Genomic DNA, 57,671 nt, shown 5'->3' with positions numbered 1-57,671 from the left:
TGGTGCTTCCATAGGTACCTGGTTTTCGTTAGGAATTGTCCTTGCCGTTATTACTGCTACGAATCTATTATTATTTTGGCTATACATGGTCAGAGTTTAGGAGGGGTATGAGATGAAATTTCATTTAGATGAAAAAATATGGCTTATTGCAAGCTTCGGAGTCATTATTGGAATGATGCTCTTTACTGGGTATCAAACATTTGTATTAGGTATGGGGCCCCCAAGCGGCATGGAGACAATTGATCCTCAAAAAGTGGATGTTACTGCACCATTTGATGAGCCTGGTGTTTATGAAATTGGCGAAAACGAATATGAAGTGGTCATGACGTTACAATTATTTAGTTTCACACCAAATAATATTGAAATACCTGCAGGGTCAACCGTACATTTTACCATGACGTCAAAAGATGTTACACACGGCATTCAAGTTGCTGGAACGAATATAAATGCCATGGTGATGCCAGGTCATATTCAAAGGATTACCCAGAAATTTGATGAAACTGGTGAGTATCTTGTTTTATGTAATGAATACTGCGGTACGGGGCATCAATTTATGGCAACTACCATTACGGTGAAATAAGGGGGGGGAGCAATAATGGAAACAACATTGAAACAATCATGGAGAGACAATGCATATCGTGCTCTCGGTATTAGCCCAGAAGATGCAAAACTATCAAAAACCTATTTACTAGTATCCTTTACAACCTTACTCATTGGCGGACTTTTAGGTTTGCTACAAGGTTTAAATCGGGCAGGCCTTCTAGAGCTTCCAACCTGGCTCAATTATTACCAAGTGTTAACGGCTCATGGAATTCTTTTAATTCTAGTTTTTACATCCTTCTTTACGATTGGTTATTTCTATGCTGTACATTCCCATACATTAGGAGGTCTCCTTCCTAAAGTACGGAAGCTCGCGTGGATTGGTTTTAATTTAAAAATCGTCGGACTAGTGTTAGCTGTTATTCCAATTCTCATGAACGAAGCATCGGTGATGTTTACCTTTTATCCACCGCTTGCAGCACACCCTGTCTTCTATTTTGGTTTAGTATTTTTTGTCATCGGTATTTGGATGTGTGCCTTTGGTTCCTTTATTCAAGTGGCTAATTGGAGAAAGGAAAACAAAGGTCAGCATGTACCTATCTTGTCTTACTTTGCTACTGGTGTATTTGTATTATTATTCTTCAGCAGTATTTTTGTAGCCATTGAAGTATTTATGATCATTCCGTGGGCACTCGGCTGGGTCGAGACCATTAATGTTATGCTTGCTCGAACCCTATTTTGGGCTTTTGGTCACACGTTAGTAAATATTTGGTATTTATCAGCTGTTTCTGCTTGGTACGTTGTAGTGCCAAAAGTCATCGGCGGACGCCGTTTCAGTGATACGTTAACACGTGTCGTCATCATTCTCCTTGTTGTTTTGAATATTCCTGGAGGGTTTCACCATCAAATCATTGACCCGGGAATTCATGAATCCGTTAAATTTTTACATGTGTTTATGAGTTTAGCAATCGGATTTCCCTCTTTAATGACGGCCTATGCCATGTTTGCCGTCTTTGAAAAAACAGCAAGGAAAAAAGGAGGAAGGGGAATCTTCCGTTGGTTTAGTAAATTACCATGGGGAGATGTTCGATTCCTAGCACCAATGGTCGCCATGATTGCCTTTATTCCAGGTGGTGCTGGAGGAATTGCCCAAAGCACCAATCAATTAAACCAAGTCGCCCATAATACGTTGTGGGTTGTGGGTCATTTCCACTTAACTCTCGGAACTTCAGTGGCCTTAACCTTTTTTGGTATTAGTTATTGGTTAGTACCTTATTTGTCCAAGCGGGTTTTAACACCTGCAATCAATAAACTAGGAATCTATCAGACAATTTTCTGGTCTGCAGGTATGGTATTTATGGCAGGAGCAATGCATTGGGTTGGTTTATTAGGCTCACCGCGAAGAACCTCGTATACAACCTATTTTGATAATGCAACGGCACTAAGCTGGGACCCGTATCTAATGTTCTTAGCTGTGGGAGGAACCCTTCTCACTATCGGTATTCTTATTCAAGTTTACGCGGTTATCCATCTCATGTTTTTTGCACCAAAAGGGGAAACGGAATTTCCGATTGCTGATGTTGAGGATATTGCTACGCCAACACCATATTGGACAGAACGCTGGGGAATGATTATTGTCATTATGCTACTCGTTATTGGAATGGGTTACGTTATACCAGTAGTAGATATGATTATTAACGCACCACCAGGATCACCTCCATTCCGACCATGGTAAGATAAATATCCAAAAGGTGTACTTTCCTTTTGGGGATTTATCGATACGATGAGCTAAGCCGTCGCATTCTTTTAAAGCCTATTATGAGCGCTCTTCTCATAATAGGCGCGCGACGAGCGTGCCATCGTCGATTGATCGAATGGTGCCAAAATGCGGAAAAGAGTTGCATGTTTGTGGTCGATATCTCTTTTACTACTATTCTCTCTCATTTTTGATTTAGCTTTTTTGCCAGCATAGATTGTTGTTTTCGATAATTAGATGGAGTGAAAGGCGGTGAAGTGATTGCATGATAAAAAACAGTCAGACAACATTATCCTGTATTCTTGTTATCCTATTTGGATTTGTTTTGTTCTATGTGGGAACCGATGGATTCCGTGCCTATACTGCTGAAACCGCAAGACTTTATAAGCTCATGGAACAAAATCCAACTCTCCCCCATGTAACATTAGAAGATAGCAATTCTCGTACCTATCCCATTTCGGACCTGGAAGATAAATATCTATTTATTACCTTTATGTATACAAACTGCGGAACCGTTTGTCCTATTCTGGAAATGAATATGGGCCAAGTCTTCAACCTTCTTCCTGAAGAATACATTGGGGAGGATATTGTATTTTTAAGCATCAGCTTTGATCCAGAACGGGATGACCCAGCTACACTGGCTGAATACAAGAGTCATTTTTATAATGCCGATGGAGAAACATGGAGAATGGCTAGAATCGAAGATGAAGAAGAACTAGATCAGTTATTGGAAACATTCGGTGTCATCGTGATTCCTGAGGGGAATGGGGACTTTGGTCATAACTCTGCCTTTTATTTAGTTGATCGAAATGGGGTTCTTATTGATGTCATGGATTATACAAAAATGGATGAGGCAGCAGAAAGAGTTATAAGTATTTTAGAATCGGAGAAGGGGGCATAAGAACATGAATCAATTTATTTATGGACTGATTTTATTCATCGTATTAGCTCTCCCCCCTGTTTCCAATCTATTAGAGTCCATCATGATTGTCCATATGCATATGCAGATGCCCTTGTTAGTTGTAGCCGGATTTTTCATGGGACATTACTTCCAATTGCGATTTCCTGAATTTTTTCAAAGATGGAATGAAAATGGGATACCAGGTATCCTCTTATTTACGATTATCATGATCTATTGGATGATTCCTCGAACAATGGACGAAGCCTTAACGATGCAGAGTGTTCAATTATTTAAGTTTATTAGTCTACCCTTCTTTGCTGGAGTCCCACTACGAGACAGCTGGCCTAAACTTAGTTTACGAGGGAAAAACATCCTTATAACCGGCTTTACCCTAATGTTTATTGGAATGGGATTACTCTATGTTTTATCCCCAGAACAATTATGTAACAATTACTTATTAGTAGAACAAATCACCCTTGGCTGGGGGTTTATCACAATGGCAATATGCATGGTTATTTATCTTGCTTATAAAACTTTTATTAATGAAGCCGACTACGAATAACATATGTGCGTAGCCGAGCATTCAAATCCTGAGTGTTTTGTAGCATTTTTGGATATAAATTTGTATTCCTTATAAGTATTGAAAAAACACAATCTAGAGCATAGAAAAAATTGGTTGAAGAAGTTAAAATAAATCTTGTAAAAATGAAGCCTAGAACAAAGTTTTTAATTATGCTTTGGAATCAACTTATATCCATAAAAGCAGCAGGAGGAAACTATTGTGATTAAAAAAGCAGATGTATTAAGCAGATTACGTACTTTAATCGGTAAAGAACTTACGGAAGAAAATTTACATGAAGCATTATATTGTGAACCAAAACATGAAGGTATTTTAAGAAGATTTCGCAAAGGAACCCAAACGTACGTTACATATAAGTTGATAGTCAGTGACGATATGAACGTTCCTTCGTATGCAACCATAACAGTACCTGGAAACCCGCACTCCTTTCATCTTGATCTAAAAAAAGAAAACGGGAAATTCATTATCCAAACAGACCCTAAAATTAATTATACCTATTAAGCTTTGGTATTTTACTTCCACCAATAAACCCCTGATACATAAGACTTCACAGTATCAGGGGTTTTACTTAACTTCTGTAGTTCCACCCAGTACCCTTACAACTCTACTAAGATACAGTCATTAAAAATCTTACCTTTTTTAAGAATAGTTAGTTTACCCATTGAACAAAGTTTGGTAAAATTTAAGCAGAAAATGTGAAAGCGTTTTCCGATAAGGCTGTACGAAATGTTAATGAAAATGGAGGTAACAAAATGGGACATACAAATGGATTATCACACCGTATGGCAAGTAAGACAATTAAACTAGTGGATGAAGGGGGAAACCCAGTTGTAGGAAAGGAAGTAGTACTTACACAGACAAACCATAAGTTCTTGTTTGGCTGCGGCATTTTTGATGCAATTGATGTAGCAAATAAAAATGTGCCAGCGGACAGACTTGCATTTCAGGAACAAAAACTGGATTTGTTTTTAGATGTATTTAACCAAGCAACACTCCCTTTCTATTGGGCTATGTTCGAGCCTAAGAAAGGAAAACCCCGGACAAAAGAATTAAAGGCTACTGCACAGTGGTTAAAAGATAGAAATATAGATGTGAAAGGACACCCACTTTGTTGGCACACATTAACTGCACCATGGCTTCTGGATATGAGTAATGAAGAAATTCTGAAAGCACAATTTGCTAGAATCGAACGAGATGTATTAGATTTCAAAGGATTAATAGATACGTGGGATGTTATCAATGAAGTTGTTATCATGCCTATCTTCGATAAGTATGACAACGGTATCACACGAATTTCTAAGGTTCTTGGCCGCGTTGGTATCATTAAAGAAATGTTTGCAAAAACACGTGAATGCAATCCTAATGCAACACTTTTATTAAATGACTTTAATACATCTATTAACTATGAAATCTTAATTGATGGATGTTTAAATGCAGGTATTCCTATTGATGCTATCGGCATTCAGTCGCATCAGCATCAGGGATATTGGGGACGTGAAAAATTAGAAGAAATATTAGACCGTTTCTCACACTTCGGTCTACCAATTCACTTTACGGAAAACACGTTGACATCTGGACATCTTATGCCTCCTGAAATTGTAGACCTGAATGATTACCAGGTTGCAGATTGGCCATCTACACCAGAATTCGAAGAACGTCAGGCAAAAGAAGTAGAAGAAATGTATTCGATTCTATTTAAACACCCCCTTGTAGAAGCTATTACAACCTGGTCCTTCAGTGATGATGGTGCATGGCTTGGTGCTCCTGCTGGATTTATTAGAAAAGATAATAGTCCAAAGCCATCTTACAAAGTATTAAAGAAACTCATAAAAGAAGACTGGAATACAAATGTGACATGTAAGACAGATGACAACGGAACACTCTCATTCGAAGGACTCCTCGGTGACTATGAGCTTGTTTGTGAAGATAAAAAAGTAAGCTTCAAATTAGATAAAGATGCTGAAACAGAACAGATGCTAATCCTCTAATCATGCATTTGAACTGAGCTATATATATTTCTTATTGTCCAATGTTCACCTAAAAAACAACCGCTATTTAGGCGGTTGTTTTTTTAGCTTTTATATAGTTACTTTGTTGGAGGCATTGTGTATTCTTACATATACTCGTGTAAATATTCTGCTAAGGATAGTACAGCTAAGGACTGTCCATATGGCATTGGAGTAATTTTAATTTTCTTGTAAAAATCTAAGCTAACTCCCATCCCTGTTCCTACCGATACCTTTTGTACTGCCCCTTCCTCATTAATCTCATTTACAAGTCCTGCAATCGCTTTATTAGCAATCTCTTTATAATTTTGGCTAATATAGCGTTTATGAACCGATTTTAAAATACCGTATGCAAATCCTGCAGTTGCTGACGCTTCAAGATAAGAGGTTTTATCATCTAGGAGTGTATGCCAGAGGCCGCTTTCATCCTGGTACTTTGCTAACGCTTCTACTTGTCTGTTTAATGTATCCAATAAAAATTCTCGGAAAAAATCTCCTTCTTTTAATTCCAATATCTCAATTATTTCTGGTATCGCAATTGTAATCCAACAGTTCCCTCTCGCCCACAATGCTTCTGCATAGTTATGGTTTTCTTCAAATGTCCAGCCGTGGAACCAAAGACCCGTTTTTCGATCACTTAAATATTTAATATGTATTAAAAATTGCTTTTTCGCCTCTTCAATATACTCTTGCTTGTTAAAGAGCATACCGATTTTGGCTAAAGGTAACACAGTCATCATCAAGGTATCATCCCAAAGCTGATTTTTATTTTCAGGCCCATATGTCATATGTTGCAACCCATTTTCTTTTGTTCGAGGCATATCATACATAACCCATTCCGCCCATGTTTCTAAGTAAGGAATAAGTGTCTTATCCCTCGTATCTTCGTACATATACGACAGAGTTAACAAAGGAGCCATCGTATTAACATTCTTAGGTGGTACACCCTCTTCAAATCTAGCAGCAAACCAATCATTTACAATCTTTAAAGCTTTTTCATCATCTGTTAGTCTCCAATATTTATAGATCCCATATAAACCAACACCTTGTGGCCAATTCCAAACATGCCAACTTTTATCATCTACTACTAAACCATCAAATTTTAATAGAAATTCACCAGTATTATCTTTGATCTGTGTAAGATTCTCCATTAGTAAATGAATGTTTTCAATAACTTCTTTTTTGCTAATCACATGACTCATACTATCCTTCCCTCTCAATTATAGAATTTGTAACGTTAACGCTTTTAAACAACTTCTTTAATTGTAAAAGAGAAAAACAAACAAATCAATATAAATAAAGATAAAATACATTTTTTATACCATAAATGCATTTGTATTTTGACAATATTTTTTTGAATCTGTTTGTTTTATTGAGAAAAGCATTCTAAAAGATTTCCTAAGTATCTCATGACTAATTTGTTTATTGCTATTAATTACTGTGGTCTTTTTTACTCAAAAAAGCTCAATCATAATCGATTGAGCTTACCATTATTAATGTTCTATGAGTCTACTCGCCTATAATAATTATTTGAATCATTTTATCGTCCATGTTATCGATTTACGTTTTCCAACAAGCGGCATAATTTTCGACCGCTACCGTTGAGCCAATGTTGATAGCTAGCTGCTTTTACTATTTGTTCCTCAAGAACCGAGGCATCGTCTTTTCCGTCTAGATATCTTCCCAAAAAGTGTAGAAAAACATCTAACCTTCTAAGTTGAACTAATATTGGTAAGGCTTCTATTTCAGATTCCTGTAGATTCATGGTTGTCCCAAAACCGGAGAAAAAATGATAGACCTTATTTAAATAAACATCTTCATTTGCTTCTTCCGAAATAATTTCTGAAATACATACGGCTACTTCCATAACTCGAAGATCACGAGTAGTAAATTCAAAGTCAAGAATGGCATTTATCTTTTGATCTGTATTTACTAGCACATTTGATTCATTTAAATCTCCATGAATGATTTGATGAGGAAGATTCTTGATACGTGGGATAAACTCTTTAAAATTAATAAGCTGTGAAGCTATCCACGAAAGCTCATTTCTATATTCTTTGTAGGGATCTTGTGGGTTACTACACCACTCAACAACTTTATTTATTGGACAATTGGGATGCGCATGTTCAATTTCATAATAGGGACGATAAATTAAGGGCTGCTGTATCTGAATCGTCTTCAGAGCATTCAATAGATAACCGACACTCTGTCCATAGGAAAAAAGAACTTCTTCATTATTAAAAACCGGATTGTCACCTTCAATATAGTGATAAATACAACCAATTTTATTTGACTGCAAACGCAGTAAGGATTTCCCGTCTTTTATAACTGGTACAGGGATTTTAAAAGGGAGATTCGATAGTTGATTCAATTTCAATAATATTTCATGTTCTAACTTTACCTTTGATTCCTCATTATGAGTTTCATATATACGTAAAATATATCTTTTATCTTCTCTTTCAAGGTAACGAGTTGTATTATTATAACCGCTCTTCCCCCGATAAACTATCACTGGTAATTTTTCTTCAAAAAAATATTTAATAAGAAATTTAAACTCTCTGTCAACACTCATTCCAAATCCCCCTTAAAAAGGTCCCTGCCCCCTACTACTGTATAGTATCACCGTGTTGGGGGTCAGGAACCTGTTATCCCGCTTTTCGTTTGAACGCACCAAATAACTTTTTTAAAAAGTAATAAAGAACAATGTAAATAGTGGCAAAAATCAAGCCGTCCAGCCACATAAAATGACCTTGAGTCATATATAAAATAGCTACAAAAATGACATACATGAGAATAAACCTGACCGCTATTCTCTTTATTTCTGGTTGCATAGACATTTCCTCCTTCCTTTTTAATAGATTACCACTATTTTTTCCTCTAAGGAAGTCATGGCATTCAATATTACGAAGGCCTGTCCCCGTGGCCATACAAGTTCTCTACAAAATAAATAGCTCTCTATTAAAAATATGGCTGTGTTTTCTCAATCTATATATTTGTTGGTTTTTAAGAACATGATGGTACATGCCCTTCCATCAACTTTGCTAAAGCATAACATGTTCATAAAGAGAAGAAAGGAGGGTGAATTTATATGGACGATACTATTAGAGATACAATCAGACAAGCTTTATTGGCGAATGTCTTTAATCTTACTCCCCCCGGGCATTTAGTTACCATTGTTGACGAAGATGGTAGAGCGAGAACTATTAGAGCAGATGAAGCTGTTTTAAGACCTGGCGAAATTGGAGTTGTATTTTGTCTACCTATTTTTGGAGCTCCATCTAGAAGGTTACCAGATGTTAATCTAAGAAGAGACCAATTCGTTAGAGTACGATGTGGACTAACGACGATTGATGTATTCTGTGACAGAAGAGTAACCGGCCCCCCAACACAAACAGTAACATTGAGAACAGGAGAGTTTTTCGTCGTCACTTGCGAGCGATAAATGAAACATCATTAAACTTCTTTCTCGAAAATAGTAAGAGAAGCTGTCCCATCAGCTTCAACTAGTGAGGGAATCTCAAAAGGTTAAAAACATACCTTTTGAGATTCCCTCTTTCATTTAACATTAACTGTTTTGATCCATACATAGAGCTGCAATCACCAAGACATTACCTATTACCTTTGCTATTACCTTTTCCCTTACCTTTCCCATTCCCTTTTCCTTTTCCTTCATTTTTTTTACCCTTTTCTTCGGCTTTATTTTTTCCCTTTTCTTTCCCTTCCTTATTGCCCTTTCCTTTGCCTTTATCTTTACCTTCCTTATCTTTTTCTTTTCCTTTTCCTTCATTTTTATTTTCTTTCCACCCGTTAGGTAGCCGGAAATCAGAGACTGGTACCCCTTCTAATGACTCACTCATAATCGCCTGAAAAATCCGTGCCGGGTGATTCCCCCCTGAGGATTGCATCACATATTCTGGGGTCACCTTGTCATAACCAACCCAAACGGCAGTAACCAATTCCGGCGTATATCCTACAAACCAAGCATCCGACACTCCCGTAACCCCTTCAAAGGCTGACGTCGATGGAAGCTGTGTCGTACCAGTTTTTCCAGCAGTAGGTCGATCGTAATTTAACAAGGCATTTCTACCAGTTCCTTCCTGCACTACGCCCTGCAGAATCTGAGTCATCCTATAAGCATTATCTGGGTCCATTACTTGGGTTCCCTGTACTTCCCCTTTAGCTAAAACTTCCCCATGCCCGTTCGTAATTTTAGTAATGGCATGGGCTTCATTCATCGTCCCTAGGTTAGGAAACACACTGTATGCTTGGGCTAATTGAAGAGGTGAAGTGCCTTCCGTTAATCCCCCTAGTGCAATGCTTAAATTCCTGTCACTTTCCTGCAACGGAATTCCCAACTTCTCAAGGAAATCAACCCCCGCCGTCACACCAATCTCATTTAATAACCAAACGGCAGGAACATTAATGGAGTAAATCAGTGCATCATAAAGGGAAACCCTCCCCCGGTACTGGTTATCATAATTCCTTGGAGAATACCCGCCAAAGTCCATTCTCTCGTCCACTAACGTAGAACTTGCACTGTATCCCCTTTCTAATGCTGGGGCAAATACGGATAAAGGTTTAATGGCGGACCCTGGTTGACGTTTTAGCTGTACAGCACGGTTAAATCCACGATACACATGTTCACTACGATTACCCATAATTCCTCGTACCCCACCAGTATAAGGGTCTAAAACAACAGTCCCACCTTGAACAATCTCTTCACCTGCTCCCACAGGAAACAATTCTCCATTAGAAAAAGCAGACTGAATAGCATTCTGCACCGTCAAATCCATTTCCGTATAAATATGCAGGTCCCCAGCCCATATTCGTTCCTCCGTCAGACCATGAATCTTAATCGCCTCGTCAATAACAAAATCAACATAACTTGGGTACCTTCCACGTAAACTATCCTCCTCAATTTCCCAATCCCGTAGGACAATCTCCGAACTTATCGCTTCGGTATAAACATTCTCCTCGATATACCCCTGTTCCAAAAGCAAATACAATACAAGATCCCGACGCTGTTTCCCCCTCTCTTCATTTTGAAAAGGTGAATAGTGCGTGGGAGCTTTTGGTAACGCCGCCAAAAGAGCCCCTTCCTCCAATGTAATATCCTGTACATCCTTCCCAAAATACATTTGAGATGCATTCTGAATCCCCCAAATTCCCTCACCAAAATAAATATGATTCAAATACAATTCCAAAATCTTCTCCTTACTATACTCCCTTTCAATCCGAAAAGCAGTAATTACTTCTCGAAACTTTCTCCCATACGTTCTATCCGAAGTAAGAAATAAATTTTTCGCTAACTGCTGCGTAATCGTACTACCACCCTGTACAACTCTGCCTGCCTGCAAATTCCTCCAAGTCGACCGAGCAATACCACGAAAATCAATACCCTTATGGGAAAAAAAACGTTGATCCTCCACTGCAATAATACTGTGGATGATTTCTTCGGGAATTTTTGATAACGAAACATGCCTAAATCGGACCGAAGACAATTCCGAAACCGGGTCACCGTAACGGTCATAAATTACCGTAGGTGTCCCCACAGGATCCTCCAATTTACTTAGATCAATCCTATAAGCATCAACAACAAAATATATAAACACCATAGAAAGAATTAGGATTAATACAAAAATATAAACCCTTATTCTCTGTAACAATTTTAAGAAACTCCCCAAATATAACGTTACCTTCATAGTTACAAAACCTCTCCTTATAACTTAAACATTAAAATATTCGCCGCCTACTTCATTTTTTTGTATCTGTAATTTGAAAAAATAAGAACAAGGACTGGAGCGGAAATCTACAAATAACCTTAGAATAGTTTTATTTATAAATACTGAAATATCCATAATATTTATTTTATTTCGATTGGCGAAATGTTAATATAGATTTATAGATTGATAAATATGGAGGAATGGAACATGACAAAACGTCCTATTACAGCAGAAGATTTAGTTAAATTTAAATTTGTGGGAGATCCTGTCGTATCCCCGACTAAAGACAAGGTTGCCTATGTCCTAACACATGTAGATAAAGAAAAAGATGGCTACTATTCTTATATCTATATAACGGATTTAAAAGGAAATGGCAGACAGTTTACCTCTCATTATTCCAAGGACTCGCTAGTAAAGGATACTGCTCCAAAGTGGTCACCAGATGGAAAAAACCTAGCCTTCCGTTCCAACCGTACTGGAAAAAATCAAGTATGGCTCTTACCTACAGATGGTGGGGAAGCAGTTCAACTAACTGATGTAAAGCAAGGAATTGGTGATTTCGTTTGGTCTCCAGACGGAAAACAGCTTGCGGTAACCATTAGAGGGGAATTAAAGCTTAGCACGGATAAAGAAGACGAGAAAAAAGAAGAAAGTGATGTTAAGGTCATTACAAGACTTCGTTATAAAGGTGACGGCGTTGGTATTTATAACGATGACCGTACCCATGTATACTTATTTGATTTAGATACAAAGGAATATACAAAGGTGACGGAAGGAGATCATAACTTCGGTCAGCCTCGTTTCACCCCAGATGGGAAAAACCTATTCTATATCGGAACAAAGGCAGAAGATAAAGAATGGGGATACCTCCCTGCTATCTGGAAATACGAGATTGCTTCCAAAGAAGAGACCTTGTTTTATCAAGGAAATGGCTATCTGATGGCACCTTCTTTCTCATCGGACGGAAAATGGCTAGCTGTTGCTGGTCATGATCGTGGAGAAAGAAGCCAAGGGAATGCCAATGTACTGTTATTTTCTGTTGAAACAGGCGAATTAAAGAATTTAACGAATAAATTCGATTATACCGCTAACAATCTTGTAGGTGTGGATGCTAAGTATGACTCGGCAGAGCTTCGCTTAATCTGGGACGCTGCGAACACACACATTTACTTTATAGCAACCGTTAGTGGTGATTGCCAGTTATTTAAGGTTAATCTAGAAGGACAAGTTTCTGATGCCCTTTCACCATCTGTTGCAAACGTTACTTCTTATGACATCGTTAATGACGATCAAGCAGTCCTTGTTCTAGGTACTCCTCACTCCACAGGAGACTTAGTAACACAAGACTTAACAAATGTGAAACATGTAGAGAAATTAACAGACTGGAATGCCGAGTTATACAAAGAAGTACATTTAAGCACTCCAGAAAACTTCCACTACAAGAGCACCGATGGGTGGGACATTGAAGGATGGATCATGAAGCCTTACGGTTATGAGGAAGGTAAAAAATATCCAATGATCCTGCAAATTCACGGTGGACCTGCGACAGCTTATGGAAATGGTTTACACCATGAAATGCAATTAATGGCTTCTAAAGGCTATGTTGTTCTTTACACAAACCCACGTGGAAGCCACGGATATGGTCATGACTTTGTAAATGCTGTTATCGGTGATTATGGCGGAATGGATTATGAGGATATCATGGCTGGTGTTGATTATGCCTTAGCAAACTTTAACTACATCGACAACGAACAATTATTTGTTACTGGCGGTAGTTACGGTGGATTTATGACCAACGTTATCGTTACACGTACGGACCGTTTCAAAGCAGCTGTTACGCAACGTAGTATTTGTAACTGGCACAGCTTCTATGGAACAAGTGACATTGGCTTCTTCTTCACAGAATGGCAGCATGGACATGCGGACTTATGGGATGATGTGGAGAAATTATTAAAAGTATCTCCACTGACTTATGCTCGTGATGTAAAAACTCCGACACTAATCCTGCATAGTGAACAGGACTTACGTTGTCCAATGGAGCAAGCAGAGCAATGGTATGTTGCCCTTAAGCGATTAGGTGTGGAAACGAAGCTCGTTCGCTTCCCAGATGAAAACCATGACCTATCACGTTCAGGTAAGCCGAAGCACCGCTTAGAGCGATTACAGCATTTAATTGGTTGGTTTGATGATAGATTATAAAAGGGCCTGACCTCCGGTACAGTAAAGCTTTACTGTACTAAGGTCCTGTTACCAAACTAATAAGGCCAGTCCCATATGTCATACTACAATTTGGGCTGGCCTTTTTTAGGTTAATAGTTTTAAGAGAGCATAGAGAAAAAAACTTTTTTCATTGAACCACATATCTATTTAGGAAAACGGAACTATGCTAAGATAAGAGTAACTATAACAATGCATAAAATGGAGAGGCTATTATGGTAGAAGCAGATACAATTGTTCATTTTTATTATGATTTAGAAGATGAAAATGACTATGAAACTAGAATTAGAAATTATTTACACGGACTTCGTGATCCAATAATAACAGAAGAAATAATCAGCATTGGAACTCCATTTATGAGTAGAACAGGCTTAACGGTAAGGGTTGTAGCGAGATTAAAAGTATCCATGGATGAAAGGCCAAGCTGCAGACACCTGGACGATTATGTCAGTATTATTTTTCCAACAATCAAAAAAATCATCGCTGGTGAACTTATTAGTACGCAAAACATTCACATAACGTTCGCCAGAAAGGGAATTCCCCATCATGAAAGAAAGATAAGCTGGGAAGAACTATACCATCACTGGAATAAATAACTCCTCCTCTCTCCGTGAAACCAAGCAGTAATTACGCAATACTGCCTTCCATTACTGGAAATTGTAAGGTTACGGTTGTTCCTTTTCCTTTGGTGCTTTCAAAGTTTATGAACCCATTATATTTTTCAACAATATTAAAGCAAATCATTAACCCTAAGCCTGTTCCCTTACTTTTTAATGAATAAAAGGGTGTTCCTAGAGACTTTATTTCTGCTTCTGACATTCCTATTCCGTAGTCCTTTACTTTAATCTCAATATTGTTCTCTTTTTTCCGTGCCTGAACAATAACAGAATCCCCATCCTTGGAAACCTCAATGGCATTTTTTATAATATTAATCAGCAGTTGTTTAAACTCAAGTTTATTAGCGGCAATAAAACAATCCTCTTCCATATGTAGGTCTATATGGTTATTGCGTAAAATACCATAAGATTGAAGCAAATGTGTAACACTTTGCAGAACAGACTTAATATTAACCGTTTCTAACTCATCTGTTTCATTTGGTTTCGCAAGGGACAAGTATTGGGAAATAACTTTTTCGGCTGAATTTAATTCATCGATCATTAAATGAAAATGTTGTTTCGTTTTTTCACTGTAGGAATTGTCCTGTTCATAATACTGTAAAAAGCCTTTTACTACTGTTAATGGATTTCTAATTTCGTGGGCAACAGCAGCAGCTAATTGACCTGTTGCCCTTAACTGCTCTGACTGCCTTATTTCTTCATAATAGACCTGGATTTTTTTCATCCGCTCGTATGTTAAATAAAAAATAAGATAAATAGCGACTTGGGTAGCCATAAAGTTGATTAAACTCCCTATTAGATCAAATTGACTAAAGGGGTAAATTACTTGGTCAGCTGCTGTTATATCTATATAGAAAAAAATAACCGTTACCAGTATTCCATTGACAATTAAAGAAAAATAAAACAGTTTTGAATCAAAGAATAAAATGGATATTGCGGGAATTAAACATATCAATAAAAAAATAGACCAAGTTCCATATAACAAAAAGAGTGAGTAGAAATACACGAACACTGCTGCAATAATCATGATTCTCATCTTTTGTGTTTCAAACCTTGGATAAAGGAGCAGTAGAGGTATAAACATAGCGACAAGAACAACATGCCAAATATAACCGATACCAAGATCACTCATACGTGGGTTCTCAACAAACAACCCTAATAACATGATTATAATGACAATATAAATCGTTCTATAATACATTTTTTTGTTAATTTTAGTATTCAGTTCCTTCATATATTACCTCGACTAATTGTATTTATTCGTACCGAAACTATTATAGACATAGTTGGAGACTTAAGACAATCTAAAAGTGCTTAATTTTTATTTTATTGATTTAAAAATAACGTACATAAATGCATATATTATTTGCCAATATAGTATAGAAACTAAATATCAAGGAGTGATCGTAAATGACTAACAATAAAAAAAGGGTAAATACAAATAACGGCAGTCAAAGAGGAAATTTACATAACGACGGAGTGAATACGGACAATGTGATGGCAAAGGAAGAAATGGAAAAAGCCATTTCCCCTACAGGCGTTAAAAAAGGGAGAAGGGCTTAATAAGGCTACTGAAAAAGGTTGTTATTCCCTTTTTCAGTAGCCTCTATTCATATTGGGTTTATATTGATGACTGCAGTTATTACTCATCATCCGCAACGCGGTTTTTAAACGCTTCATGAGTGCCTAAGTATTCCTCAATTTCTGACCTTTCTTCTTTTTTCGATTCTACCCTTTCACTTCCTTTTGGAAAGTCTCCAGGATGACTTTTTCTCTTATGGTTAAAGCTTTTTCCTCTTGCCAAAACGGTCCCCCCTTTCACTTTATTCAACAACAGTTTTTTCTTAAATAGAAGGGTTTATTCACGACTAAGAAAATCATCCTAAATAAAAAAGCCTCCTGCCAATATAGCTGGAAGACTTTCTGTTTAAGTGAGTCTTTTACTAATTATTATGAAAAAATATATTAATGCATCCCTTTCCATTGTCCTTGATTTTTGGATGCTTTTTCTTTTTTTGCTTTTTCCTTGTGTGCACGATTAGCAGCTGCGCTGCCCATTTCTTTGGAGAATTCTGAATCGGTTTTACTCGAGTCGAATCCTTGTTTATTCTTTTGATCGGCATCTGTTTTACCGCTACGTTTGGCCATATGTATCACTCCTCTATATGTATTATTAGAATTTAAACCTATTTTATACGTTATAAATTTTCTGAGGTTGAATATTTCAACCTCCTGTCGGAAAAATAGAAAATAGGCATTTTAAAACTCTATATAAAGGTGGGATACTATGACTCAGTCTAAATCACAGGAAGAACGTCAATTTCGGGCTCGTAAAGAGGCTCAAAACCCTCATGGAAAAGTAAAATCATTTAAACGTCTAGTAGAAGAGGCGAAAAAAGAATAGAGCCACCGAAAATGGCCTAAAGACGTCTAAACATTTATTAACATTTAAAAAAATGGTTACATCAGAGGTCCTTTTGATGTAACCATTTTACTATTAATGAAGTATTCTCTGCTTTTAAAGATAAAGATGATGCCCCCAAAGTTATTAAAATTTCAACTACACATTTGAGTTATATCGAAAAAATTTATTCATTCACATTAGCCTAGATGGGGCCATCCGTTCTCATCCCAATATAATGGTCTTATTTGAAGAGTTGGTTTACCTTCATTTTCGGCGTCATAGGCATGATTGACGAGAATACTTGACTCTGCGTCACCAGAAAAGAACACGGCACAGTGACCAGGACCAATCCAGCGGTCATCCCCTTTGTCAATTAAGGTTCCCCCACCCTCCATCATAGAAACACCATTTTTATCAAAATATGGTCCGGTAATATCCTTAGATCTGCCGACTACAATGTTGTATGTACTATCTACTCCACGACAGCAAAAATCAAAGGATACAAATTGGTAATAATATCCATCTCGGTGTACGATGAATGGAGCTTCGATCGTATTTGGTTCTAAGCATCTGCTTGAAATCGTTTTAAGTTCAGCACCGTCTGCAGGCTTCATAGTTACTGGATCCAACTCAATAAGCTGAAGTCCTCCCCAAAAGGAGCCGAAATTTAACCACGGACGACCTTCCTGGTCAACTATTAAATTGGCATCTATAGCATTGTAGTTATCCTCCGCTGTGGAGTGTATTACATAACCCTTATCCTCCCATTTATAGTCAGGATGATTTGGATCAAGGGTTGTATTTGTCACTAATCCAATTGCAGATGTATTCTTCCCGAAGGTAGAAACGGAATAATATAAATAATAAACGCCATTATGTAAAGCTATATCCGGTGCCCAGATGCTTTCCTCATCTTTTTCCGGTACATATTCCTTGGCCCATTCCGGTAAAGAGGAAAAAATGGACTTTTCTTGCTTCCAATTTACCCCGTCCTCTGAAGACTTTACCCCAATACCTTTACCTGTATGAAACACATACCAACGGTCTCCTTCTTTACTAATCACTGGGTCATGGGCCCATAATTGTCCTTTAAGGTCCCAGTTCATTTCATAAAAATTAACACCTTTAAAACTTTCTGAGTTAAACATAAACATCTTCTCCTTTCCATTAATTAATAGCTAAGTCATTTGTAAACTTATTTATATTTAACAATACCATTAAGTAATTACGAAATCTATATATATGTAATTATCTCGATTATTCGATCTATTATACAAAAAAGAGATAGAATGAAATTGCTAAATATAATAATTAATAATTAATATATTTATAAATTAATTACATTATCCATTTTGTAAGGGTGTGTACCTTACATTCCTCTAAAAAAAGTAAAACGTTAACAACAAACCTTCTCAAAATAACCAGTAGGATAACAAAAAAGCTAGGATTGAATAATAATATAGGGATATGGAAACGATATGGACAAGAAAATTTATAAGGGGGAATATAAATGAGTAAATCGGAAGGTACACGATTAGCAGATAAGATGATTCAGGACATGAAAGATAGAAATGATAAGGCTAGAGAACAAGCGAATAAAGCATTGGAAAAATAGGAGATTCCTTTGGAGTTGTCCTATTTTCTCCTTCTCTGTCTTCTTATATTATTTCCATTTTTTTCGACAAATTTATTTAATAGCTCACAGCAAATCCAGAGCACCTCTTGTGTGATGGTCAAATTTAATTTACCCATTTCCGTATGATTACTCAACTTTTCACGGTTAGAAGCATCTAAGTGTAAAGAGAGGATCCATTCTGATCCATCCTGAAGCGTTCTTTTCCACGAAATAAAGTCATCTATCATGAAAGGATTGGTTTGGGTTCTATTTATGGATTGTATATACTTATTCTTTCCCGCGTTAAATGGTATAAATTCATCGAACTCTGCCTTATTCACTCCGTAACCGCCAATAAAAAACAGGCCTTTATCTATTTTTCTGTATAGTGTATAGTTTGCCCCGACATTAATATTTTCCAAATGAAATTGATCATTTAGAAGTTGATTCAATTTGGACTTTAACTGGAACAGAACATCAATCAGGTATTCGGACTTTTCCTTAAAAAAGATAGCATATTCCTCTGACTGGTCCAATTCTTCCAGCAATGTGTGTATGGCAACATTCTTCTTTTCAATGGCATTATTTTTTTCTTCTAATATTTGATTTTTCTGTTCTAACATTGATTTATATTTCGCCAGTTCCTTACCCAGTTTTTCTCTATCTCCACTTAATTCCTTCTCCACTTGCTCTTTTAATATGAGGATATAATCTTTTTGTTTTGCCATAGAAATTAGGGAGAAAAACTCTTTCTTCTTCCTTTTTTCATACACGCCAAGATGAAACAAATCACTATCAACGTTACTCATTTCATTCAATACCAAGATTCGAATAAGAGAACTTGCTAATATCATGTAGATGCTGCACAAAACAAATAAGGAACCCATAGGTAGTTGAATCAGGTGGTGAAAAACTTCAGCGATATAAGCCATTATCCCGGCAACAGAAACTCCAAAAACTGTAATAATCCCCTTGACGGAACGGAGTTTTCTCCAAAGTAAAATACAGGTGTTACGTAATATTAACCTTGGAGTTACTCTTTCATTTGTTTTCGATGATTCATAAAGAGCATTAAGTAACTCATTTAACTCTTTGGAAAGCACATTCAGCCGATGTCTTGTTTCGGAATCCATTACATTCCTCCTGTGTTTCCTCTCGTGATCTAATAGATTCATCAATAAACACTCATTGTGAGGCTCCATTATTTCAATCGCCAAAAAGCGTCAACAAAGACCGCTCCTGTACTTTCGTTGTTTACAGGGCGGGCTTTTCTCCAGTATTGAAAATTGACCTTTTTCACAGGTATGGGTAATCAATTTTATTCAACAAAATCAGCAATTATTCATTAAAAAACGTTTTATATCAAGATATAAAGGCTCTGTAATTACCTCTAAGGAGACCATTAACAATGGCGTCTCAAAAGGTGATAAATACCTTTTAAGACGCCATATTTATTTTGCTTTTTGTTTTATTTTAATCTTCTTTCCATTCAAGCATTTCACTTCAAGTTCTAACTTCTTAACATCTTTGGGACTTACTTCCACAAGTTCTAATACATGAGCTACGATTTCATCATCGTTCATTTCATCCGTAATTTCTAACTTGGAAAGGATCCTTTCCATTTCCTTTATAGCTTCAGGACCCTCAATTTCCTCATCTCCCCGCTCTATTTCAGCAGTTACTTTCTTCTTTTTTCGAGCGTATTCCCATTCTAACTCCCTTTTACTAGTTAGTAAAATCTCCAGTTCAAATTTAGCCACATTTATTGATTGTTTCATTTTTTCTTTGTTACCTTCCACTGGTTCCTCTGCTAAATCTCCTGGGTTTTCCGTGTCAAGATTTTGAGCGAACCCTTGAATACCGCCAATGAAAAACATACTCACTATTAATAAACATACAACTAATCCAAATTTCTTTTTGAACATTTCTCATCCTCCTATGTATGTCTGTTTATAAGACAGACTGTAATTTAACAATATTAAGGTAACCATATAAGCTTTTTTTATACTAATAAATCACATAATAAAGTACTAAGACTATTGTTTGCTTATTATAATACCCCCCTCCTACTCCCTACTGTTTTCCTATACGTTTTATTTGAAAGCTTGCAAACAAGATGGATGCTTGTATGCCATAACTTATTAACTATCATTTTTCTCTGTCTAAAATTAATATTATATCCATTTACCTATATTCATAAACTTGAATTGGTCCTAGTCCCATTATAACTCACTACCAAAAATGGATAATAGTACCAACAAACGGAAAGTTCGGGAATATTCGAGGGCTTGCAGACAATATCGGACATGCCCCAAATTTAATAGACTGTTTTCGTCATAAATCCCAGAACATTTTCTAGGTATTTTAAAATCGCGCGATAATATTACATTGTTATTTCTGAAAATTTAAAATACTATTACAATTGAAAGTTTGCAGGTAATCATAGTACAGAAAGGGGGTTCTACTCTACTACTTTAACTCCACCTGTAAATAATGAAATAAGGAGGAAACTATTATCTTTAATCGTCGAATGACAAAAAGGTTAGCCGTTGCCCTAGTCTTTTTACTGCTTTTCACACCATTTACGAGTGTTGCAGCTCAAACGTCAAGTCAGCAAGATAATTCCACCTTTACGACTATGCAGGATAGTACTAAAACATCTGCTGCTGACAAGGTGGACTCCAAGGTTATTTCACAGTTTGAAACAGAAGAATACGTTAATGTTATTATTGAATTAGCGGAACAGGTGGACACCACCAACGTTGCAGCACAAGCAAGGGAACAATTAGGTGTGAATGCTAAGTCATATAATCAAAAAATGGCTGCTCGAAATGCTGTTTTTGATAGTCTCAAATCAACTGCAGAAGCTACTCAAGCTTCTCTCCTCCAAACTTTAGAAAAAGCTCAAGAGACAGGAGATGTAAAAGAATTTAGAAGCTTTTACATTATGAATGTCATATCCGTCACTGCAACTAAAGATGTAATCGAAACCTTATCCTATCTTCCAGAAGTAGCTAGAATATTAGAAAATGAAATAGTAGAGCTTATACTACCTGAACAATCAGAAGCCCCCCCTATGGTGACCGATGATGGAGTTGAGTGGAACATTGACCGTGTTCAAGCACCTGCTGCTTGGAACGAATTTGGAGTTACTGGTGAAGGCATTGTGGTTGGTGTCATTGACACTGGTGTCCAATGGAATCACCCAGCACTCATGGAGAACTTTAGAGGCTACAATCCAAGTGATCCTGATAATCCAGAGGCATTCGGAAATTGGTACGATGCCATTGGAAGTAACTCCCTTCCAGCGGATGGTCATGGTCACGGGACACACGTTACAGGAACAGTCATGGGTCAAGACCCTTCGGGGGATAACAAAATTGGAGTAGCTCCGGACGCTCAATGGATTGCCGCTGCCGCTTGTTCCGCAGCAGGATGTCCTCGGGATGCTCTCCTTGCTGCTGGTGAATACATGCTGGCTCCAGAGGATGATCCTAGTCTTGCTCCTGATATCGTTCAAAACTCTTGGGGAGGAAGCCCTGGAATTGATGAGTGGTACCGTCCAATGGTTCAAGCATGGAGAGATGCTGGTCAATTACCAGTTTTTTCAGCTGGAAACTCTGGACCAGGTGCATCGACAGTAACACCTCCTGCAAATTATCCAGAAGCTTACGCCGTAGCTGCCACAGACAGTAACGATAATGTTGCTAGTTTCTCCAGCCGTGGACCAGCTAACTACAGTGGAGACCAAAAGCCAAACATCTCCGCTCCAGGGGTGAATATTCGTTCCTCTGTCCCAGGCAGCGGCTATGAAGGTGGATGGAATGGAACATCTATGGCATCCCCTCATATATCAGGGGTTGCTGCACTTCTACTTTCTGTAGATGCATCCTTAACACCAGATGAATTAGAGGATATTCTAAACGACACGGCAATTCCATTAACGGATAGTCAATATACCTCCGTTCCTAATGATGGCTATGGGGTTGGACTAGTTAACGCCTATGAAGCAGTTGCCATGATAGCCGATGGAACAGGCTTTATTAGCGGGCAAGTGTTAACAGATGGTTCCGATGACGAACCCCCTGTTATTGACCATACGCCTTTTGACTTTAGTTTCTCTGGAATAGACTTACCTTTAACTGCTGAAATCTCAGATAATATTGCTGTTGTAGAGGCAGAAATTATTGTGCACCACGAAGCGTTTGATGAAGCTATTTCTATTCCAATGTCCCGTACATCAGGCGACCATTTAGCAGGTAATTATGCTGGGATAATCCCACATGAGTATGCGGTGGAGCCAGGTTTTGAATATCATATTCTTGCCCATGACTTTGGAGGAAACACTACTGCTACTGACACATTCTGGGTAGATATTCAATTCGGTATTTTACCTGATGAATATACGGAAGACTTCTCAGAGCTCCCTCTCGGCTGGAAATTCAATGGAAGTTGGGAGTGGGGTGAACCATCCGGTAATAGTCCTAATCCTTTAGTTGGAGATAAACTGGTTGGTACAAATCTATCTGGAAACTACCCGGCTAACGCTGAAGATGTTTTACTCCTACCTCCATTAGATCTAAGGAATACGGATGAAGCTTCCTTGCGAATGAATCACTGGTATGACCTTGAAAGGAACTATGACTATGGTTATATCGGTATTTCCGATGATTATGGTGAAAATTGGGAAATCGTTTCTACTTTCAACGGTCGAGATCAAGAGTGGAGAAGTTTAATCATTGACTTAAATGATTATGCAGGCTCTGATACTCCAATTTTTGTTGCCTTTGAACTTACATCTGATAGCATCATCCACTATTTAGGCTGGTATTTGGATAATGTGGAACTAGTAGGTGTGGATACGACTCCTCCGGATGCTCCTACAAATTTAGAAGCTAGTGCAACTTCCACGAGTATCAATTTATCTTGGAGTGGATCCATTGCCCCAGATACTAGTGGTTACAATATATATCGAGCGGAAGCAGAAAGCGATTTTGAGAAAATTGGTAACACAGCCAACACTAATTTCTCTGATGCGAATGCTGTGCCTGAAGTAGAGTATACGTATTATGTTACTGCATATGATTTTTCAGGGAACGAAAGCGAACCATCCAATGAAGTAACAGGATCCGTTCCGTATGTAGACTATATTTTTTATAGCAATTTTGAAGATGATGATGGTGGATTTACTCCTGGTGGAGACGATAACCATACATGGGAATGGGGTATTCCCACTGTAGGTCCAGATAGTGCCTATATTGGAGAAAAACTGTGGGCTACAAACTTATCTGGAAACATTCGAGCTCAGGAAGACAGCTGGATTACAAGCCCTGAAATTGAATTAACCTCTGTAGACACTGCCGAGCTTAATTTTGCCTTATGGCATAATGTGAACAACAACTGGACATTCGGATACGTAGAAGTATCAAAGGATGATGGCGATTCATGGGACGAATTAATGGAATTTACAGGTGAAGCTGATTGGCATGAAGTGAATCTCTCCTTAAATGACTATGTAGGAGAAACGATTGAATTAAGAATTCGCTTAGACGGATCTGCTGTAGCCCGTCCTGGAATTTATGTGGATCACTTTGGGGTACTTGTCTCCGGCGATGACGTGGATGAAGTGATAGAAACAGTTAAAGAAGAAGACATGGTAGAGTCAGAAGGTACTTTTGAAGATAGGGAAGCTGCACCTGCACCTACCTTTGTAAAAATTCAGTCCGACATGGCAACACATGACTTCAAAATCGTTTCTGAACCATCCTCTGTTCTATCTTCGAATGGTTTACCTGTTATTGGAACAGTAACCATTATCGAAACGGATCGTACTACCCATACGAATCCTATGACTGGAGAATATACATTAAGAAGTCCAGCAACAGAATCTGGTGAAACCGTAACGGTTCGAGCAGAAGCATACGGTTTTTACCCTAAAGAGGCAACTGTAGAAGTTACAGAAGACGCAACAACTTTCCAGAATTTTATGTTGGATCCATTACCAACTGGTGATATTAAAGGTACAATTACAAACGTATATACTGACCTTCCAGTTGAAGATGCACGAATTCAATTAGTGGAAGATCCTAAAGTTCCAGATGCCTATACGGATGAAAATGGAACATTTACGATGCCAGATGTTTTCGAAGGGGACTATACGATTCGTGTATCGGCTCAAGGCTATCATCCGAGTGAGTTTGTAGTATCTGTTCAAGGTGGAGAAATATTTGTCCTTAACGTAACATTAGAGCAATTTATCGGTTACGAGGATGAAATTGCTTATGATAATGGTAATGCAGAGAATGCGCTAGTATTGAACGCTGCTGGAAACGGCCTTGCTGTTAAATTCACTCCTGATGGAATGGCGGAGCTTCGTGGTGTCAACATGTACGTTTGGGATACGGATTGGCCTACACCAGGAGGAAACGAAATAAACATTGTCGTTTACGATACGGATGCCAATGGAAATCCAAAGGAACGGGTGATTGGACCGGTACCGGTGGTAGTAGACCGTGGGGAGTGGAATTACATCGATCTATCTGACCATGGTTTTGTTACAGAAGGAGATTTCTTTATCAGTACCCTGCAGGATCACATTGGAAATAATTCTCCAGGAATTGGAACAGATGAAGAACATCCAAATGCACAAAGGTCCTATCTCTACGTAAATGGTGACTTCCAAGAGCATTTTGATAATGGTAACTTTATGATTCGTGCCAGTGTTGCCTATGCTCTGGACCCACCAGCTATTGATTCTCCTGTAGACGGAACCTTTACTACAGAAGATACAATTGAAGTAACTGGTGTTTTCGCAGGTGATGGTGAAGTTACTGTTTATAACAACGGTGAGGAAGTGGCTGTTGCACATAAAGAGAATGGCCAATTCAGTGTAACAATCCAGCTTGAAGAGGGTGTTAATGAAATCTTTGCAGAAGGTGATGCGGAAGGTATTCCTCTTTCTTCTGACGTTGTCACCGTTGTTAAAGATACGATTGATCCTGAAATTACAATCGATTCCCCTGTAGAGGGTACAATAACAAATGATCAAGCCGTTACGATGAGCGGTACAGTAGTGGATGCTAACTTAGATACAGTTACTGTCAATGGTAAGGAAGTAGCTGTTGATGAAGACGGCGCCTTCTCCGAACGACTAGTTGTGGAAGAAGGTGAAAATACCTTTATGGTAACAGCAGTTGACCTTGCTGGAAACAGCTCGACGGAAGAAGTAATGATCTTCGTTGATTGGACTCCTCCAACTATCGAGGATGTGACACCTGCTGAAGATGTTCACCTCTACCCAGGAGAAACAGTAGCTATTTCCTTCACAAGTGATTCAGAAAGTGGAGAAGCTAGCTTCCTAGTTTCACTCCCATCTGCCATGGGTATCAATAACGCTGGGGTTACAATGGAGGAAGTTGAACCAGGATACTATGTAGGTACATGGACTGCACCAGAGGCACAGTTTGAGAAGGCAGAAATTATCATCACAATGACAGATGCCGCTGGAAATACTTCCAAAGCAACTGCTGAAGGAAAGCTTTCCGTTGAAATTGTTACGCTAGATACTCTGTATAAATTAGTAGACGACTTTGAAAATGAGGGTGAACTTTCAAGGCAGGCAGCTAACCAATTAAGAGGTACACTAGAAAGTGCAGAAAGTCAATACGATAGAAATCGAATGCAACAAGCAATAAGTCAGCTTGAGCGATTTATCTCCCAAGTTGAGTCTAGTAATCACATGCGAGATGTCTCTGAAGAAGTGAAAGCTGCTCTTACAAAAGCCGCAGAAAGATTATTACAAGATTGGAAGGAATAACATGATAGTGTCGACAGGTGCCTCGCACCTGTCGACTTTCTATGTTGGTTTGCCGTAGAAACAGTTGTTTTCTTAACTCTTTTATTCGTTGTTTTCTGTTGTAAATGGGGATGCTGGTAAGCCTTCTCGGTTATATAGGTTTGCCCCCTCAGGGTTATCGATCCAAGCATACCTAACATGATAAGGTTCTTCTATATAATTATTTTTTACCATGACGGTATTTCCCTCAATTGTTGCGGTAGCAGGAACAAACTCACCGTTAGCGCCACATATACTAAATTGCTTAAGCTTACCATTACAAGCAACCAATCCACTACCTACGTGGTCAAAAGAAAGTTGAATTGATTTTCCAATACGTTCCATTTTCCTGTATAACGGTCCACTATAAACGATGTCTTTATCGTAAACTAATTTCTTAGCACATAAAGCAAGGCGTTGTCCTAATGTCTTTTTATCCTGTGGATGTAAATCGTTATATTCTCCAATATCAATGGTCACCGCCATGGCTGTATTAGAGGTGCGAAGGGATAAACGTTGCTCTTCTCGAAGTTCCGCCCATTTGACCGCTGACTCCTCCCCTTCGTCAACAGCAAAATTAGCCAACTGCGTATATATAAAAGGAATTTCACCGAGCTTCCAATTTGATCGCCAATCGTTTACTAATCTTTCAAAAAGCTTATGGTAGCCTTTAGGTTGATGTGTATTCGATTCCCCTTGGTACCAAAGTACTCCTATTAGACAGTAATTCTTTAGAGGTGCAATCATTGCATTAAAAACACCTGCAGGCTTATATTGAAAAAAGGTTGGGGACTCTAGAGTCTCTGTGATGGCACCAATCTTATAGTCCCATGTCCCCTGCAAATCTATTTCTTGCCCACTACCAACTAGCTTATAGGGCATACCCTTCATGAAGCCACCAGTTGTATGTGTACTGATGACCCTTACGGTTATGGAATTTTTCCCAGGTCTTAACAATCCTTTTGGTATTGTGTAACGTCTTGGGGGATATTTATATCCTGTCGTTCCTATACACTGCCCATTGATGTAGGTATCGTCGGCATCTACGACCGTCCCTAGGACCAATTTGGCTTCCCCTTCTACCATTGTAGGAGGAATTTCTACTTCTTTTCTAAACCAGACAGAACCTCGAATATGTTCCAGCTCACTATCTCTCCACGAATTTGGGACTTGAAACTCCTTCCATCCAGAACTCTCATAAGACTCCTCATACCAGCACGGACTCTTTAATCCAAGATCATCATCATTTAATTCCTTATACCATTGGTGATGACGCTTTTCATCCTTACTTTTTGTCTCAGCCACATAGTCATCATCCTTGCACTTGTCTAAGGTGCCTTCGTACCCACCAATCTCCCGTAAAGTTTCCTCACTCATCCACGCCTCAATTGGCGTTCCACCTACAGCTGTCTGAATTAATCCGATAGGCACACCATTTGTCTCGTATAATTCCTTTGCAAAAAAATAGCCAACTGCACTAAATTCCATGACATTACCGTCCGTAGCGCTTATCCAATTTCCCCCTTCTAACTTTTTCTTTGGTCCATGGAAATTGTAGTTTTGTGGAACGGAAAATTGGCGGATAAACGGATGATGAACCGCTTCCATTTCTTTTGCAAATAAATCAAGGGTCCGTCTTATGGGCAATTCCATATTGGATTGCCCACCAAGGAGCCATACATCACCAATTAATATATCTTGGATAATTATAGTCTCTTCTTCTCCCGAGATTTCCATTACATACGGTCCACCGGCTTCCAATGGCTCTATAGAAATGGACCATTCTCCTTTATTGTTTGAAGTCGTTCTAAATAATTTCTCAAGGAAAAACACCTTTACCTCTTCAAACGGTTTTGTTTCGCCCCATATTGTTAATAGTTGATTCCGTTGCAAAACCATACCGTCACTAATTATGCTAGATAGTTTCATCATTGCTATATCTCCTTTTTTGGGGCCTGTCCCCCATTACGTTAATTATGTACAGCGTTGGGGAACAGGCCCCATTTTCTATTATATCTAAATCTATTTTTCTAAGCTATTTATCTTTTACCCCTGGTAGAAGGCAATCATGTATAGGGTGATATTTTTACTGGTTATAATAAATTTTATCTACTCATAAGGAGCGTATATTCTTGATTACATCATTTCAAATTGTAGACAGAGGGGACAAGGAGAGCCAGGAAATGGCGGAAAAATTTAGGGCCACTTTAACAGATCACGGATTTTCCTTAAGTAATAACCCTGATCTTGTGATCTCTATCGGTGGAGACGGGACGATGCTCAGGTGTTTCAGAGATTATTACAGTCCTTCTACGGCTTTCGTTGGTTTGCATACAGGTACGTTGGGCTTCTATGCCGATTGGAGCAAAGAAGAAGCTGGATTGTTACTACATGAAATTCAATATGGGAAACCTCATTTTGAAAAATGCCCGCTCATTCAAGGAACGTTCGAATTACTAACGGGAGAGAAAAAAACTTTCTTATCTTTAAATGAAATTATTATTAAAAGTAATTCCATATCCACTTTAGTTCTAGATGTAAAAATAAATGGGGAGAAATTTGAATCCTTTCGGGGGGATGGCATTTTAGTTTCCACACCTTCAGGATCAACGGCTTATAATCATTCCCTCATGGGCAGCATCATGCACCCAACTTTAGATGCCATGCAAGTGACAGAAATGGCTTCCATTAATAATAGTGTTTACCGAACCTTGAACCGTTCGTTCATTTTGCCTAAGGAACAGCATTTAATTCTCGAATTTCCAACGATAGATGAACGGGCAATCGTTGGCATTGACGGAGAAGAATACCACTTAAAGCAAATAAAGTCCATACACGTATGTGTAGCGGATAACAAAATAAACTTTGCCAGATATAAACCCTTTCCATTTTGGGAAAGGGTTAAAGGGAAATTTTTAAAAGAGATGTAAAAAAGATCCCCAGTTCAGTGATATTATATAGAACTGGGGCCTCTTCATAGGTTCCACAAAAATTACTTGAACCTTTTGTATTAATGCTTTTTATGATATGTTTCTTGATATTCTTTTAACAATCTTCGGTATTCAAATATTCCATAAGTAACTATTACAGCTGTTACTAACATAGTTAATCCAATAAGTGCTTCATATGAAAGACTTTTCACAACAAAATCAATAGGAGAAACTAAAATACCAATAAACTCTCCAAACGTATTAATCACCCCCCTTTGTAATATATACTTCAATCATATGCTAGTTATTTCATTAAATTTCTCAACACTCACAAACACGTAAAAACGAATCAGTGTTTTTTTTCAACAACAAAAAAAGTGTGGATCGGTAAATAACCCATCCACACCACTTTAACTTTTGATGGTTCCTGCCCTCCCTTACTGCGGGGGAGCAGGAACCTAAATATAAATATGTTAAAAAAAGGTTTTTACGATCTCTTCTTTTTTATTGCAGCTCATACATACCTGTTCAATTTCTAACATGTCTTCTCTCACAATATGGGAGGTTTCCCTTTTACAATTTTTACAATATCTCCGTTTTGTCACCTCTAACATATCATCACCAGCCTATTTTATTTATAACTCCCAGGTTTATTATGAATAAATAACAGCTGTAAAATTCACATCAGCATCTGTCAGAAAAATAGTAATTTAATGATTTTAAGGTTTAATGTATAAAAAGTATGAGGTGAACAATACTACAGGATGTAGTAAGGGGGAATTATACTACTATAAATAAATATTTTATTATTGTTCCACAGTAGCTCAGTTGGTAGAGCAATCGGCTGTTAACCGATCGGTCGCAGGTTCGAGTCCTGCCTGTGGAGCCATTTTTATTTTCTCGATAAAAAAACAAATGCTAGTTAACATAAATTTGATTGTTTTAGTTCTAAAAGCACCTACTTTTTTTAAAGTAGGTGCTTTTTTAACTTATCGATTCGTTTAGTAGTTATTGCATTTGCCCAGTATTCATTGTCGTACTCATTTGTGTTTGCTGGGTAGTCAAAGGTTGAAACATACCAGTCATTTGTGTCACTTGCTGGGAGCTAAAAGTTGTCGGTTGATAATATCCGTTTTGATTCATCCACGACCATACTTCATATGCCATTTCTTGACAAAGATTTGCTCCGTTCACGTGGTACATACGGATTTGAGGATCCACACATTCGTTAGCCCATTGCATACCCATAACAGAGCCAGATTTATGAGTATTTAAAGCTAATGTTGCTATTGTTTGATCTGATAACGTTTGTGTATTTATTGACGGTGCAGACATGGTTGTTTGATTTTGCATACCTGTCGAAACATTTTGACCGTGGAAGTCTGGGGCACGGTGAGTAACTTGTGCTCCCCTACCGTTCATTAGATTTATCCCTTGTTGATAGGCATTAATCATTAGCTGTTGATGCTTTTGTAAAATGCCTTTTAGGTGTTGGTCATTACATTGGTTCACAAAGGCCCCATGCTGTTCAATTTCCGCTGCTTTTGTTCTTAATGCCTCTTGCGTTTCTAAAAGCTCGTGTGCTGCATAATTCATTTTTTGTTTTCCTCCGATATAAGATAAATTTAGGATTACTCCCAAATATATTTTGAACAAAAAAGACGTTTACATTCAGAGTTTTTTCTATTCTCAATACAATTTGTCGTTAGGTCTTCCGTAATAAAGCAGCGCAATAATCAGACACTAATTTCTCCTCCAAATGAAATTTTATATCAATACTCAAACATCCCTATATTCTTGCTGTAAAAAATAATTCAGTGTAAAGGAGACATTTTTTAAATCTTTCTATCGTTTTACAATTGAAACCTTCTCCCTTAAACAAATCAAAATACCCTTGTTCATATTGTATATAATCTCCGTTGTCATTTTTCGCCATATACCAATTACTTATTTTACTTTTATGAAAGAAACACGGCTCAATAGCTATAATCATTCCACTAGGCTTAAGAGCTTGTCGAAATTGTTTTACATATTTTTTCATTTTTTCAGGTGAGATATGATGTAACACGGAAATCATTAAAATAACGTCTAACGATTGATTTGTAACATTTAAAGTGTCATTCTGAAAAATTTTAAAATCATAATTAGGATAGAGCTTTTTTGCATAGTTAATTCTTTTCTCGTCTGGATCTATTCCTAAATATTGATCCGGCTTACAGAGTACACAATTGGCTCCAGTACCCGCTCCGAAATCAAGTACATTCTTATCTTTAAGATTGATATATCCTTCAATTCTTTTATGTATATAAATCCTGTTAATCCACTTTGGTCGAATAATCTTATGATATAAAACAGGAGATAGTTCCATCTTCTTTACCTCTTTTTTTAAAATTAGTTCGCTTTTTATCCACAACCATTTTAAAAATTTAGTAAATTCTATTCGAACGAACGAATATGCCAAAACTGTCAAACAGTATTTTTTAACATGAGGGTAAGGAGAATGTTATGAGAATAGAGAGAGTTCCGACTTTTTATGGCTATGACCTTCTGATTAATAACGTTTTACATAAAGGTTGTTTTACTTGTAATTGTAGTTTAAGTTTGACGGTGAAATGGGTGAGGGTGACTTAAGAGCTGTTTGTTCCCTTATTAGTCACCCTCCAAATAAAAATAAAGCAGTCGCCATCTTTCCAACGCCCACTCGAGTGATTTTCTCGTAGTGGGTAATTCCTTTATTGATAATTAATCGGATTTTGGTGTGTTTGTGTTGTTGATTGATAGGAATAAGCTTGGTTAATGCGTCGATTTTCTTGTATTAGCTGTGAAAACATTCTTGCTAATTGTTGCGCTTGTTGACTGGCCATTTGTTCATGTTGTGATATTTGTTGTAATTGGTTTGAAATTTGTCTTAATTGTTGTGCATGTTGTTGTTCCATTTGTTCCATTTGTTGAAGTATACCTTGAATTTGATTAAAATTTATTTGTTGTCCTAAATTACTTCCTCCTAATTGTTGGAATGCTTGTGAATGCAGACCACTCTGTTGACCCCAATTTGGTTGTGCTGATTGTGCATTTTGCTGCCTAACTTGTTGAACATCTGTACTTGAAAATCCGGGTTGAAATGCCGAATGTGATGAACTAAATTGATTATGATTTAAATACGTCATTTTTGACACCTCCTAAATAGATTATTTACATCAAACAAGAAAATATTTAGGCTTTTTTATTTAAACAAGAAATGGAAAAAGCCATAAAAAACAAATTAAAAATGAGGCTGGGACAAAAGTATTTTACTAATAAGAAATTCCGAACAAACTGAATGTAGGTGCAATCTACCCGCTTCGGAAATATACTTCGCTAAAGTAGTGCATTGTTCGTATTTCCGATTAAACACTTAGTTATGTCCTAGCCTCTTTTTTATATCTAACAATTTAGATTTTATCAACTTGCCTTTTTTAGACCTGGGATTTGACCTATATAAGTCAATTTCTTATGCGAATTCGAAATAATTTAAATTCCTTAGTACCAAATGAGGACGGTGGGCATCATTTTTCATAGCGTTATAGGCTTATACATTTTTTCATACAAGCTATCACTTTAAAATTTTCAAATAATACAATATAAAGACAAGTCTTTTCTTTACAAGAATACATTTTCCTTAACTATATATGCAGTTGTTGTAATTGACTTAAAAAAGAAGGAAACATTGGAGGTATTACAATTGACTATGAAAATAAAAGTAGGAGAAATTAACATTAATTCTCAAAGTGATCATGCTGGGGTTTTTATTGGAGCTAATGATGTACCGGGTTGTGAGTCTCACACTAAAAACACGATGGGAAATGGGAGTTTTTCCGGTACCAACGTTTCTTTTAATAATATTAATATTGTAAAAGATTAGCCGACAGGTATAGGCGCCTGTCGACTTCTGTCGTCTATATTTCGATTTCTTTTATAATTCTTGCAGGGTTTCCCCCTACTACTACATTATCTGGTACATCTTTCGTTACCACTGTACCGGAGGCAATAACTACATTATCCCCTACTCTTATTCCTGGATTTATTACTGCACTGCCACCAATCCATACATTGTTCCCAAAAATAATAGGTTTCGCATATTCTTTTCCTGAATTTCGTTCCACCGGATCAAGTGGATGTGTGGCTGTATAGATATGTACACTAGGTGCTAGCATACAATTGTCTCCAAACCTCACTTCACACACATCAAGAATGACACAATCAAAATTTGCAAAAAAGTTCTCCCCAACATGTGTGTTATAACCATAGTCAAATCGGATATTAGGTTCCATAAATACATTTTCCCCTGTTGAACCAAGTAACTCCTTTAATAATTTAGTCCTTTTGCCACCGTCTGATTCTAGGGTTTCATTATAGAGTCGAACTAGGCGTCTCGCATTTTCACGGTCTTTAACTAATTCTGAATCTGCAGGATCATACATTTCCCCTGCTAACATTTTTTCCTTTTCTGTTCTCATTGAAATTTCAACTCCCATACAAAGTTCGCAGCACTTGTCCAATCGGAAGTAATTTAGGTCTTCTTTATTCTAGTTTATCATTATTATCAACAAAAACCAGTGCGCATTCATTTCGCACACTGGTTTTACTTGAACAATTATTATGTTTTAAAACATAAGATCTACAGATTAACGTCTAGATGATACAGATGATTTTGCGTTTTCACTTACTGAATGACCTGGTGCTGTTTCCGGTGGTCCTGGTGGTGTAACTGGACGACGTGGTGGTGCAGGCTTTCCATCAGATTCAAATAATGCTCCCACATGTCCCCCATCTTCACCAGCTGTATTAAGTAGACTCTTTTTCTTAAGCTTCAAGAAATCTCCCAATATAATATTACCATTCCCATCTCTTTCAAAGCTTTCTGGTACGGTTACACTAACAAAATGAGAAAAATCAACAACAATCCCTTCGCTATTAACCGTTTTTTCACCATCATAGAAGAAGTTAGTTTCGTTCACATTTCCAGTAACGTAGTCTCGAATACCACCTTCAGGATCGGTTCGGAATGAGAGGTTATTTCTGAAAATTCCCATTTCCTCAGGTTCAAAATAAGGGTTAATCCGGAAAATAAAATTTGATCGTTTGTTATCAAATGACGTATTATTCTCCATGATAATTTTTCCTGGATTAAAGTTATCTGTAAATCCATCCATGTTATTGTCAAAGGCAATATTATTTCTTACAATATGAGCGACTGGCAATCCTTCGCCGCCAATTTTAAACCCACTTCCAGAGGTACCGTCTTCATTATAGCCATTACTTAATTTACCGTTGGAATAAGCGATATTACCCTCCAGTGTAATTGGCATGTTTGGCCCCTCGTTCGTTCGATTGTAAAAATCCCAGCCATCATCAATGTTATGGTGCGCAATGTTACCTCTAAATACATTTCCTACACCAACCCCTAGTTTAGCTGCAAAGCCATCGGCATTGATATCAGAAAGGTCACGGTTATCATGGGCTATACTATTGATAATAAGGTTATGCTTTGGCCAGTTATCAGGGTTCGTTCCACTACCTGAGATTTGAAAACCTGAATTTCGATTATGGCTAAATATCATTAATTCAATAATATTATGGCTACCATTTACTCTCATCCCGTTACCGGTGGATCTTGTAAGCTCAAAACCCACAACATGCCAGTAATCTGCATTAAGAACGAGTAGATTACCAATTTCATAGTTTCCATCAAATATGACTTCTTCCCCATTATAAGGAGCTAGTGTTTTTAGCTGTCCTTCTTTTCCACTATATGGACTATCTATACGGATGTTAGTTGTGTATGTACCTCTGCGCATAAAGATCGTTTCTCCTGGTAGGACATACCTTACAGCTGTTTGAATATCAATAGGATCCTCTTTTGTTCCGGCAGCATCACTGTTGCCTTATGGTGATACGAATAAACCTTCTCCACTATTAAAAATTCGTTTATTTACTGTAATTTCTCTAGTTATTTTATTACTAGATGGTGCCCCTATTGGAGTATATTCTACTTTAAACGTTGTAGTATCATTTGCTAAAGCTGCATTATAGGTGAACGCTTCGTTCGCTCCGACCGCCTTATCTGTTACTACCTGTACTTCATCTTTCCAAACAGAATAAGCTCCGTCGTAATTCGCCAATGCTCTTAATTCATAATCATGCGCGCCAGAATCAGCAGATGATACAATATTCATAAACGCAGCAGGTGGACTCGGCGGTGTGACAGGTGTTGGAACAGTATCCGCTTCACTCAACGTAATCCTAGCATTTTCAACAGTCATAGCAGCATTTCTTGATGCATAGAAACCAACCTGCATCTGGTTCGGATCAATCACTTGTACCATATCTGCTCCAGCAAAGCTTCTTTCATACGTTGGGCTATCCTCTAAGTGAGTAAATGTAGCAGACATGATAAACTCCGAATCTGTTCTTTCTAGCTTTAGTCTAACAGGTGTTCCCATTGGTAAAGAAGGTACTCCAGGAATCGCATCCCTATTCCACGTACTACCTAGGTTGCCCCAAGGTTCAACAACTCCCGTTCTTGCTAGAGCACTAATACCGTGACGCATTAAGCCAACCGCAAAAAGATTGGATGCTGCAGGCACTTCTTCAAATCCCATAATCATAGGATCCTGACGTGCTCCACCATTTAAATCCCTAACCATAATCCCAGCACCTTCTTGTCCATTTGGATTAGCCCCAGTTTCAGGACCCAACTGTTCAAAGGTAATATCTGCTTCAAGAACAAAATTATGCTTATTGGGATCAAGAGTTGTATAGTAAAAAGTCAAACCATCATGACCTGGTGCAAGCTTCCCACCACGACTTTCCATAAAAATCTTTCCATCAATCGTGCCTGGAAATTCCGGGTCAGCAAAGTTAACCCCTACTTTCTCTGGTAAAACATTAGCTGAAAAATTTAAATCTGTTGACTGACCAAAGGTAATGGATTTCCATTCCAAGTCCGATGGATCTGGAAGATTGACATCTCTATTTTCTGCAAAGCTATTTAACGAAAAATTACTAAAGACTAATACTACAGCGAGAAATGCTATAAACATTTTAGAGAATATTTCCATTTATCCAACTCCCTATATTCAATTTTTTTAAACGTCATCGGCCTTTATGACATTCAACATAATAACAACGTTGTTAATAAGATTGTAATCGCTTACAAATACGTAAGTCAATTCGTATTAAACTTTCAGGAATTTATGCTCGTTTCTTCGTGATAATCTATTAATATACGACATAATTTTTTCTAAATATATGATTGTTACAGGATAAAAGTTTTAGTCCATAGGTCTTACACTTAGTTAATACCTGTATAAAAATGATTTCTGTCCCTAGTAAATGAATAACAAGAAAAAAGTGCCTGTGCCACATAAACTTTACAGAGGACAGACACTTTCAATTTATATACCTTAATAAACTTAATGGTAATTAAATGTAATATTTAATTATCAGAACCAACAATTTCAATTTCCGCTGTTTCTACTTCTCCTCCGCTAGCTTCATTTTCACGTGGGGTTTGAATAATACCTGCCCCAAAACCGCTACCACCTCTGCTATAAAATTCGGGGACTTGCCCTGCTATAAAAACATTAGCTGCCGGTATAGAAGTTTTGATAACTTCTTCGTCCGTAGCAAATGGTATGACCACTCTTACATCTACTTCAATTTCAATGGTTAAATTAATTACTGTATTATTTATACCTGTACTAATTACATCCTGTCCAAAATCAGCCTTCACATCACCAATAGCAGATAGCCTTACAGGAATTTTTGGACCTAAATGGGCTAATAATGCGTTATTCGTTGCTTGCCCTAACGGAATCATATGGATGATTCCATCCTCTGAAAAGGTAGCCCCTTGCTGTTCCACATTTACTTCCGTTGGTAGTGTAACGTCTCTCACATTTCCATGTTCAATAGCATTTAGATAGCTTTGGACTCTCTTGACCGTTTCCACCATCACTCTGTTATAAGTTACATGGTTAAATTGAATAAAAGATACATTCCCATTATTATCTCTTTCAATTTGAACAAGGTCTTCAAATCCTAAGTCCTCTAAAATTTTTTTAGACATGGCATCATTGATTGCTAATGTACCTATTCTCTGTGTTTCCGTTTGGGCAATGGTCATTAACGCTGGCCTAATACCCTTATCTACAATAATAAGCCCTTGTATCGTTAAGAAGCTAAATATAAGAAAAGAAATTAAAAATACATATTTAAAGGGTAATGGTCCCTTTCTCCTTCGGGGACGGAACGTGCGGAATTTCTTCATCTAATTGTACTTCCCCCTTCCTACCTAATACATATGCAGAAAGGGACAGCTTATTATCTTGAGGATAGCTTTAATTTTAAGATAAATACTAATTACAAGCAAAGAATCAAATTTTCCCTCTACTTCAGCACTTCTTTACATAATCCCCCTTTATTTTCCCATACTAATTTCAAAAACCCCCTGTTCAGTGGGACTTAGTATTTCTCCAATTCCACCTTAAAAAGCATTACTCAATAGAACTTATAAAGGATGATTACAATGGCTTCTAAGAGTCAGCCTAAACAACATGTTATCATGGTCATGCTTGACACCTTGATGGATAAAGCTTTTCAACGTGCGTTAAAGGAAGAAATGTTACCTGCACTAAGCTATTTTATGGATCATGCTCAATATTTTCCTGACGTAGTTACCCCCTTCCCCACTATGTCTGTTAATGTGGAAAGCACGTTACTTACAGGGCATTATGCCGATCAACACCGAGTACCTGCACTAGCTTGGTTTAACAAAAGGGAGAATAGAATTATTAATTACGGTACCCATGTGAGAGAATTGTATAAACTTGGTTTATCAAGAAGTCTTTATGACGGGTTATATCGATTAAATAATGAGCACTTAAATCCCAATCTTACAACCATACACGAAGAGATACATCAAGCTGGAAAAACCTCTGCTTCCATTAATACCTTGATGTACAGAGGATCTGTACAAACGGAATTGCAAATTCCAAAACTACTTCGTTTTTTCGTAAATATTGAAAAATCTATTAAAACCTCCGCCCCTTATCAATTTACTTACGGCAGGTTGAAAAAAATAGGCCCCGCTTCTAAGTACAGTCGTTTATGGAACAAGTATGGCTTTAATAATAAATTTTCCACACAGGAATTTTCCTATTTAGTCACGTACGGAAAGATACCAGACTTTTCTGTCGTCTATTTACCTGATCACGATAAAAATGTTCATAAACGTGGGCCAATGGATACAAAAGGTATTAAGGAAATGGATCAACAGTTACAAGAAATATTGGGTGCATTTCCTTCATGGAATGAAGCTTTAGAAAACAACATCTGGATTTTGATGGGCGATAATGGACAAGCAAAAGTTGGAGACAATAAAGAGAAAGCTCTTGTTGACTTGCACCAACTATTAAGGCCATATAAAATCACAAAACTTCGAAAAGGTGTCAAACCAGAGGATCAAATTGTCCTTGGTATAAATCTGCGATCCAGTTTTGTTTACTCCTTAAACCTTGAAAAACTTCCTTTAAAGTTGGTTGCCGAAAAATTAAAGATGGATTCACGAATAGATGTCATTGCTTGGAGGGAAGAGGAATGGATTCACGTTGCTTCCAGCGAGGGAAGTTTTCAGTTTACGGAAAAGGGAGAGTATACGGATCCATACAATCATTCGTGGACAATCAAAGGAGACCCTTCTATTCTTGATATTAAAATCCAAAATAATAAAATTCTTTATGACAATTATCCTGATGCCTTAAAGCGGTTACATAGTGCTCTTCACTCACACGAAGGAGAGTTTATCGTTACGTCCGTTAAACCGGGACATGAATTTATTGGAGAAAGTACACCGCGTCACCCAGGTGGTGCCAGTCATGGAGGCTTTCATAAAGATGATTCTCTGATCCCCCTTATGGTGACAGGTACAGATACTAAACCAGAGTATTTGCGAGTAGTTGATTTGAAAGAGTGGATTATCCGTTTAATCCATAAAAGGTAGGAATAAACAGATGCCGTATATACAAGAAGAAAATAGTAATCCATCTATTTACTACGAAACAATTGGTAACGGAACCCCATTAATATTAATACCTCCACCTGGGATAGGTCATTTAGTATTTCGTTATCAACTCAGCTTAATGGATGTATGCAAATTAATTACCTTTGACATAAGGGGAGATGGTCAAAGTGGTCGAAGCCCTGAACCAATGACAATGGAACAACTAGCATATGATGTGAAAAGAGTATTAGATACTAATGGCATAAATAAAGGAGTTATTTGTGGTTACTCCAATGGAGCTAGCATTGCTCAGGAATTTGCACTTTCCTATCCTGAAAGAACTGACGGGCTCATACTTATTGGGAGCTATTATGAAGTTAGAAGCTTTTTATTAGAAATGGAATATCAAATAGGTATCTGGGCTGCTCAAAAAGAGTTTATGACCATCTTAGCATCCGTTCTTGCAAAAAATCATTTTTCAGATACTAAAGCATCGAAAGAACTTTATAAAGAAATTATCCAATCAGACCCACATATGCTTGCACAACAATATCAAGTTGGATTGTCTTATAGCAGTGCAGACCGACTTCATAAAATTAACGTACCCATCCTCTTAATGTATGGTTCTAGGGATTATTACCTACAAAACTATCAACATTTTTTTCGTAAGGTAGTTCGTGACATCGAAGTCGTTTATATAAGCGGAGTTAAACACCAAGTTCCAACAAAAGCCCCTCACGCGTGTAATGCTTTAATAAGAGGCTGGCTAAAACGAAAAGATTTAATTTTCTCTCCTAATAAGTAACACTAGAGAAAGCCTGTAATTGCTATGCCAACTACAAACCTTCATCCGTTAAAATATCCCTCTATTCCCAAATGTGATATATTTTAAGAGTATTACTTTTTTCACTATATTTACAAGGTACAGAATATGGTATGGAATAAGGATGGTGAAATAGATGAAGCAAATAACCGTAGAAAATTTGGCACAAATATTTTCGTTAAAAATTTTAGCTGGAGAAAAGCATTTACATAAACCAATTTCACAGTCACGAGTTCATCGACCAGGTCTTGAATTTGTTGGTCATTTTGAGTTTTTTCCAACGGAAAGAATACAAGTTCTCGGAAGAAAGGAAGTTACTTATTTACATAAGCTTAGTCATGAAGAACGTAAAATGCGAATTGGGAATATTGTTCACTATCACCCCCCTTGCTTTATTGTTACAGCAGAAGAAGAGGGACTTACTTATTTAAAACATCATTGCACGGAGGAAGAAATACCTTTATTAATTACTAAAAAACCGGAAGCTACTTCTGAATTTATTGCTAATTTAGAAGCCTATTTAGCAAATGTACTAGCACCGGAGCTTTCTATTCATGGTGTTTGTGTAAATGTCTCGGGAATTGGCATTTTACTTCGGGGAAAATCTGGTGTAGGAAAAAGTGAAACTGCCCATACGTTAATCGGCAGAGGGCATCGACTAGTTGCTGATGACGTGGTTGTTTTAAAGAAAATTAGTCCACAAACGATTCTTGGTACTCATGATGAAAAAACAAAAGAATTTCTCGCTCTCCGAAGCATCGGTTTGTTAAATGTGGTTCGTTTATACGGGCAAAAAGCATTTCAAGAAGAAACGCGGATTTCCCTGGATATCACTTTAACGAAATGGGAAAAGGATGATTTAAATAATGAGCTCGACCATGATACTCAATACTCAGAATACATGGGAGTGAAAATACCTTCTATTGAAATCCAGCTACAGCCCGGGCGTGACGTGGCAGGCCTAATAGAAGCAGCGGTACATAACTGGATTTTAAAGAAGCAAGGATACAGCGCAGCAGAAGAATTCATTCAAAGGCTGGAAGAGGAGTATAAAAAATAGCAACATAAGCCTGATTCACGACCACTTACTGTTGGGGAATTAAAAAAATTAATGGGAGCAATGGCTCTATCAAAAAATCAATCTCCTGATGTTAACGGAAGTTTATTTAATGAAATAATCAAAAAACATGATACTCCCCATGAACATAAATATAAATAGAAGTTTCTCTCCCTATGTAAGACAAAAATATTACTAGCAAAAAAAGCCCCCAATGGATTCAAGCTATGCTGCATCGGGGGCAATCACAACATTATCTAATTATAGCTGCTCCAATGATAACAAGCAAGATGAACAGCACTAAAACTAAGGCAAAGCCTGTTCTAAATCCGTATCCATACACTGGTCCATAGCCACAACCATAGCCATATCCATAATATGACATTCCATTTCCCTCCTTTCAAAATCCTTTCCCTAAAAATGGTTTATTGACTTAAATTGCGTCCTAGTAAATTAGTTTAACAAAGGAACTTAGCACCTTTGTTTTACCTATTATTAATAGTAAGGTCTCACGACAACGGCTCCTATGATAACAAGAAGCACGAAGATCACCACAACAAATGCGAAAGCATCAGGAAATTTTGTTATATGAGTCATAATATCCCCCCTTACAATTAATTTGAGGATTTTTAATAACCTCTATAATAATTTATGTTAAAAGCGAGTATTGGTATAGGATTTGTCCCACTTTTTTGTGAATATAGTTATATGTCTTACTAGATTTAGAAATATGTTCAAATGTACTAGTAAATAGCATACATAGTTAATAGCCAAAAATTATAAAATCTAGTTATAGAAACAAGCACTTAATTTTACATTTAATAAAATAAAGTAACTATACAATATGTATAGTTGGAGCACCTAGCTGCACCTAGTGTGACTCATGCTGCATACCTCCTTTAAAAAGGGTTGCCTAGCAACCCTTTTTTCATTAATACAATAGAGTATTAGACTTAAAACAACTTAAAGAGTTTTCTCTCCACCAAAATTCATTTTAAGGAAAATCTATACAACTTTCATAATTGTCAGGCCGACAGCGCACCAAACGATTAATTATTTTTAAAATTCCCTTTCTAACACCATATTTTTTTAATGATAATACGGCGTACTGAGAACACGTAGGATAGAATCGACACTTTATCCTTTTAGGTTTTATGGGTGATATTCTCTTTTGATAAAATCGTATAATCTCTAATAGTAAAAATAAAACTACCTTGCTAAACTTCATGGACCACTTTCTCCTTTGCAACTGCTTTAGAGTGACATTTTGGACAACTGTTCAAATCTTTTACAGCTGTCTGCTGTTTTTCTGGAATAAATAGGGCCGGTAAGCAACCGGTGCAGCACATCATGTTTTTCCCTATGTTACTCATCTCACTTCCTATATTTTGTAACCTATCTCCTAAATTACTTAATTCTTCATCTTTTCCGTAATACCATACATTACCACAAGCTTTGCATGAACATTTTGTTTCTGTTATCTTTTTTCCCAAAACATCACATCCTCTATTGATTCATTTCTACATATGATTTTAAACATAGAATTTACAAATTTGGTTTGAAATATTTTTCGCCATATATAGGCAACAACATAAAAATAAATAGAAAGATGTGAAACCTTTTAATAAGTTTAACGTATTTACATATGTTGAAATCACATGAAGGTGAGGAGATTACGATGACCGTTTTAGAAGTAAAGCACTTAAAGAAATCATTTGGTTCCATCCATGCTGTTCAGGATATTAGTTTCGAAGTGAATGCAGGGGAAGTATTTACGATCATTGGACCAAACGGTGCAGGTAAAACCACAACATTGGAAATGATTGAAGGCTTAGTTTCACCAGACAGTGGAGAAATCCGCTTTGGGGAACTAGACTGGAATAACCACGGAAATACTATTAAAAAGAAGATCGGTGTACAACCTCAATCTAGTGCCATGTTTGATCTATTAACACCGGAAGAGAACCTAAATCTCTTTGCTACATTCTATGACAAGGCCCGACCTACAGAGGAAATCCTCCAATTAATAAACCTTACGGATCATCGCAACAACCACGTAAAAAAGTTATCCGGTGGTCAACGGCAAAGACTTGCCATTGGACTAGCAATGATAAGCGATCCAGACATTATTTTCCTAGATGAACCTACAACGGGACTTGATCCTCAGGCTCGACGTAATATTTGGGATATTATTTTGCAGCTAAAGGAATTGGGGAAAACGACAATTCTAACGACACATTATATGGAAGAAGCGGAGAAGTTAAGTGATCGTGTTTGCATTGTTGATCAAGGAAAAATTGTCACATTAGATACACCCGCTGCCCTTATTGAAAAGCTCACAGAAGAAAGGGAAGTGCGATTATCCTTCCTTGATGGTACAGATGCTGCAAAAGAAGTATGCCTTTTTGCTAAAGACCTAGATTCCGTCACTCGAACAGAACGAAAAGACAGGTCTTTAAAGCTTTGGTCAACAGACCCAGAGAATACATTGTATAGCTTATTTGGATTTACAAAAGAAAAGAACTATCATGTTGAACAAGTATCCATACGCGAAATGAGCTTAGAAGATGTCTTTATTACGTTTACTGGGAAAGAATGGAGGGATTAATTTGAAGCAATTTAAGGAAATGTTCGTAGCTCAACTTAAATTAACTTTTCGTGAGAAACAAGCATGGTTCTGGGGTATATTCTTCCCTGTTATCTTGATGACCATCTTTATGGTTATTTTTAGTGGCAGTTCCGATAATGAATTTTCCGCAAAAGTGGCTATTGTTGATGAAAATCCGAATCCAGGCTCACAAATGATGCTTCAACAAATTAGTCAAATTCCTGTATTGGAAGTGAAAAACGGTAAACCTGTAACTCGGGAGATAGCAGAAGAACTTGTAAAGGACCAAGAAGTCCATGCTGCCATTGTGTTACCTGAAGGAGAAGATGCAACCTCGATCCTCCTTGTTGTTAATAGAGAAAACGAGCAAGGGGTAACCACGCAAGCCCTATCGGGGATGTTAAATAATTTGGTACAACAAGCAAACCTAACTGCTGTTGGTGCGACCCCTACATATGAATTACAATTCGAATCCATTACTTCTGGAAGTAACGAGATCAATTACACTGACTTTCTCCTTACTGGGATGATTGCCCTAGCCATCGCTCAAGGTGGAATGTTTGGAATGGTAGATCTAGTGGAAATGCGTCGTAAAGGGTTGATTAAAAGGCTACGCATGACACCTGCCAATATGAACATCTTTGGTTTAAGTGATATGGTCATGAGATTATTATTTAGTATCATTCAAATTATTTTATTGTCACTCATTGGTGTACTTATTTTCGGTGCTAACCTATACATTAACTTCCCAAGTCTTCTTATTGTTTTTTTACTTGGCGCCCTATCATTTAATGCTTTAGGATACTTTTTTTCTTCCTTCAGTAAAACTTCAGAAGCCTATATGGGAGTAGCAAACATTTTCAGCTTTATCATGATGTTTTTAAGTGGTATATTCTTTCCGATTGAAACTATGCCAGAATGGATTCAACCAATATCCAATATTCTCCCCCTTACCTATTTCGTTGAAGGGTTAAGGGAAAGTATGGTCTACTCCACCAGTGTTTTTTCCAGTAGCCTTTGGTTCGGCATTGGAATCATGGTTCTTTGGGGGGCCGTTACCTTTTTAATTGGCTCTTTCTTATATAAAAGAAAATCAATTGTAGCAGCAAGATAAGAAAAAACCTGCCTCCGCTCCAAATGATTTTTCTAGGAGGCAGGTTATTCAAAAACCACAAGGAAAAATTATATAAACCGCTTAATCTCTTCCCTTAAGGATTCTATAATATATTCTGGTAAAGTCGCTGGAAGTGACTTATTATCCTCAAAAATCCATTTGTTGATAATCTCTAGATCTGCTTTATTAAATGTAATTAAATAATCTTCACCATTATATGCTATGGCCACTGTTACCGATTCTTCCCCCTCCAATTCATTATCAATAATCATGTCATGTATTTCGTACGATTCCATTTAATTCTCCCCCTCCTTTATCCTTTAAGCTCTATTTTGCCATTATTTCCACAAGTCTACTCCTTTTCCCCGCTTAATAAATTTATTGTAAAAAATAATAGGCTATCGTTTAAACCTGGTCTTTATGGCTGATAATAATGTGATGATAAATAATTATAGATGAATGGAGTTGAAATAATGGATAAAATCGAAGTGGGAGAAATATTTGTCATTAGTGATGAAAACGATGAAGATCAAGAAGTAGAAGTATTAGCTGTTATGACAATAGAAGATATGGAATATGTAGCAGTTACTTTCGCAGATGATCTACAGGAAGATAATGAGGATGATATTGATGTTTTCTTTCTAAGAGTAGATGATGATGGTGGTTTGTCAGCAATTGAGAACGATGCTGAGTTTGAAAGGGTCTCTTCAACATTTGATGAGCAAATGGACGAAGAAGGAGAATAGGGAAAGGAGTGAGTCTAAGGGTATGTTTAAAACCTTTAGACTCCCTATCTACATTACAATGATTTTCAGTTTATAATAAAAAAGCTAGTAATTTAGCCATGCTGGTGGAATATTGTGTCTTCTCATTTTCTCCCTTGAAAAAATCCTAGCCAGTTCCATCGCTTTTAATGCATTGATTTTTCCATAACGTATTTTTCCAGATAATTCCGGTAATCTATCCGTTGCTTGGAATATAATCGAACCAATATCCCTGTTTGTTAATCTAGGGTTGGTTCCTTTAATTAATCCAGCCAGTCCGCTGACAAAGGGAACAGCTTGTGACGTGCCAGATGCAGTCCTATATTTCTCGTTACTGGATGGATTGAAAAATGTAGATAATATAGCTTGACCTGGTGCGGCCAAATCCACCCACGATCCATAGTTAGAGAACCTTGCCAATTCATTATCTTTATTTGTTGCTGCAACAGAGATTACTTGACTGAATGCAGCTGGATAGTTCTCACCCGAAGATGAATTATTCCCAGCAGATCCCACTAACAAACACCCTCTATTATGTGCATAGTGCACTGCATTTCGAAGGGTTTCACTTCTAGTTCCCATTCCAAGGCTAAGATTGATGATATGGGCCCCTTGATCCGCTGCATATATAATTCCTTTAGCAACATTACTAGCTGAACCTCCGCCAGTATCCCCTAATACTTTAATGTTCATTAATTGTGCTGCATTAAAACTTATTCCTGCAATCCCTATACGGTTATTCGTCACTGCTCCAGCAATTCCTGCGACATGTGTACCATGTCCATATAGATCATTAACAGTTGAAGAATTGGAGAAGTTTCTATTAATTATTACTTTACCCCTTAAATCCTCATGATTTTGGTCAATTCCACTATCTAAAATAGCGATCCTAGCTAAATTGGCATTAGCTCGTGATAATCCCCAAGCCTCATGCGCATTAACGCTTAAGAGTCCCCATTGTTTTTCAAGGGAGGGATCATTGGTCAATGATTTATTATTGTTTGTTGTTACTGGTGTTTGCTCCACAGTACTATCAATCGGTTCTGTTGTGATATACAGATCTTCCTCCACAAAACGAACATATGGACAAGAAGTATATTTTGATATACAGGACTTGACCTCATTTGGAGGTACCTTCACAATATGGTGACCAAGCTCTTTAATTTCATCAATAAGGTCAGCTCCATATTCCCTATGTGTTTTTAAACATGTAGTTCTACGTGTCCTTGGTTTAAAGCAAATAATCAGTTGATTTGAATATTCGGACACAATAATCATCCCCTCTTCCATTCAATGAAAAGTTTGTACAACCTATTCATCGAACGGAAGAAAGGAAACGGTTAATGACCATTATTAAAAATAAATCACAGATTACCAAATAAACTTTCAAAATTCCCTATTGCCTCCAAAAGGAAACCTGCCTCCCTTGCCTTCCTTTTCATCTATTACTTTTAAAATAAAAGGCACCTGCTTTTTCGAGTTCCTCTATCGTTGTATGGCCTACTACTGTAATTTTTGAAGCCCCAAGATTAACTCGATTCCAAGGTCAATTCCATTTGAGAATAATTCTGGTTCTTTTGTTCTATTTACTGTTCGTATCCTTCAAAGAAATAATTTTACATTTTTTTCAACTTTCCATATCCCTTATACAATGTTATACTAATTTAGCGATGAGCTAATTTGCGTAAGACGAGATTGACTGGCCTTTTTAGGTAAGCACAATGTGGAGTGTTGTCTCTCGCCGCAATAGTACCAAAAGACGTCCTCCGTGGCGTCTTTTTTTTGCTTTAGTAAGTAATATTTTTATTCTTGTGGATGAGTTACTGAAGTTGTCCCTCGTGAGCAAGGCGTTTGCGCTTTTGTTCGTAGTTATAAAAAAGTGCCTGTACTCAAGAGATTTAACCCAAGGGAACAGGCACTTTTCTTATCGATAGCTTCTTAAAGAATTGGATTAGGCATATTTAATGCCTGCTTGCTTAATATTGTTAACATCAGCGGATCCACATGGTTTTACTACAAATGTCATTTCACAATTAGGGCAGTTCATAATAACCGTCTCTAGTGTAAATGCCTCTCCACAATCACAGCTAATGATATGTGGAACCTTTGGGGAAAAATTTTGTTTTCCCTTACTTTTTACATGATCCACTATTGCTTGCCCATCACTTAAATTTCCAGAACAACCACAGCTCATTGTTTTCCCTCCAATTAATATTTTCTGTTTTATTATTGGTTAAGATTAACAAGAAAATAGTTAAAAGGATGTGTTTATTTTTACATATTGATAAAAGTTCATATTTTGTTCACAAATAGGGGTCTCAAACTCCCATGTCCTTATAGACACTACGATAAATGAAAACTATTTTGGATGTGCTAAATTTGGAAGTTGATTTACGCTTCAATCAACTTCGTTTGAAAATAAACGATATATTTAAACATATTTTTCGTACAAAAAGGTATGGTTTTAACCTTTTAAGACACCCTCCGTAATCAAATTTATATTAGAAAAATAGCTCTCGAAGTCGAATCCAAAAACCTTTTGGCTCCTCTTCATCTTCTATCGCAATTTCCTCTTTATCTTTTTTCAGTTTTTCTGTTTTAATGACAAACTGTACGGAATTGATTTTTTTGATTTTCGGTGATACGAACGACACAGGATTAAAATCAGACTTATCGAAATCTCCAATCATCCTGTCAATTTCTTCAAGCATTTGATCCGGTAATCTATTAGTTGATTCGTACAGTTTTTTCGTGCCATCCTCAAGTTCCCCTATACCACCTTCAAGAACACCTGTTCCATTTGCCAGTTCGACTATTCCTGAATGAATATCCCTGTAGGAGTCTGATAATTCGGCAACCCCATTTGTATAACTAATTAAGCCATTATGGAACTCTTCATAATTAGTAGAAAAGGCAGATAATCCCTCCTCCAATTGTTCAATGAAATCAAATATATCCATTTCTTCTAAAGAATCACCAAGGTTAGTAGAAATGGAATTTAGTGAATTACTCCAATCCCTAATAGAATTACTAGTTTCATTAAGAGTAGTTTCCATTTCATTAAAATTACCCCTAACATTATCGTAAGCATTTATTGCCCTTTGACTTGCCGTATAGGTCTCTACCAATCTATCCATAACTTCTCGATCTACTCCACTTTCATATAGCCGTTCTATTTCCTCGTCTGAAATGGAGTTGTTAGGTATCTCTTTCATAGCTTGATCTAATTCATTAAAGGTATCGGAATAGTTCCCATCAAGTATTTGCAATTCATCTGCTATTTCTCCCAGCGTACCTCCTAAATTAGATAATCCTTCGGGTAAATTCTCCAAGTCAGTTAAATCCCACTCGGACATATTGTGGTCCATTAAATTTTCACTTATGGAGTTACTCATATTCTTCAACATCTCGTTGATCATTACGGATCCTTCAATGAGTTCAGAGGAGGCTCCACTAATTTCCACCATTCCATCACGGTACTTTGCGGAACCGTCACGGAGGCTTCTAACCCCTTTGTTTAAATCCGTTACTCCCCTTCTTAACTCAGTAACTCCATTATGGATTTGTTCAATGGCCTCTACTAAGGTCTTGATGTCATCTGTCATGCCCTCTGTATCCACATCAATAGCCATTGAAGATGGAATTGCAGAAATTTCAATGCTATCCATTTCAAAATCCACTACATCAGCAATTAAACTCAAATCAACTTCTTGCCCCGGCATTACAGTAAAAGTAACATGCTTATTTTTCCCAGCATTTGCAACCATTGCATCAGGGGCCTGGATGTTTACAAACTTTTCAGGGGATAGGACAAGGGAAATTTGTACTACATAATTCTCAAAGAAGGAAGCATCCACATTTTCATTAGGGGCAGTTTCTATTTTCAGTTGGAAACTCCCGTCTTTTCCTACAAGTTCCTTAGGGTCTACTTCTTTTCCGTTCAGAAAATAAGTAACAGCAATATTCCAAGGTAATTCTCCATCATTCATATTCCCTTGATAATAGAATTTCCCCGTTGGAGCCGTAAGCCTAACCTTATCATCTAATTTCTCTATTTCTGATAAATCCGTTAAGTTTTTTACTGTGGAATACGTTCCATAATCTACAAGGCTTCCTGCTTTCGTTACGTCTAGTATATTTACCACATAGATTTCATCCAATTCTCCAGTAGCCCTTAATGTGGCATAGACCACTTCATCCTTTGAAACAATTTCCCCATCGGTAAGCTGCTCACCAGTTGTTTTTTCAGTGGAACCAACGTTTGGTGTGGCATTAACTAGAATAAAAGGCAAGATAAGCACTAAAACTAGACTAATCATTAATAATTGTTTTTTTCTCATTATCATTTCCCCTCATAAAAGTTTGCTTTATAGGTTGTTTTGTTAATCCATTTATCAAAAGTCAACAGCATGGCAGGCAAAAAACAAACGACCAAAACAAAGGCAAGTAATGCTCCCCTTCCAAGGAGTAATCCTATTGCTGAAACAATCGGATTAGATGACGTTATCCAAAGAATAAACCCTACGCTGGATAAAATAGAAGCAGAAATGGAAATGGAGAATATTTTTTCATCTAGCGTTCGTTTAACCGCTTGTAAGACTGACATTACCTTCCGATGTTCTTTATAGTTTTCGGTTAGGAGAATGGCATAGTCAACCGTAGCTGCCAGCTGTACCGTACTAATAATTAAATATCCTACAAAAACTAAGGAAGTATCTGTGAAATACGGAACCGATAAGTTGATCCAAACGGCTGACTGAATGGTCAAGAGCAAAACAATTGGAATAGATATGGATTTAAATGTAACTAGTAAAACCACAGTAATGGCCAGTATTGTTACCATATTCACGACAGTATTGTCTTTTAAGACTGTATTTTTTATATCATATAAAGCCACACTCTCCCCAAGACTAAGGGCTTCATCCCCATAATAGGAAGCTGCCAATTCCTGTATTTTCTCCAACAAGGCAAAGGGAGCGTCCCCCTCCTTGTCGAGGTCCGTGTAAATAATGATTCGACTATAATTTTCCGAAAAAAATTCTTTCATAACGGATTCATCGAGATATTCAGGCGGTATGACAGTACCCACCGTATTTACATAGGAAATGATGCTTGTAACATGATTCAATTCATTTAATTCCTGGACTAGCTGCTCCTCCCTAACCAACTCCCCCTTCGGAACAAGTAATACAATTGGGGTTGACTGTCCAAATACCTCTTCAATTACTTTATAATCACTACCTGCACGAGTGGTTTCGGGCTGTTCCCCTAACCCATACGTAAAGGTGGTATTACCTTGTGCTAGAAAGCTTGGTATAAGAACAAGGAATACCAGTATCAAACTAGAAAATCTAATCTTTACGACATACTCCCCGATTCCTTTAAAACTTGGAACAAAGCTTTTATGCTGTGTTTTATCCATCCATTTAAAAAACAATAGAGTCAACGCAGGTAAAAATACCATGACACTGATAAAACTTAGGACGATACCCTTTACGAGGTTTACTCCTAAATCGGAACCAATTTCAAATTGCATCAAAGTTAGTGCTGTAAATCCAAAAAAGGTTGTTGCTGCACTAGCTGCAATGGCTGGAAAAGTTTTTTTCATGGCAAGCTGCATGGCTTCTTCTGGATTATTCGTTTTCTTTCGATAGTCTGAGAAACAATGGAGCAGAAAAATAGCATAATCTAGAGATACAGCAAGCTGTAATATGGGGGCTACAGACTGTGTAACGAAGGAAACTTCCCCTATAAAGATATTGGTTCCTAAGTTTATAAGTACGGATACGCCAATGGCTGTGAGAAAAAACACAGGTTCTATCCAAGATGTTGTGGATAAAACAAGTATGATGATAATGATAGGAACTAGCAATACGGCTGCATAAAAGGCTTCTGTTCCAGCCATTTTTTGCGAGGTTGCCGTATCCAATGCTTCACCTGCCATGGCATCATCCTCACCGATCAGTTCATAAATGGCATCCGTTGCCTCCACTTCCTCGCCATTTCGAATACTTAAGGAAAACAATGCCTTATTACCTCTGTAATAGGATTCCACAATTTCCTGGTCTGCCATTTCCAATGGTATTTTCAAATCTATTACATCATCTAGCCAGATAACATCAGAAACTCCGTTGATGTCAGCAAGTTTCGCTTTATATATAAGCGCCTCCTGTACGGAAACATCATTAATCATTACTCTCGTATCTGGAACAGAGGCGGTAAATTCTTCTTCCATTATTTCAATTGCAATAGTAGATTGGGCCTCATCAGGCAGATAATCTACCATATTGTAATTAACGGATACAAAAAATTGTGCGATTGCGGATATAACAGCAATAATCATAAAAGCAACCACGACTATTTTTTTATGTTTGACTATTCCTGCTGTTATGTCGATCGTTACCAACTCCCCTTGCACCTTCACCATTATACAATTATAATGACACCGTGTTGTCTATTCAACAAACAGTTTAGTATTATCTGTTAAATTTCCAACAAAATCCTACGTATGTGTTGGATATCATAAGAAAGGTGGATATAAATTGAGTTCTAAAATGGATCGACGTAAAAAATATACCCGAATGGTCCTAAAACAAAGTCTTATGCAATTATTAAAAGAAAAACCTATCTCTACTATTACAGTAAAAGAAGTATGTGAGGTTGCTGACATCAACCGCTCCACTTTTTATTCCCATTTCAAGGATCAGTTTGATCTCCTCAACCAAATTGAAGGGGAAATCATCGAAGATATGAACAAAACCCTTAGTAAATACAATTACAACAAGGAAGAAGAAGCGCTACAAATGACAGAGAAGCTATTAGAGTATGTGGCGGCTAACAGTGATGTTTGTAGGACATTGTTAAGTGAACATGGTGATGCTAATTTTCAAAAACGAGTGATGAAGGTCGCCCACGACTATACGGTAAAAAATTGGATGTCTATGAGTGACATAGATTCGGAAATCTCTGAGTATTTAAGTTTGTTTGCTGTTAGTGGAGGCATACAAGTAATCAAAAATTGGTTGAATAATGGCATGGAAAAATCTCCGAAGGAAATGGCGGTTATAATGATTAGACTGACCAATAAAGGTTTTTCTTCCTTTGGTTGATCCCCTTCTCCTTATCAACCGCAAAAAATATAACCTAGTATTAGAAACACATGACAAATGTCAATTGCTTTTCTGATTTTCTATTGCTATTATTGGCCATATAGCTTCAATCATTGTTTACTATTGACGAAATGAGGGTGAGTGAATGAATTTTCCACAATTGAAAATTGCGCACATGGAGCCTAGAGTACCAATCATCCAAGGGGGAATGGGTGTTGGGATATCCTTAAGTGGCCTAGCTTCAGCTGTTGCCAATGCAGGGGGAATAGGAATTATATCAGGTACAGGAATTCCTATTGATGAAATGAGGGGGCATATTAGAAAGGCTAGAGAGTTAACGAAAGGTGTCGGTTACATAGGTGTCAACGTGCTTTATGCTATGACAGACTTTGCGGAAACCATGAAAGCAGCCATGGAGGAAAAGGTTGATTTCATTATTTCCGGTGCAGGTATATCAAGAGATATGTATTCTTGGGGAAAAGAATACAATATACCAGTGATCTCCATCGTTTCTTCAGCAAAGTTGGCAAAAATGTCACAAAGACTAGGTGCAGCTGCTGTTGTTGTTGAAGGATTTGAAGCAGGTGGCCACCTTGGAACAGATCGACCTCTGTTTGATATATTACCAGAGGTTGTGGAGGCCGTTAACATTCCTGTTATTGCTGCTGGAGGTATTATAAACGGAGAAGATGTAAAACGAGCCATTGATATGGGTGCCTCGGGAGTTCAAATGGGATCTAGGTTTGTTGCTAGCGTAGAATGTGATGCACCAATGTCCTTTAAAGAAAAATACCTTAATACGAAAAAAGGGGACACAACCCTAATCAAATCCGTTGTTGGCCTAGAGGGACGTGCCATTAAAAACGCCTTTACAGAAAGAATTAGCCATGATAAGAAGGTTAAGATAGATAAATGTTATTCCTGCTTAAAGAAATGTTCCCATCGATTTTGTATTTATGACTCCCTCCTAAAATCTCGAGATGGAGATGCGGAGGAGGGTCTTGTCTTTAGCGGGGCAAGAGTGCATGAGATCAATGATATTCTGCCAGTAAAGGTGATTATTGATAATATTGTTAGTGAGTATTCCAGTTTTGATCATACGTTGGTCAACACTAGAGCTTAAATAAAAGAGACAAGTGCCATTGCACTTGTCTCTTTTCCTTTAATCGGATAATCTTTTAATTGTTTTTGCTAGAAGATATGTCCGCTCCTGTAAAGAAGGAACGTATAAAAATTCATCTTCACTGTGGGCATTACCACCAATTGGACCTATACCATCTACAGTTGGTACTCCCATAGCTGCTGTAAATGCAGCATCAGAACCTCCCCCTGTGGTTTTATCTTCAATTGTAATTCCTAACTCCTTACCAATCCCCTTAACAACAGACAATAATTCTTCGGTCCCTTCATTTTTCATCATTGGGGGTCGACTTATATGCCCGTTTAATGTAACTTCTGTTCCATCCATCTCAGACTCTGCACAAACCGCCTTTAGTTTCTGTTCAATTTCATCGGCCTGTTCATATGTTGAAATACGTACATCCACTTCAGCAGTTGCCACGGGAGGAACGGTATTTACAGCCGTTCCCCCTTCTGCTAAACCAACGCTGACGGAGATCCCATTCTCATAATCACTCAATTGATGAAGTTTAATGATTTTCCGTGCTAATACCTCAAGGGCATTACGCCCCTTTTCTGGTGCTACTCCTGCATGGGATGCCCTTCCCTTTACATGGACGGTATATCTTCCACCTCCCCGACGAGCAGAAACGATCGTCTCACTTTCTCTAGAAGGCTCCATAATGATTGCATACTTTTTCCCTTTAGATAATTGTTCAATAACAGAACGGGAAGAGCGGGACCCAACTTCTTCATCGCTATTAAAAAGTATTTGTAAGTTCTTTAAACAGTCTCCATGCCCATCGTTAGTTAACGCCTTTAAAGCATACAAGAGGGTAACATGACTCCCCTTCATATCAATGACACCTGGTCCATAAGCTCTGTCACCTTCTACCTTAAAAGGACGTTTGTGGGCCGTCCCCTTTGGAAAAACAGTGTCCATATGTGCCACAAGTATAATAGAAGGATTAATAGATTCTGGATGCTCAATCAGTAAGTGATCCCCATATTCTCCCCCTGGTAAAGCTTTCCCTTGAAAACCTATACTCTCAAAATAGTTTCTTATTAGTGCTCCTACTTCATTGACACCTTCTCGATTATAGGAACCACTATCGATATTTACAAGTTTTTCAAGCATGAACAACATGTCTTTCTCGGATTGTTTAATATAGGATTGCATTGATTCATCCCCTTTATTGTTCACTAGTACTATTAAGCTATAAGATACTACTAAAAAACAATTAATTTACTAAAACACCTTTACCTTGTAATAATGGGTAATGACACATGACAAAGTGACCATCCCTTTCCTCTACTAATTGAGGTTCTTCCGTTTTACATTTGTCATCTGCATAGGCACACCTAGTATGAAAACGGCATCCTAATGGTGGATTTGCGGGACTCGGTAAATCTCCTTCTAAGATTATACGTTCTTTTGAATCCCTGATTTGAGGATCTGGCACAGGAACAGAAGATAACAGTCCTTCTGTATATGGGTGCATTGGTGAATCGAACAATTGATCTTTCGTAGCTAACTCTACAATTTTCCCCAAATACATCACAGCAACTCTATCACTAATATGTTTTATAGCAGGTAATCCATGGGCTATAAAAATGTAAGTCAACTGAAATTCTTTTTGTAATTTAGATAATAAATTCAAGATTTGTGATTGAATGCTTACGTCCAATGCAGATACAGGTTCATCGCAAACGATCAATTTAGGCTTCAACGCAAGTGCTCGAGCAATTCCAATTCTTTGACGTTGCCCACCACTAAATTCATGAGGATACCGATTAGCAAAGGATTTACTAATACCAACCACTTCCATCAATTCATACACTCTATTTTTCAATTCTTTACCTGCTGCTACTTTATGTGACCGAAGAGGTTCGGCTATAATATCAAACACTTTCATCCGTGGATTCAAGGAGGAAAAGGGATCTTGAAAGATCATTTGTATATCTTTTCTTTTTTCTCTCATTTCTTTCTTAGATAACTTAGATAAGTCTTTACCATCAAAAATAATTTGCCCTTCCGTGGCCTCCAATAATCTAAGAATGACATTTCCAGTCGTAGATTTCCCACAACCAGATTCCCCTACGATTCCCAGTGTCTCCCCAGGGTAAACCTCTAAACTAATTCCATCTACTGCCTTCAGAAACTTCTTTTCTTTATTAAAGAGACCAGAGGATAAATCAAAATATTTTTTTAACCCTTTAATTTCAAGTAGTGGCTGGTTTTCTATTGAATTCTTCATCTAAATTAACCTCCCCTTCCTCATGAAGCCAACAACGGACATGATAACCCTGCTTCACTTCTAGTAATTCTGGGGCCTTTTCCTTACATTTTTCCATTGCAAATTCACACCTCGGATAGAAACGACATCCGGTTGGCATATTCATTGGTGTTGGTACTGTCCCTTTAATGGAATAAAGCTCCTCTTTTCTTTCATGTATTTTAGGTGTACTATCCATTAATCCTTTCGTATACGGATGTTTCGGATTTTCAAATAATTTAAATACGTTTCCTTCTTCCACCACTTGTCCTGCATACATGACAATGACCCGGTCCACCATTTCTGCAACAACCCCTAAATCATGGGTGATGAGCAGTATGGAAGTATCTAATTCTTGTCTTAAGTCCTTCATTAGTTGCAAGATTTGTGCTTGAATTGTCACATCAAGTGCAGTGGTTGGCTCATCAGCAATAAGGAGCTTTGGATTACAAGCTAGTGCTATTGCAATCATAATTCTTTGACGCATCCCACCACTTAGTTGATGGGGAAAAGAATAGTAGATTTTCGAAGCATTAGGTATCCCAACTTTATTAATCATTTCAACCGTTTTTTGCTTTGCAATTTTTTTAGAAACCTTTTCATGAAGCATAATCACTTCAGAAATTTGAAACCCTACAGTAAATAACGGGTTTAAAGAAGTTAATGGTTCTTGGAAAATCATCGAGATTTCATTACCGCGTAATGTTCGCATTTGGCCATTACTCAGCTTTGTTAAATCTTTTTCTTCAAAGAGGATCTCACCACCCTCAATTTTCCCCGGTTGTCCAACAAGTCCCATTACGGAGTACGAGGTGACACTCTTTCCACAACCAGATTCACCTACAATAGCAATGACTTCTCCTTTATTTATATGAAATGAAACACCATCCACGGAGGGAACCACTCCATTTTCTGTGTGAAAATATGTTTTTAAGTTACGTACATCTAATAAAGGTTTTTCTTGTTCCTGTATCAAAGGCTTTTCCCCCTTTCAATAATTAAATTAACTGTAATTAAGGTCTGCGTCCTTGTGAGCGTGGATCTAAAACATCACGCAACCAGTCCCCTAAGAAGATAATTCCTAATACCGTGATAGTAATAGCAAGGCCTGGGAAGGTAGCCAACCACCAACTAGTTGCTAAATAATCACGGCCAGTACTTAACATATACCCCCATGAGATAGTAGGCGGTTGAATACCTAACCCTAAAAAACTTAAAGAGGCTTCAATAATAAGAGTTGTGGCAACACTTAAAGTAGATATAACAATAAATGAAGAAAATACATTCGGTAATATATGCTTAAACATGATCGTTCGGTCATTTGTACCTATAGAACGAGCTGCACGGATAAAATCCCTTTCCTTTAAGGTCAAAACCTCCCCCCGAACTAAACGTGCATATATTACCCAATTCGTAACACCTAAAACTAAAATAAGTGTTATAAGATTAGATCCGAAGATTCCTAAAATAACAAGTAGTAATAAAATATTTGGTACAGCTAAGAAGGCGTCTACAACCCTCATAAGTAAATTGTCTATCCACCTGCCGTAATAGCCTGCTAGAATTCCTAATACTAGTCCGATAGAGCCAGCTACAATAACAGAAAATACACCAATAAGTAAGGAGACCTGACTTC

General features: G+C 37.4%; 54 protein-coding genes, 1 tRNA gene and 1 pseudogene (2 of these 56 cut by a window edge). 24 read left to right on the top strand and 32 right to left on the bottom strand.

The genetic code is table 11. The features are described from left to right. The 7 genes from J2S74_RS10690 to J2S74_RS10660 form a co-directional block, all read left to right on the top strand. Positions 1 to 100: the 3' portion of a hypothetical protein gene (locus tag J2S74_RS10690; protein ID WP_307325281.1), read on the top strand. The gene continues 47 nt to the left of window position 1, outside the view; the window shows 100 of its 147 coding nt (coding positions 48–147); its start codon lies off the left edge, out of view; it ends in the stop codon at positions 98 to 100. A gap of 12 nt (positions 101 to 112) precedes the next feature. Then, a complete protein-coding gene (locus J2S74_RS10685) occupies positions 113 to 580 on the top strand; it encodes a cytochrome c oxidase subunit II (RefSeq protein WP_307325279.1) in 468 nt (155 codons plus the stop codon). 15 nt (positions 581 to 595) lie between these two features. Next, complete coding sequence (locus tag J2S74_RS10680) at positions 596 to 2,275, top strand: cbb3-type cytochrome c oxidase subunit I (RefSeq protein WP_307325275.1); 1,680 nt, start codon at positions 596 to 598, stop codon at positions 2,273 to 2,275. A 286-nt stretch (positions 2,276 to 2,561) separates the two neighbouring features. After that, positions 2,562 to 3,197: an SCO family protein gene (locus J2S74_RS10675; protein WP_307325273.1), complete on the top strand. Its 636-nt coding sequence runs from the start codon at positions 2,562 to 2,564 to the stop codon at positions 3,195 to 3,197. Between the two features lie 4 nt (positions 3,198 to 3,201). Beyond that, positions 3,202 to 3,759, top strand: a complete 558-nt coding sequence (locus J2S74_RS10670; protein ID WP_307325270.1) for a hypothetical protein — start codon at positions 3,202 to 3,204, stop codon at positions 3,757 to 3,759. 219 nt (positions 3,760 to 3,978) lie between these two features. Then, positions 3,979 to 4,278, top strand: a complete 300-nt coding sequence (locus tag J2S74_RS10665) for a hypothetical protein (RefSeq protein WP_307325268.1) — start codon at positions 3,979 to 3,981, stop codon at positions 4,276 to 4,278. Positions 4,279 to 4,529: 251 nt separating this feature from the next. Then, positions 4,530 to 5,765 carry an endo-1,4-beta-xylanase gene (locus J2S74_RS10660; protein WP_307325265.1) on the top strand — a complete coding sequence of 412 codons (1,236 nt, stop codon included), beginning with the start codon at positions 4,530 to 4,532 and terminating at the stop codon, positions 5,763 to 5,765. 125 nt (positions 5,766 to 5,890) lie between these two features. Here the strand turns inward: J2S74_RS10660 and bglB are convergent, their stop codons facing one another. The 3 genes from bglB to J2S74_RS10645 form a co-directional block, all read right to left on the bottom strand. Beyond that, on the bottom strand, positions 5,891 to 6,985 hold the full coding sequence (gene bglB, locus J2S74_RS10655; protein WP_307325263.1) for a beta-galactosidase BglB: 1,095 nt from the start codon (positions 6,983 to 6,985) through the stop codon (positions 5,891 to 5,893). Positions 6,986 to 7,335: 350 nt separating this feature from the next. Further along, positions 7,336 to 8,355 (bottom strand): phosphotransferase, encoded by a 1,020-nt coding sequence (locus tag J2S74_RS10650; protein ID WP_307325261.1) that lies wholly within the window; start codon positions 8,353 to 8,355, stop codon positions 7,336 to 7,338. A 73-nt stretch (positions 8,356 to 8,428) separates the two neighbouring features. Then, positions 8,429 to 8,614 carry a hypothetical protein gene (locus J2S74_RS10645; protein ID WP_307325258.1) on the bottom strand — a complete coding sequence of 62 codons (186 nt, stop codon included), beginning with the start codon at positions 8,612 to 8,614 and terminating at the stop codon, positions 8,429 to 8,431. A 257-nt stretch (positions 8,615 to 8,871) separates the two neighbouring features. Between J2S74_RS10645 and J2S74_RS10640 the strand changes: the two genes are divergently transcribed. Then, positions 8,872 to 9,225 carry a hypothetical protein gene (locus J2S74_RS10640; protein WP_307325255.1) on the top strand — a complete coding sequence of 118 codons (354 nt, stop codon included), beginning with the start codon at positions 8,872 to 8,874 and terminating at the stop codon, positions 9,223 to 9,225. Between the two features lie 166 nt (positions 9,226 to 9,391). Here J2S74_RS10640 and J2S74_RS10635 read toward each other — a convergent pair whose 3' ends face one another. Further along, positions 9,392 to 11,449: a transglycosylase domain-containing protein gene (locus J2S74_RS10635; RefSeq protein ID WP_307325252.1), complete on the bottom strand. Its 2,058-nt coding sequence runs from the start codon at positions 11,447 to 11,449 to the stop codon at positions 9,392 to 9,394. 264 nt (positions 11,450 to 11,713) lie between these two features. On the opposite strand from J2S74_RS10635, the gene J2S74_RS10630 reads away from it, so the two are divergent. Then, complete coding sequence (locus tag J2S74_RS10630; protein WP_307325249.1) at positions 11,714 to 13,705, top strand: S9 family peptidase; 1,992 nt, start codon at positions 11,714 to 11,716, stop codon at positions 13,703 to 13,705. Positions 13,706 to 13,938: 233 nt separating this feature from the next. Beyond that, positions 13,939 to 14,319 (top strand): hypothetical protein, encoded by a 381-nt coding sequence (locus J2S74_RS10625; RefSeq protein WP_307325246.1) that lies wholly within the window; start codon positions 13,939 to 13,941, stop codon positions 14,317 to 14,319. A 31-nt stretch (positions 14,320 to 14,350) separates the two neighbouring features. Here J2S74_RS10625 and J2S74_RS10620 read toward each other — a convergent pair whose 3' ends face one another. Next, positions 14,351 to 15,541, bottom strand: coding sequence for an ATP-binding protein (locus J2S74_RS10620; RefSeq protein WP_307325244.1), 1,191 nt, complete (start codon positions 15,539 to 15,541; stop codon positions 14,351 to 14,353). A gap of 209 nt (positions 15,542 to 15,750) precedes the next feature. On the opposite strand from J2S74_RS10620, the gene J2S74_RS10615 reads away from it, so the two are divergent. Further along, entirely contained in the window at positions 15,751 to 15,903 is a 153-nt protein-coding gene (locus tag J2S74_RS10615; RefSeq protein WP_307325241.1) for a hypothetical protein, read from the top strand. 79 nt (positions 15,904 to 15,982) lie between these two features. Here the strand turns inward: J2S74_RS10615 and J2S74_RS10610 are convergent, their stop codons facing one another. Continuing rightward, a complete protein-coding gene (locus tag J2S74_RS10610) occupies positions 15,983 to 16,144 on the bottom strand; it encodes a hypothetical protein (RefSeq protein ID WP_307325238.1) in 162 nt (53 codons plus the stop codon). 161 nt (positions 16,145 to 16,305) lie between these two features. After that, positions 16,306 to 16,488 (bottom strand): hypothetical protein, encoded by a 183-nt coding sequence (locus tag J2S74_RS10605; RefSeq protein WP_307325234.1) that lies wholly within the window; start codon positions 16,486 to 16,488, stop codon positions 16,306 to 16,308. Positions 16,489 to 16,627: 139 nt separating this feature from the next. On the opposite strand from J2S74_RS10605, the gene J2S74_RS10600 reads away from it, so the two are divergent. Further along, the gene (locus J2S74_RS10600; RefSeq protein WP_307325231.1) at positions 16,628 to 16,744 is read left to right on the top strand and encodes a DUF6254 family protein; all 117 of its coding nucleotides are present in this window, start codon (positions 16,628 to 16,630) and stop codon (positions 16,742 to 16,744) included. 197 nt (positions 16,745 to 16,941) lie between these two features. Here J2S74_RS10600 and J2S74_RS10595 read toward each other — a convergent pair whose 3' ends face one another. The 3 genes from J2S74_RS10595 to J2S74_RS10585 all read right to left on the bottom strand — a co-directional run bounded on the left by J2S74_RS10595 (position 16,942) and on the right by J2S74_RS10585 (position 20,284). Next, positions 16,942 to 17,892 carry a family 43 glycosylhydrolase gene (locus J2S74_RS10595; RefSeq protein ID WP_307325228.1) on the bottom strand — a complete coding sequence of 317 codons (951 nt, stop codon included), beginning with the start codon at positions 17,890 to 17,892 and terminating at the stop codon, positions 16,942 to 16,944. A gap of 487 nt (positions 17,893 to 18,379) precedes the next feature. Next, a complete protein-coding gene (locus J2S74_RS10590; protein ID WP_307325225.1) occupies positions 18,380 to 19,492 on the bottom strand; it encodes a hypothetical protein in 1,113 nt (370 codons plus the stop codon). A gap of 318 nt (positions 19,493 to 19,810) precedes the next feature. Beyond that, positions 19,811 to 20,284 carry a YusW family protein gene (locus tag J2S74_RS10585; RefSeq protein WP_307325222.1) on the bottom strand — a complete coding sequence of 158 codons (474 nt, stop codon included), beginning with the start codon at positions 20,282 to 20,284 and terminating at the stop codon, positions 19,811 to 19,813. 605 nt (positions 20,285 to 20,889) lie between these two features. Here J2S74_RS10585 and J2S74_RS10580 point away from each other — a divergent pair. Next, the gene (locus J2S74_RS10580; RefSeq protein ID WP_307325219.1) at positions 20,890 to 26,175 is read left to right on the top strand and encodes a S8 family serine peptidase; all 5,286 of its coding nucleotides are present in this window, start codon (positions 20,890 to 20,892) and stop codon (positions 26,173 to 26,175) included. Positions 26,176 to 26,256: 81 nt separating this feature from the next. On the opposite strand, the gene J2S74_RS10575 is transcribed toward J2S74_RS10580, so the two are convergent. Beyond that, entirely contained in the window at positions 26,257 to 28,125 is a 1,869-nt protein-coding gene (locus J2S74_RS10575; RefSeq protein ID WP_307325218.1) for a sialate O-acetylesterase, read from the bottom strand. Positions 28,126 to 28,325: 200 nt separating this feature from the next. Here J2S74_RS10575 and J2S74_RS10570 point away from each other — a divergent pair, with 200 nt between their 5' ends. Then, positions 28,326 to 29,123 (top strand): NAD kinase, encoded by a 798-nt coding sequence (locus J2S74_RS10570; RefSeq protein ID WP_307325216.1) that lies wholly within the window; start codon positions 28,326 to 28,328, stop codon positions 29,121 to 29,123. 80 nt (positions 29,124 to 29,203) lie between these two features. Here the strand turns inward: J2S74_RS10570 and J2S74_RS10565 are convergent, their stop codons facing one another. After that, a complete protein-coding gene (locus J2S74_RS10565) occupies positions 29,204 to 29,392 on the bottom strand; it encodes a hypothetical protein (RefSeq protein WP_307325214.1) in 189 nt (62 codons plus the stop codon). A 544-nt stretch (positions 29,393 to 29,936) separates the two neighbouring features. Here J2S74_RS10565 and J2S74_RS10560 point away from each other — a divergent pair. Next, a tRNA-Asn gene (locus J2S74_RS10560) sits at positions 29,937 to 30,012 on the top strand. 119 nt (positions 30,013 to 30,131) lie between these two features. Here the strand turns inward: J2S74_RS10560 and J2S74_RS10555 are convergent. The 3 genes from J2S74_RS10555 to J2S74_RS10545 all read right to left on the bottom strand — a co-directional run bounded on the left by J2S74_RS10555 (position 30,132) and on the right by J2S74_RS10545 (position 32,290). Beyond that, positions 30,132 to 30,719 (bottom strand): spore coat protein, encoded by a 588-nt coding sequence (locus J2S74_RS10555; RefSeq protein ID WP_307325212.1) that lies wholly within the window; start codon positions 30,717 to 30,719, stop codon positions 30,132 to 30,134. 193 nt (positions 30,720 to 30,912) lie between these two features. Continuing rightward, on the bottom strand, positions 30,913 to 31,491 hold the full coding sequence (locus J2S74_RS10550) for a class I SAM-dependent methyltransferase (RefSeq protein ID WP_307325209.1): 579 nt from the start codon (positions 31,489 to 31,491) through the stop codon (positions 30,913 to 30,915). A 364-nt stretch (positions 31,492 to 31,855) separates the two neighbouring features. Then, a complete protein-coding gene (locus tag J2S74_RS10545; RefSeq protein WP_307325205.1) occupies positions 31,856 to 32,290 on the bottom strand; it encodes a hypothetical protein in 435 nt (144 codons plus the stop codon). Between the two features lie 554 nt (positions 32,291 to 32,844). On the opposite strand from J2S74_RS10545, the gene J2S74_RS10540 reads away from it, so the two are divergent. Next, positions 32,845 to 33,024, top strand: coding sequence for a hypothetical protein (locus tag J2S74_RS10540; protein WP_307325203.1), 180 nt, complete (start codon positions 32,845 to 32,847; stop codon positions 33,022 to 33,024). 34 nt (positions 33,025 to 33,058) lie between these two features. On the opposite strand, the gene J2S74_RS10535 is transcribed toward J2S74_RS10540, so the two are convergent. The 4 genes and pseudogenes from J2S74_RS10535 to yunB all read right to left on the bottom strand — a co-directional run bounded on the left by J2S74_RS10535 (position 33,059) and on the right by yunB (position 37,434). After that, entirely contained in the window at positions 33,059 to 33,619 is a 561-nt protein-coding gene (locus tag J2S74_RS10535) for a sugar O-acetyltransferase (protein WP_307325200.1), read from the bottom strand. 168 nt (positions 33,620 to 33,787) lie between these two features. After that, positions 33,788 to 35,035: pseudogene (locus tag J2S74_RS10530) on the bottom strand (right-handed parallel beta-helix repeat-containing protein); the annotation flags it as partial. 12 nt (positions 35,036 to 35,047) lie between these two features. Next, positions 35,048 to 36,223 (bottom strand): hypothetical protein, encoded by a 1,176-nt coding sequence (locus J2S74_RS10525; RefSeq protein ID WP_307325195.1) that lies wholly within the window; start codon positions 36,221 to 36,223, stop codon positions 35,048 to 35,050. Between the two features lie 377 nt (positions 36,224 to 36,600). Beyond that, the gene (yunB, locus tag J2S74_RS10520; protein WP_307325192.1) at positions 36,601 to 37,434 is read right to left on the bottom strand and encodes a sporulation protein YunB; all 834 of its coding nucleotides are present in this window, start codon (positions 37,432 to 37,434) and stop codon (positions 36,601 to 36,603) included. Positions 37,435 to 37,692: 258 nt separating this feature from the next. On the opposite strand from yunB, the gene J2S74_RS10515 reads away from it, so the two are divergent. From J2S74_RS10515 to hprK, 3 genes are all read left to right on the top strand, one after another. Next, on the top strand, positions 37,693 to 39,165 hold the full coding sequence (locus J2S74_RS10515; protein ID WP_307325189.1) for an alkaline phosphatase family protein: 1,473 nt from the start codon (positions 37,693 to 37,695) through the stop codon (positions 39,163 to 39,165). A 10-nt stretch (positions 39,166 to 39,175) separates the two neighbouring features. Continuing rightward, on the top strand, positions 39,176 to 39,970 hold the full coding sequence (locus tag J2S74_RS10510; RefSeq protein WP_307325185.1) for an alpha/beta fold hydrolase: 795 nt from the start codon (positions 39,176 to 39,178) through the stop codon (positions 39,968 to 39,970). A gap of 154 nt (positions 39,971 to 40,124) precedes the next feature. After that, complete coding sequence (gene hprK, locus J2S74_RS10505; protein ID WP_307325182.1) at positions 40,125 to 41,048, top strand: HPr(Ser) kinase/phosphatase; 924 nt, start codon at positions 40,125 to 40,127, stop codon at positions 41,046 to 41,048. Between the two features lie 250 nt (positions 41,049 to 41,298). Here hprK and yjcZ (J2S74_RS10500) read toward each other — a convergent pair whose 3' ends face one another. The 4 genes from yjcZ (J2S74_RS10500) to J2S74_RS10485 all read right to left on the bottom strand — a co-directional run bounded on the left by yjcZ (J2S74_RS10500) (position 41,299) and on the right by J2S74_RS10485 (position 42,538). Next, positions 41,299 to 41,430, bottom strand: a complete 132-nt coding sequence (gene yjcZ, locus J2S74_RS10500) for a sporulation protein YjcZ (protein WP_307325180.1) — start codon at positions 41,428 to 41,430, stop codon at positions 41,299 to 41,301. Between the two features lie 110 nt (positions 41,431 to 41,540). Continuing rightward, positions 41,541 to 41,642 (bottom strand): sporulation protein YjcZ, encoded by a 102-nt coding sequence (gene yjcZ, locus J2S74_RS10495; protein ID WP_307325177.1) that lies wholly within the window; start codon positions 41,640 to 41,642, stop codon positions 41,541 to 41,543. Positions 41,643 to 42,039: 397 nt separating this feature from the next. Then, positions 42,040 to 42,273 carry a membrane protein insertion efficiency factor YidD gene (gene yidD / locus J2S74_RS10490; protein WP_307325175.1) on the bottom strand — a complete coding sequence of 78 codons (234 nt, stop codon included), beginning with the start codon at positions 42,271 to 42,273 and terminating at the stop codon, positions 42,040 to 42,042. After that, positions 42,263 to 42,538 carry a hypothetical protein gene (locus tag J2S74_RS10485; RefSeq protein ID WP_307325172.1) on the bottom strand — a complete coding sequence of 92 codons (276 nt, stop codon included), beginning with the start codon at positions 42,536 to 42,538 and terminating at the stop codon, positions 42,263 to 42,265. The genes yidD and J2S74_RS10485 overlap by 11 nt, the downstream gene beginning before the upstream one ends. A gap of 152 nt (positions 42,539 to 42,690) precedes the next feature. Here J2S74_RS10485 and J2S74_RS10480 point away from each other — a divergent pair, with 152 nt between their 5' ends. Next, positions 42,691 to 43,653: an ABC transporter ATP-binding protein gene (locus J2S74_RS10480; RefSeq protein WP_307325169.1), complete on the top strand. Its 963-nt coding sequence runs from the start codon at positions 42,691 to 42,693 to the stop codon at positions 43,651 to 43,653. 1 nt (position 43,654) lies between these two features. After that, positions 43,655 to 44,767: an ABC transporter permease gene (locus tag J2S74_RS10475; protein WP_307325167.1), complete on the top strand. Its 1,113-nt coding sequence runs from the start codon at positions 43,655 to 43,657 to the stop codon at positions 44,765 to 44,767. Between the two features lie 68 nt (positions 44,768 to 44,835). Here J2S74_RS10475 and J2S74_RS10470 read toward each other — a convergent pair whose 3' ends face one another. Then, positions 44,836 to 45,063 carry a hypothetical protein gene (locus J2S74_RS10470; RefSeq protein ID WP_307325164.1) on the bottom strand — a complete coding sequence of 76 codons (228 nt, stop codon included), beginning with the start codon at positions 45,061 to 45,063 and terminating at the stop codon, positions 44,836 to 44,838. Positions 45,064 to 45,240: 177 nt separating this feature from the next. Here J2S74_RS10470 and J2S74_RS10465 point away from each other — a divergent pair, with 177 nt between their 5' ends. Further along, entirely contained in the window at positions 45,241 to 45,513 is a 273-nt protein-coding gene (locus J2S74_RS10465; protein WP_307325161.1) for a DUF1292 domain-containing protein, read from the top strand. 84 nt (positions 45,514 to 45,597) lie between these two features. Here the strand turns inward: J2S74_RS10465 and J2S74_RS10460 are convergent, their stop codons facing one another. From J2S74_RS10460 to J2S74_RS10445, 4 genes are all read right to left on the bottom strand, one after another. Further along, positions 45,598 to 46,800, bottom strand: a complete 1,203-nt coding sequence (locus J2S74_RS10460) for a S8 family peptidase (RefSeq protein WP_307325158.1) — start codon at positions 46,798 to 46,800, stop codon at positions 45,598 to 45,600. Between the two features lie 682 nt (positions 46,801 to 47,482). Beyond that, positions 47,483 to 47,725 carry a hypothetical protein gene (locus J2S74_RS10455; RefSeq protein ID WP_307325156.1) on the bottom strand — a complete coding sequence of 81 codons (243 nt, stop codon included), beginning with the start codon at positions 47,723 to 47,725 and terminating at the stop codon, positions 47,483 to 47,485. 307 nt (positions 47,726 to 48,032) lie between these two features. After that, on the bottom strand, positions 48,033 to 49,871 hold the full coding sequence (locus J2S74_RS10450) for a YhgE/Pip domain-containing protein (RefSeq protein ID WP_307325153.1): 1,839 nt from the start codon (positions 49,869 to 49,871) through the stop codon (positions 48,033 to 48,035). Between the two features lie 2 nt (positions 49,872 to 49,873). Continuing rightward, positions 49,874 to 51,958 carry an efflux RND transporter permease subunit gene (locus tag J2S74_RS10445; RefSeq protein WP_307325150.1) on the bottom strand — a complete coding sequence of 695 codons (2,085 nt, stop codon included), beginning with the start codon at positions 51,956 to 51,958 and terminating at the stop codon, positions 49,874 to 49,876. 115 nt (positions 51,959 to 52,073) lie between these two features. Here J2S74_RS10445 and J2S74_RS10440 point away from each other — a divergent pair, with 115 nt between their 5' ends. Then, complete coding sequence (locus tag J2S74_RS10440) at positions 52,074 to 52,640, top strand: TetR/AcrR family transcriptional regulator (RefSeq protein ID WP_307325148.1); 567 nt, start codon at positions 52,074 to 52,076, stop codon at positions 52,638 to 52,640. A gap of 145 nt (positions 52,641 to 52,785) precedes the next feature. Beyond that, positions 52,786 to 53,763 carry an NAD(P)H-dependent flavin oxidoreductase gene (locus J2S74_RS10435; RefSeq protein WP_307325146.1) on the top strand — a complete coding sequence of 326 codons (978 nt, stop codon included), beginning with the start codon at positions 52,786 to 52,788 and terminating at the stop codon, positions 53,761 to 53,763. A 39-nt stretch (positions 53,764 to 53,802) separates the two neighbouring features. On the opposite strand, the gene J2S74_RS10430 is transcribed toward J2S74_RS10435, so the two are convergent. The 4 genes from J2S74_RS10430 to J2S74_RS10415 all read right to left on the bottom strand — a co-directional run. After that, positions 53,803 to 54,939 (bottom strand): M20 family metallopeptidase, encoded by a 1,137-nt coding sequence (locus J2S74_RS10430; protein ID WP_307325143.1) that lies wholly within the window; start codon positions 54,937 to 54,939, stop codon positions 53,803 to 53,805. Positions 54,940 to 55,000: 61 nt separating this feature from the next. Beyond that, a complete protein-coding gene (locus J2S74_RS10425) occupies positions 55,001 to 56,017 on the bottom strand; it encodes an ABC transporter ATP-binding protein (RefSeq protein ID WP_307325141.1) in 1,017 nt (338 codons plus the stop codon). Next, positions 55,983 to 57,008 (bottom strand): ABC transporter ATP-binding protein, encoded by a 1,026-nt coding sequence (locus J2S74_RS10420; RefSeq protein WP_307325404.1) that lies wholly within the window; start codon positions 57,006 to 57,008, stop codon positions 55,983 to 55,985. Before J2S74_RS10420 ends, J2S74_RS10425 begins: the two co-directional genes overlap by 35 nt. Positions 57,009 to 57,048: 40 nt before the next feature. After that, positions 57,049 to 57,671: the 3' portion of an ABC transporter permease gene (locus J2S74_RS10415; protein WP_307325402.1), read on the bottom strand. The gene runs 274 nt beyond the window's last position; the window shows 623 of its 897 coding nt (coding positions 275–897); the start codon falls outside the window, past its right edge — the gene reads right to left on this strand; its stop codon occupies positions 57,049 to 57,051.

The organism is Evansella vedderi (assembly GCF_030813435.1).
Lineage (GTDB): Bacteria > Bacillota > Bacilli > Bacillales > Salisediminibacteriaceae > Evansella > Evansella vedderi.
Note: the sequence above shows the minus strand (reverse complement) of the source record. Positions and strands in the feature narration are given on the sequence as shown.

Coding starts and splice junctions, on each gene's coding strand:
- J2S74_RS10685 (WP_307325279.1), top strand. CDS start 113: ATGAAATTTCATTTAGATGAAAAAATATGGCTTATTGCAAGCTTCGGA.
- J2S74_RS10680 (WP_307325275.1), top strand. CDS start 596: ATGGAAACAACATTGAAACAATCATGGAGAGACAATGCATATCGTGCT.
- J2S74_RS10675 (WP_307325273.1), top strand. CDS start 2,562: ATGATAAAAAACAGTCAGACAACATTATCCTGTATTCTTGTTATCCTA.
- J2S74_RS10670 (WP_307325270.1), top strand. CDS start 3,202: ATGAATCAATTTATTTATGGACTGATTTTATTCATCGTATTAGCTCTC.
- J2S74_RS10660 (WP_307325265.1), top strand. CDS start 4,530: ATGGGACATACAAATGGATTATCACACCGTATGGCAAGTAAGACAATT.
- bglB (WP_307325263.1), bottom strand. CDS start 6,985: ATGAGTCATGTGATTAGCAAAAAAGAAGTTATTGAAAACATTCATTTA.
- J2S74_RS10650 (WP_307325261.1), bottom strand. CDS start 8,355: ATGAGTGTTGACAGAGAGTTTAAATTTCTTATTAAATATTTTTTTGAA.
- J2S74_RS10645 (WP_307325258.1), bottom strand. CDS start 8,614: ATGCAACCAGAAATAAAGAGAATAGCGGTCAGGTTTATTCTCATGTAT.
- J2S74_RS10640 (WP_307325255.1), top strand. CDS start 8,872: ATGGACGATACTATTAGAGATACAATCAGACAAGCTTTATTGGCGAAT.
- J2S74_RS10630 (WP_307325249.1), top strand. CDS start 11,714: ATGACAAAACGTCCTATTACAGCAGAAGATTTAGTTAAATTTAAATTT.
- J2S74_RS10625 (WP_307325246.1), top strand. CDS start 13,939: ATGGTAGAAGCAGATACAATTGTTCATTTTTATTATGATTTAGAAGAT.
- J2S74_RS10620 (WP_307325244.1), bottom strand. CDS start 15,541: ATGTATTATAGAACGATTTATATTGTCATTATAATCATGTTATTAGGG.
- J2S74_RS10615 (WP_307325241.1), top strand. CDS start 15,751: ATGACTAACAATAAAAAAAGGGTAAATACAAATAACGGCAGTCAAAGA.
- J2S74_RS10605 (WP_307325234.1), bottom strand. CDS start 16,488: ATGGCCAAACGTAGCGGTAAAACAGATGCCGATCAAAAGAATAAACAA.
- J2S74_RS10600 (WP_307325231.1), top strand. CDS start 16,628: ATGACTCAGTCTAAATCACAGGAAGAACGTCAATTTCGGGCTCGTAAA.
- J2S74_RS10595 (WP_307325228.1), bottom strand. CDS start 17,892: ATGTTTAACTCAGAAAGTTTTAAAGGTGTTAATTTTTATGAAATGAAC.
- J2S74_RS10590 (WP_307325225.1), bottom strand. CDS start 19,492: ATGGATTCCGAAACAAGACATCGGCTGAATGTGCTTTCCAAAGAGTTA.
- J2S74_RS10585 (WP_307325222.1), bottom strand. CDS start 20,284: ATGTTCAAAAAGAAATTTGGATTAGTTGTATGTTTATTAATAGTGAGT.
- J2S74_RS10580 (WP_307325219.1), top strand. CDS start 20,890: ATGACAAAAAGGTTAGCCGTTGCCCTAGTCTTTTTACTGCTTTTCACA.
- J2S74_RS10575 (WP_307325218.1), bottom strand. CDS start 28,125: ATGATGAAACTATCTAGCATAATTAGTGACGGTATGGTTTTGCAACGG.
- J2S74_RS10555 (WP_307325212.1), bottom strand. CDS start 30,719: ATGAATTATGCAGCACACGAGCTTTTAGAAACGCAAGAGGCATTAAGA.
- J2S74_RS10550 (WP_307325209.1), bottom strand. CDS start 31,491: ATGGAACTATCTCCTGTTTTATATCATAAGATTATTCGACCAAAGTGG.
- J2S74_RS10545 (WP_307325205.1), bottom strand. CDS start 32,290: ATGACGTATTTAAATCATAATCAATTTAGTTCATCACATTCGGCATTT.
- J2S74_RS10535 (WP_307325200.1), bottom strand. CDS start 33,619: ATGAGAACAGAAAAGGAAAAAATGTTAGCAGGGGAAATGTATGATCCT.
- J2S74_RS10525 (WP_307325195.1), bottom strand. CDS start 36,223: ATGGAAATATTCTCTAAAATGTTTATAGCATTTCTCGCTGTAGTATTA.
- yunB (WP_307325192.1), bottom strand. CDS start 37,434: ATGAAGAAATTCCGCACGTTCCGTCCCCGAAGGAGAAAGGGACCATTA.
- J2S74_RS10515 (WP_307325189.1), top strand. CDS start 37,693: ATGGCTTCTAAGAGTCAGCCTAAACAACATGTTATCATGGTCATGCTT.
- J2S74_RS10510 (WP_307325185.1), top strand. CDS start 39,176: ATGCCGTATATACAAGAAGAAAATAGTAATCCATCTATTTACTACGAA.
- hprK (WP_307325182.1), top strand. CDS start 40,125: ATGAAGCAAATAACCGTAGAAAATTTGGCACAAATATTTTCGTTAAAA.
- yjcZ (WP_307325180.1), bottom strand. CDS start 41,430: ATGTCATATTATGGATATGGCTATGGTTGTGGCTATGGACCAGTGTAT.
- yjcZ (WP_307325177.1), bottom strand. CDS start 41,642: ATGACTCATATAACAAAATTTCCTGATGCTTTCGCATTTGTTGTGGTG.
- yidD (WP_307325175.1), bottom strand. CDS start 42,273: ATGAAGTTTAGCAAGGTAGTTTTATTTTTACTATTAGAGATTATACGA.
- J2S74_RS10480 (WP_307325169.1), top strand. CDS start 42,691: ATGTTGAAATCACATGAAGGTGAGGAGATTACGATGACCGTTTTAGAA.
- J2S74_RS10470 (WP_307325164.1), bottom strand. CDS start 45,063: ATGGAATCGTACGAAATACATGACATGATTATTGATAATGAATTGGAG.
- J2S74_RS10465 (WP_307325161.1), top strand. CDS start 45,241: ATGGATAAAATCGAAGTGGGAGAAATATTTGTCATTAGTGATGAAAAC.
- J2S74_RS10455 (WP_307325156.1), bottom strand. CDS start 47,725: ATGAGCTGTGGTTGTTCTGGAAATTTAAGTGATGGGCAAGCAATAGTG.
- J2S74_RS10450 (WP_307325153.1), bottom strand. CDS start 49,871: ATGAGAAAAAAACAATTATTAATGATTAGTCTAGTTTTAGTGCTTATC.
- J2S74_RS10445 (WP_307325150.1), bottom strand. CDS start 51,958: ATGGTGAAGGTGCAAGGGGAGTTGGTAACGATCGACATAACAGCAGGA.
- J2S74_RS10435 (WP_307325146.1), top strand. CDS start 52,786: ATGAATTTTCCACAATTGAAAATTGCGCACATGGAGCCTAGAGTACCA.
- J2S74_RS10430 (WP_307325143.1), bottom strand. CDS start 54,939: ATGCAATCCTATATTAAACAATCCGAGAAAGACATGTTGTTCATGCTT.
- J2S74_RS10425 (WP_307325141.1), bottom strand. CDS start 56,017: ATGAAGAATTCAATAGAAAACCAGCCACTACTTGAAATTAAAGGGTTA.